This is a genomic window from Microbacterium sp. NPDC077644 (assembly GCF_040702785.1).
GTDB lineage: Bacteria > Actinomycetota > Actinomycetes > Actinomycetales > Microbacteriaceae > Microbacterium.
Genome location: NZ_JBFBME010000001.1, coordinates 1 through 54,973 on the forward strand (window position 1 = coordinate 1; position 54,973 = coordinate 54,973).

Here is a 54,973-nt window from a genome sequence, read left to right on the forward strand (position 1 = left end):
CTGGTAGACACCCCAGGTCGCCTCGACCTCGACGTGAGCGTCATCAACGAACAGCGCGCGTAGCCTGTCGCTCTGCTTGTCGGTGAGCAGGTCCGAGCCGGTGTGCAGCGTGCGCCGCGACTTGTAGAGCGGATCGTCCCTGAACCCACGGTGCCCGTGGATCGCGAGTTGGACCCGGCGCCGGCACCTGTCGAGGGCGTCACCGGCCAGGCGCACGACGTGGAAGGGATCCATCACCGTGACCGCGTCCGGGATCTCCTCCGCAGCGGCGGTCTTGAACCCGGTGAAGCCGTCCATCGGGACCACCTCGACCGCGTCACGGAAGGCGTCGTCGCGGTCGGCGAGCCAGGTCTTGAACGCCGCCTTCGACCGGCCCTCGACCATGTCCAGCAGCCTTGCTGGGCCGGCGCCATCGCGGACCGGGGTGAGGTCGATGATCACGGTGACGTACTTGTCGCCACGCCTGGTGTGGCGCCAGACGTGCTCATCGACGCCAATCACCTTCACGCCCTCGAACCGCGTGGGGTCGTTGATCAGCAGCCGCTTGCCTTCGGCCAGGACCGCGTTGTTGGCGGTGTCCCACGCGACCCCGAGTCCCTCGGCAACACGGGCGACGGTGAGGTGTGCGACCACGATCCCTTCCAGCGCCCACCGCAGCCCGGTGCGCGAGAGCTTCGCGCGTGGCTCCGCCGCGGCGCTGGTGTCTTGGCGCCACACGTGTCCGCAGTCTGCACAGCGGTAGCGGCGCACTACAACTTCCAGCACGGTCGGTCGCCAGCCCAGCGGCTCGTGGGCCAACCGCCGGATCACGGTGTCACGAGCAGCGCCTTCGCTGCCGCACCGTCGGCACCACTGATCTGGTTCCACCACGCGGCACGCGAGGACCGCACGATCCGGTTCAAGTCGTTGCCCGATCACGCTCAGACCGAGGCCGTCGAGTCGAGCGAAGGCGGTCAGGTCAGGGCGGCCGAAGCCGGCCGGCGGGGCAGCGTCGGTCACGTCGAGGTCTTTCGGACGGATGGCGTAGGAACCTCCATCGTCGGGAGACCTCGACGTCTATCTGCGGACCGACGCGCCCGGCCGACCTACACCCTCATCTGGGAAGAGCCGGATTACCGGGTCCTGAACCAGTGGCGCAATTACGCCAGCACCTCGGGTGTCGCCGTGAAGCTCGACCCCCACGCCGGGTTGATCCCGGCGGACCCGCCCATGATGGCAGGATTCATCTTTCTGCCTCAGTGGGTCACGGTCGCGTACCGGCCGGACGAGCAAGATGACAGAATTCAGAGGGTCCTCCAGAGCATCACTTCCGGACAGATTAAGCCGACGCTTGACTCCTCTGATGCCGCTGCCGCGAACAAGCTCATCCGGGGGCTCCTCGCTGCCCTCGCCGCGTCTATGAAGGACTTGGCGTACATGGAAGAGAAGGAAGTCCGACTGATCGCGTACCTCCCGGAAGAAGCCTCGCCGAGCCATCGGGGTTCTAGTAGAGGTGTCGTCCCGTACATGAAGATCAATCACTACCCGAATTTCGGTTGGGAACTCGCAGGTTTGAAGGGCCTCGCTGATCCCAAAGCCCTTCTCCCAATCGAAGAGGTTCGGGTTGGGCCGCCAGATGGCGAGAGCGAGCGGCAGCGGATCATCGGGGTCACATCGCTCCTCCGAGCAAACAGGTCAAACGCCCCGGTGAACGGGTCCACCATTAGATATCTCCCCGCGTAGAACCGCTGTGTCCAGGGGATCGGAGCTCCGGCCCCCGAGTAGTCAGCGCTGCAGTTTCCGACAGCTCTCGTGAGACGAATCGGCCCGGCGCGATTCTCGACTTCTGCTTGATTCCGCGGCTCGCCCGTCTCACGGACTGCCAACTCACGTGAGATCGGACAGATGTGCGATCTCACGAAAAGTGTCGGAGTCTCACGAAGGCTGTCGGAGTCTCATGGTGTGGCTGACATTGTGGATCGCGCTCGCTCTGCTCGCAGTTGGCGGCGGAACTATGCTCGTGGCGCGTCAGCGGAGGGCGACGGGGAGATGAACAGAGCGGATGCCGAGAGCATCACTCGGGTATCGTCCACCACTCCGCTCGAGAGCGTCTGGAACCGCATAAATGGGCCATGGATTGTGCTCCGGTACGTCGGAGGCGCTCAAGGCCACGTGCTCCGGGACCAAGTCAGGGCGTGCATGCTCGACGGGGTCCCGAACAACATCAGTGCGATCGTCCGAGGGCTGGTCTGCCCCCGACGGCTACGCTTCATCGGGATACCGGGTCGACCCTGTTCAGCAGGGTGAGCTCATCCAAACGGGGCGTACCCTCCCAGTCGCCCGGCAGCAAGCACGCGAAGGCGCCGACCCGGTTGGCGAGGTCCAATCGGTCGTCGACACGAGCGTCTCGCAGCGTCGCGGACAGATATCCGGCGACGAATGCGTCTCCGGCACCCACCGTGTCGACCGGACGAATGAGCTGGGCGTCTGCGCGGTATCGGGTCCCTTCGACGAGCGCGATGCATCCCTGGTCCCCTCGCTTGAGAATGACCTGACTCGGTCCGAGGTCGGCCAATCGAGTGAGAAGCACTTCAGGATCGTCTGCCGCCCCCACCACGATCGTCGCTTCTTCGTCACCGGCGAAGATGATGTCGGCTCTGGCGGCGATCCGACGGAACTCGGGGCCCGCCTCCTCGGATGACCACAGTGTCGATCGGTAGTTGACGTCGAACGATACCAAGACGCCGGCATCCTTCGCCCGGTCTATCGCGGCGTGCGTGGCTGCAGCCGCCGTCGGGGAGAGAGCGGGCGTGATTCCGGTGACATGCAGCAGGCGTGCCCCCACGATGAGCTCGGTCGGGAGGTCGGCCGGGACGAGTCGAGATCCGGCGCTGCCGGAACGGTAGTACCAGACCCGAACCGATTCCTGTGTACGCCGTTCCTTGAGCATCAGGCCGGTCGGGGCGTCGGGATCGCGGACGGCGACCACGTCGATGCCCTCCGCGCGAAGCTCTCTCACGACTCGGTCGCCCAAGCTGTCCGCGCCGACACGACCGACCCATGCGACGGAGATGTCGAGACGCCGCAGAGCCACGGCGACGTTGCTCTCCGCGCCTCCGATGCCCAGCGACATCCCGGTCACGTGCGCGAGAGATCCGGGCTGATCCGCACGCACGAGCGCCATCGTCTCGCCGAACGTCACGACATCGGGGGAGCTGCGCATCGCGTTCATGAGGCACGTCCTTCGATCGCCTCGGCGACGAGGCCGCTGATCCTGAGGGCTCGCTCGGTCAGGGCGGTGAGATCCCCACCATGAAACGCGTCCTGGAGCAGGGGACCACCGATGCTGACCGCGAGGGCACCCGCCTCGATCCATCGCACCGCGTCGTCGGCATCGAGACCGCCCGACGGAACGATCTCGATGTCGGGGAACGGTCCGCGCAGGTCGGACACGTACTTCGGTCCGACGACGGACGCCGGGAAGACTTTCACCGCGGTTGCTCCTGCTCGCCAGCCTGCGTGAAGTTCCGTGGGGGTGAGCCCGCCGGGAAGGACCGGCACCTGACGTGCCAGAGCGACGTCGATGACGCTCGGCTCGAACGTGGGCGTCACGAGGAAACGAGCGCCAATGTCGAGGGCTCGTCCAGCCTCTTCCGGTGTCGTCACCGTGCCCACGCCGATCTCGGCCTCACCGTCGAAGGCGCTCAGCAGCGCGGGGAGCTCCTCGAAGACACCGTCGGTGCTGAGCGTCAGCTCGATGACGCGCACCTCGCCGCAGAGGAGCGCCTCGACGACCGGAGCGTAATCGCGAGCGTGGCGCGCACGGAGTACCGCCACGACGGGCTGAGCGCGCAGCAGGGTGGACGCGGGGGTCCGCTCGATGTCGATCATCGCGCCATCCACCCTCCGTCGACGGGAAGGACGGTTCCGTGGATGTAGTCGGCGGCCGACGACGCCAGGAAGACGACAGCACCCGCGATGTCATCGCCGTGTCCCCACCGCCCTGCCGGGATGCGGCCGGAGATCTGCGCATTGCGCTGTGCGTCTGCGAGGAGTGCCGTGTTCATATCCGTGTCGATGTATCCGGGCGCGACGGCGTTCACGTTGACGCCGCGCGGCGCCCACTCGTTGCAGAGCGCCTTGGTGAGCTGCGCGACCGCTCCTTTCGATGCCGAGTAGGCCGCGACGCGGAAGCCACCCTGGAAGCTCAGCAACGAGGCGAGGTTCACGATCTTGCCGTGGCCGCGATCGAGCATCGGTCCGGCGAAGCCCTGGCAGAGCTGGAAGACGGCACGAAGGTTGACGTCGAGCACCGTGTCGAAGTCAACCAACGGGAACTCCGTGGCGTCGTGCCGGATCTGCATTCCAGCGTTGTTCACGAGGATGTCGACGTCCCGGCCGCCGAGAGTCTCGGAGATAGCAGTCGCGATCGATGCCTCATCGGCGAGATCGACCGGGACATGGTCGATCCGACGACCCATGGATGCCGCCTGCTGGAGAAGCTCGTCGGCGATTGGAGCGCGCTGCAGCGATACGACGTCGGCCGACGCGCGGAGCAGACCGGCGGCAATCGCCTGTCCGATGCCGCGCGACGCCCCGGTGACCACCGCTGTGCGGCCCGTGAGGGCGAAGGGACTGGTGGGTCCGTGTGTGCCGGTCATGCGCGCACGACCGCGTCGTCGATCCGGTCGGGAGAGACGAGAACCTTGAGCGCAGCCCCGGCCGCCATAGCCCGCTCGAAGGCGAACTCGATCTGCTCGAGCGGATACACCTCGACTGGTAGCCGGCCCAGACCGAGTGCATCGCCTTCGAGGAGCTCGACTGCGCGGTGCACATTGGCGCGCGTGTACACGCGCACACCGACCACGGTGATCTCGGCGAAAGTGAGCGCCTGGAGGTCGACCTCGACCGGGCGTTTGTACACGCCGACGAGCACGACCGTTCCGAGCACGCGCACCGTTTTTCCGAGCAGTGCTGCAACCGACGGGTGGGCCGCGGAATCGAACACGATGTCCGCCCCTTCACCGTCCGTCGCGGCACGTATCGCATCAACGGGGTCGATCCCGGCCGGGACCGTGTCGAAGCCCAGCGAGGCGGCGACCTCGCGCCGCTCGGCGCTGGGCTCCGCGATGAGGATCGAGGCCGCGCCCGCGTGACGAGCGACGAGAGCGGTGAGGATGCCGATGGGGCCGGCGCCAAAGACGAGCACGCGCTCACCGCCGGCGAGGCCGGACCGCTCGACCGCATGCACCGCCACGGCGAGCGGTTCCGCGAGCGCTGCCTCGACGGCAGGAACGTGTGCGGCGATCGGCACGAGCGAGGCGACCGGTAGCGAGACGAACTCGGCGAGCGAGCCCGATTGGTCGATGCCGAACAGGCCGAGGTTGCGGCAGACGTGCGTCGCACCCCGCCGGCAGGTGGCGCACTCGCCGCAGGTGATGAGTGGCTCCACGGTGACTCTCGTGCCGACGGGCGGTGCGCCGGGAGCTCCAGATTCCACCAGGCCCGTGATCTCGTGCCCCATGATGAGCGGAGGCAGGGCGCGGGGGTGTGCGCCGTGCATGATGGCGAAATCGGTGCCGCACAGACCGGTGTGCTCGACACGGATCAGGGCATGGCCCTCACCTGCTTCGGGAATGGGCACGGACCGCTGTTCTATCCGGTCAGGTGCGACCCAAACGGCAGCGCGCATCGTGTTCTCGGTCATGACAGGACCTCCGGGTTCAGGATGTCGCGGGGCGTGATGCCCTCGCAGACATCGATGACGTTCTCGACGGCCCGGCGCTTCAGTTCGCTCTCGGACTCCTCGCTGTACCAGGCGGCGTGCGGGGTGAGCGCGGCGCCGGGCAGATCGTAGAGCAGGCTCTCGGCGGGGAGGGGCTCCTCTTCGAAGACGTCGAGTCCGGCGCCCTTCAGCGCGCCGGACCGCAGGGCCTCGACGACGGCGGCGGTGTCGACGACGCCGCCGCGGCAGGTGTTCACCAGCATCGCACCGTGCTTCATCTGGCTGATCGCGACGGCGTCGATGAGATGACGGGTGGTGTCGTCGAACGGTACGTGCAGGGAGATGACGTCGGACTGCGACAGCAGTGTTTCGAAGTCGACGACGGTGATGCCGTCGGATGAGGCGATCGGGTCGTCGCGGCGGTCGCACCCGAGGACGGAGAAGCCGAGTGCTCGTGCCTTCCGCGCGGTGGCGAGTCCGATGCGCCCGAGGCCGACGACGCCGAACACCGTTTCCTTCGTGCGGTGCAGCGGCTTCGCGTGCGAGAGCGCGTACTCGCCGCCGCGCATGGCGCGATCGAACTGCACGATGCCGCGAACGAGCGTCAGGGCCAGCGCGATCGCGTGGTCGCTGACGTCTTCGGTGCCGTAGTCGGGGACGTTGCAGACGGCGATTCCGCGCGCAGTCGCCGCAGCGACATCGACGGTGTCGACGCCGACACCATAACGGCCGATGGCCCGCAGTCGGGGGAGGGCGGCGAGCACGCGGTCGGTGATCGGGGCGTACTGCACGACGATGGCGTCCGCGTCGCGGGCCGCCGCGATCACGTCGTCCTCCGTGCGGCACTGAGCGAGCTCGAGGGCGAGGCCTCGGGCGGCGGCCACGGCGAGCTCTTCGTCGATGGTGTCGTGGTCGCAATCGGTGATGACGAGGTTCATGTGGACAAACTAACGCAGATGTGCCAGATTAGGAAACCGGTTAACTGACACCGTCGTCCCAGGGAGTTGCGTCGCATGGCCACCATCGTCTCGGTCACCACCGATCACTATCTCGTCCCCCTTCCCGTGCGCCTCACCGACAGCACGCACGGGAACATGGACGACTTCGAGCTCATCACGGTGCGCATCACCGACGCCGACGGCGTTGAGGGGATGGGGTACACGTACACGGTGAACGCCGGCGGTGCCGCCGTCGCAGTCATGATCGACCGGTACCTCCGCGACGCACTCATCGGGCAGGATGCCGACCGCATCGAGGCTCTCTGGCAGCGTATGTGGTGGCACCTTCACTACGCCGGACGCGGCGGGCACCAGACCTCCGCGATCTCCGCGGTCGACATTGCACTGTGGGACCTGCTGGGTCGTCGCGCGCAGACGCCCCTCTGGAAGCTCTTCGGCGGGTTCGATCCCGTGGTTCCCGTCTACGCGGGAGGTATCGACCTGCTGTTCCCGATCGAGCAGCTGCTGGATCAGTCCGACCGCTTCCGCGCGCAGGGCTTCCGCGCAATCAAGATGAAGGTGGGGCGCGCCGACTGGAGGGAGGACGTTGCCCGGGTCGCCCGCATGCGCGACCACCTCGGCGACAGCTTCCCATTGATGGTCGACGCGAACATGAAGTGGAGCGCGGATCAGGCCATCAAGGTCGCGCGCGCGGTGCGCGAGTTCGATCTGGTCTGGATCGAGGAACCCACGATCCCCGACGACATCGCCGGGCACGCCCGCATCCTGCGGGACGGGGGAGTGCCGATCGCGACCGGGGAGAACCTTCACACGCTCGAGGAGTTCCACGCGATGATCTCCGCCGGAGCCGTGACTTTCCCCGAACCCGACGTCAGCAACTGCGGCGGTATGACGGTGTTCCGCAAGGTGGCCTCGCTAGCCCAGGCCCACAACCTCCCGATCACGAGTCACGGCGTGCACGACCTCACGGTGCACTGCCTCGCGGCTGCGCCGAACCGCACGTACATGGAATACCACGGTTTCGGTCTCGAACGGTACCTCGCCGAGCCATTAGCGATCAGTGACGGGGTCGCCATTGCCCCCGACCGTCCCGGCCACGGACTCGAGTTCGACTTTGAAGCCCTCGAGGCGCATCGCGCTTGACGTCTCAGTTCCCCCCCCCCCATAACAAAGGAGTTATCAGCATGATCACCCGAAAGATCCTCACCGGGGCTGCCGCTGCGGCCGTCCTCGCCCTGGCACTCACCGGCTGCACCGCCCCCCTGAACTCGTCGAGCGACAAGGGCGGAAAGGGCGAGGATGCCGGCCAAGTGGTTGCCACGGAGTCGTCCGAGACCTGCACAAACCCGTCGCCCACGGACACCCCGCTCTCCGAGATGAAGATCGGCTACTCGCAGTCCGAGAATGAGCAGAACCCGTTCCGTGCCGTCGAGACCGCTTCGGTCCGGGATGCTGTGGAGGCCTCGGGGGCCGAGTTCCTTTACACCAACGCCAACAGCGATCAGGCCAAACAGCTCAGCGATATCCAGTCGATGATCAATCAGGGCGTCGACGCGCTCATCGTCTCGCCGATCAGCAGCTCCGGTCTGCAGGCGGCGTTCGAGACCGCCAAGGATAAGGGGATCGCGATCTTGATCATCGACCGCGAGACCGCCGGCACCCCTTGCGAAGACACGATCAACTCGTTCATCGGCTCGGACTTCTACCAGCAGGGCCTGCGCGCCGGCGAGGCGATGGCCGAGGCGATGGGTGGCAAGGGCTCGATCGCCGAGATCCAGGGACCGTCCGGGACCGATGTGGCGAAGGCTCGATCCGAGGGCTTCGCTGAGGCGCTCAAGAAGTTCCCTGACATGAAGGTCGTCGCCAAGCAGCCGGGCAACTGGTCCACGAGCGAGGCGCAGGAGCTTCTGGGCCAGATGATGTCGGCCAATCCGGAGATCACCGGTGTATACACGCACAGCGACACGATGGCGCTCGGTGCGATCACCGCGCTGAACAACTTCGGCAAGAAGCCGGGCAAGGACGTCTTCATCACCTCGGTCGACGGGTCGGCCGACGCCGTGCGCTATGTTGCAACCGGTGAGATCTACGCCAGCGTCGAGACCAGCCCGCGGTTCGGTCCGGCCGCAGTCAGCTTGCTTGAGGACTGGTTCGCCGGGAAGCCCGTGGCCCAGCAGACGCTGCTTGAAGACAGGCTCTACACGGTCGAGAACGCGCAGGACGCGCTCGACTCCGGCGACGCGTATTGACATCCGAATCCCGTCGTCAACGAGGTGAAGAATATGACCGAAGTCGGCAGAGTGCCGGTACTGGAAGCGCGCAGCGTCCAGAAGTCCTTCAAGGGCGTCCATGCCCTGCAGGACGTCTCGCTCGCGCTCTACCCCGGTGAGATCCACGGCCTTAACGGAGAGAACGGTGCCGGCAAGTCCACCTTGATCAAGATCCTCACCGGCTTCTATCAGCCGGATGGCGGGGAACTGCTGCTGGAGGGTCGGGCGGTCTCCTTCGTGAGGCCGCTCGATTCCCAGCAGGCGGGGATCAGCACGGTCTATCAGGAGATCAACTTGATCCCAGACCGGACGGTTGCCGAAAATATCCTGCTCGGACGAGAACCGCGACGCTTCGGGCTGATCGACAAGCGGGCCGCCGCTCATCAGGTGCGCGGCATTCTGAGCCGCTACGGCCTCGATATCGACCCGCGGGCCAAGGTGCGAACGCTGGGTCTGGGGATGCAGCAGATGGTCGCGATCGTCCGCTCGGTCGCCTTCGAGGCGAAGGTGGTCATTCTCGACGAGCCGACTTCGGCGCTCAACGGCCAGGAGATCGAGACGCTGTTCGACGTCATGCGCCGGCTGCGGGAAGAGGGCGTGGCGCTGCTCTTCGTCAGTCACCGAATGTCGGAGCTCTATGCGTTGTGCGATCGCTTCACGGTGCTGCGCGACGGGAAGTTCATCACGGAGAATACCCCGGCAGACTTGCCGCGCAACGAGCTCGTGAAGGCGATGCTCGGCGGGATCGATCTGGAAGAGGGTGCACTCGACAAGGAAGAATCCGTCGCCAGGCTGCGGGGACTCGAAGCCGTCGAGAACGGCCTCGAGGTGAAGGATCTCACCTGGGGCACCCGCGTGCGAGATGTTTCCTTCCATGTGCGACGCGGTGAGATCGTCGGGCTGCTCGGCCTGCTCGGCTCGGGGCGTACCGAGATCTGCAAGGCGATCTTCGGCGCTGTGAAGCCGGATGCCGGCGAGGTCGTCGTCGGCGGCACGCCGCTCACGCGCCCGAATCCGTCCCGCGCCCTGCACGCGGGGGTGGCCTATCTCTCCGAGGATCGACGCACCGAGGGGATCTTCCCCGGTCTCAGCATCCGCGAGAACATGACGGCCGCCATCCTGAACCGCATCACGACGCTCGGCTTCATCCAGCGCAACGCGCAGGACCGGATCCTCGCCGAGTTCACCGCCGATCTTCGAGTCAAGGCGTCCAGTCCTGAACAGCCCATCAGCGAGCTCTCCGGCGGCAATCAGCAGAAGGTGCTGCTGGGTCGGTGGCTGTCGCTCGGACCGAAGGTCGTGCTCCTCGACGACCCCACTCGAGGCATCGACATCGGAGCGAAGGCCGAGGTCCATCGCGTGATCCGCGCGCTCGCAGAGAAGGGCATCGCCGTGGTCGTGACATCGAGCGAGACCGAAGAGCTGCTCGCGCTGTGCGATCGCCTGGTCGTCCTCAGCGAAGGTCGCGTCACGGGTGAGGTCCTGCCCCACGAGATCGACTACGACGACGTCATCGAGCTCCTCGCCGGTGAGGCAGCCGCGAACGCACAGACAGGAGATGCAGCATGACGTCCACCATAGGGTTCCGGCGTCCGACGACGTCCGAGAACCGCGCACCACGGCGGGGTGGCCTGGTGCAGGCCTCCGCCGTCTACATTGCGTTGATCGTGCTGTTCGCGTTCAACCTCATCTTCACCCGCGGATTCGCGACGGCGTTCACGTTCGAGAGCCTGTTGTTCTCCGCAGCTCCGATCATCCTCATCGCAGTGGGCCAGGCGCTCGTGATCGGCACCGGAGGGATCGATCTCTCGGTGGGCTCGGTGATGGCGTTCTCCTCTGCGGTGATCGCGCTCTATCTCGGCTACGGCGAGGGGGCGGCGATCGCGATCGCCATCGTCGCCGCAGCCCTGGTCGGGGCGTTCAACGGATCGCTTATCACCTTCGCCCGCATCAACCCGCTCATCACCGGATTGGGCCTGCTCGTCGCGATCCGCGGCCTCGCGCAGGCTGTGTCCGGCGGTCAGCGCAGCAGCATCCCCAGTGGTGGCCTGTTCGGGTACATCGGCAACGCCTCGGTGTTGGGCATCCCAGTGGTGGCGATCGTCGCCCTCGTCATCGCGGCGGTGATCGCGGTCATCGTGCGCCGGACCTCGTTCGGGCGTTACGCGCTCTTCGTGGGCTCGAATCGAGAGGCCGCGCACCTGGCCGGAGTGCCGCGCAACGCAACGCTGATGAGCGTCTACATCATCAGCGCCGCGCTGGCCGGCATCGCGGGGGTCATGGTCTCGGCCCGAATCGGCGCATCGGACCCGAACTTCATCGGGATGACGTTCGAGCTGACGGCGATCGCAGCCGTCGTGATCGGCGGCACTCCCCTCGCCGGCGGACGCATCTCGGTCATCGGCACGGTCACGGCGGCGATCTTCCTCCAGCTGATCGACACCACTTTCGTCATGCAGGGCATCGACGCGGCCTACTCGCAGATCCTCAAGGCCGTGCTCATCATCGTCGCGCTGTATCTGCAGCGCTCGCGGAAGGACGCATCATGACCGCCGTCTCGTCTACCGCGCTGCGTGCGCGGCGTGCCCGCAGTGCGCGCACCCTCGAAGCCGTGCAGTCGTACGGTGTGACAGGTGTGCTGCTGCTCATCGCGGTGGTCGCAGCGCTCGTGTTCCCGTCCTTCGGGGTGCCGGAGAATCTGCTGTCGATCACGACCGCCGCATGCTTCGTGGGCCTCATCACGATCGGCCAGGGCTTCGTGCTCATCTCCGGCGGCATCGACCTCTCGGTCGGGTCGATGGTCGGCCTCGGCAGCGTGCTGGCCGCCCTCGCCGCGCCGCACGGTCCGGTCGCAGCGCTGCTCGTGCCGCTGTCGGCCGGTGCACTCGTCGGGCTCGTGAACGGCCTGCTGATCGGCAAGGTGCGCCTCGCGGCGTTCATCGTGACGCTGTCGTCGATGCTCGCCGTCAACGGCATCGCCATCGTGCTCGCGCCGTCGACGATCCTGCTCGACTCGACGAGTGCCTTCGCGCGCATCGGCACCGGATCGTTCCTCGGCGTGAACAACCTGATCTGGATTCTGGTCTTCGCCTTCGCCATCGCCGGAATCGTGCTGAACCGGACGCCGTTCGGATCTCGGGTCTTCGCGCTCGGCGGGAACGAGGATGCTGCGCGCATGATGGGCATCAACGTCGGACGCGTGAAGATCAGCGTCTACGTGATCAGCGGGGCGCTCGCCGGGCTCGCCGGTGCGCTGCTCGCCGCGCGCCTGGCCTCGGGCAACGCCACCCTCGGCGCCGGGTACGAGCTCACCTCGATCGCGTCCGCCGTCATCGGCGGCATCCTGCTCACGGGCGGGGTGGGAACCATGTTCGGTGCGCTCTGCGGGGTGCTCCTGGTCGGCACGATCCAGAACATCATCAACCAGATCGGCACGCTGAACGCCCACTACCAGGGGCTGATGACCGGTCTCTTCCTGGTCGTCGCCGTGATCATCCAGGGGTTCCTCTCCAATCGAAGGGTACAGTCATGACATACATCGCAGCCGCTCCGGTGTTCCGGGGCGACGGAAGGATCGAGTTCCAGGAACGGCAGTACGCAGACCCCGCAGCCGGACAGCTGCTGCTCAGGGTCGGAGCCAACGCCATCTGCGGCACCGATCGCGCGCAGTACTTCGGCGGTTCGACGATCGTCCCGGGGCACGAGGCCGCAGGCACCGTGATCGCCGCGGGCTCGGCGACTGCGACTCCGGTGGGCACCCGCGGCGTCGTGTTCCTGATGGACTACTGCGCCGAGTGTCGCAGCTGCGTGGCCGGCGCGACGAACCAGTGCCTCGCGAAGCGCGCCGACATGGGGTTCACGCATGACGGGGGCTACGGGCCCTACGAGCTGGTGCACGAGTCGAACTTCTTCCCGATCCCGGATGACGTGAGCCTGACCGATGCGACCATGTTGCTCGACGTGATGGGCACGAGCGGGCACGCGCTGCGACGGGCGGAACTCGTGCGGCGCGACATCGAGTCGATTTACATTGCTGGGGCAGGTCCCATCGGCCTCGGCATCCTGGTCATGGCGAAGCTGCGGTACGGCCGCGACTTCCCCGTGCACATCAGCGATGTGTCGCCGTGGCGGCGCGAGTACGCGGAGTCCTTCGGCGGCATCCCGCTCGATGCGACCGATGACAGCGCCCTTCGCAGCATCCGCCCCGATGTCGCGTTCGACTCCTCCGGCAAAGAGGTGGCGCGGCGCGCAGCGCTCGACATCATCGGCCAGCGCGGCGCCCTGGTGTGCGTCGGTCACGGCGAGGGGCTCACGATCGACGTGACGAACGACCTCCTCACCCCTGAGGGAGCAGTGCTCGGCAGCGAGTACTTCGCCTTCGACGAGTTCGACGACAACCTGCGCCTGCTGCGCGAGAACCGCGAGTACGTCACCCGCGTGATCTCGCATCGGCTGCCGGTGGAACAGCTGGGCGTGGCGTTCGAGCTGTTCCTGGAGGGTAAGACGGGCAAGGTCGTGATCACGCAGGAGGATCCGCTGTGACCCGGCCGCTGAAGGTGGCCGTTATCGGCGCAGGCAGGTGGGGTGAGCAGCACGCGCGCATCTTCTCGAGCCGGTCCGACACCGAGCTGTGTGCCATCGTCGGACGCACTGCGGCGAAGGTCGATGAGCGCGCGGCGAGCTACGCGACGACCGGTTATACGAGCATCGCCGAGATGGTTGCCGCGGCAGAGCCCGATCTCGTGACCGTGTGCCTCCCGAACGAGCAACATTTCGAGGCCACGCTCGAGGTGCTGCGTCTCGGATTGCCGGTGCTGGCCGAGAAGCCGCTCGTCTTCGACCTCGGCGAAGCCGACATCCTGCTCGCGGAAGCCGCGCGGCAGGACACCTTCTTCGCGATCAACTTCAACCACCGATTCGCCGAGCCGGTGCAGCGCGCCAGGCGCGAGCTGCGCAGCGGCAGCCTCGGCGACATCGTCTTCGCGACGTGGCGCTTCGGCGGAGAGGTCATTCCCGGCGGCGGCGTCCTGCCCCCAGGAGGCTCTCCGCACGCCAACCTCATTGAGACGCAGTGTCACGGCTTCGACATGCTCGAGCACCTGTGCGGCCCGATCAGCTCGGTGATGGCGCAGATGGCGAAGACCACTCATGACGCATACACCACGCTGGCCGTGGCCCTCGAGTTCGCGGGGGGAGGCGTCGGCACCATGCTCGGCACCTACGACTCCTCGTACGACTACTCCGATTCCCAGCTCATCGAGATCAACGGGACGCTCGGTCGTGCCGTCATCCACGACACCGTGCGATCGCTCACCATCTCGAAGGCCGGCGACGAGGAGGAGCGGCAGTGGCGCGCCGGGTACTTCAACGATGAGGCCAGGAACTTCCACGGCACCTTCGACCGCCATGTCGACGCGGTGATCGACGCGCTCCGCTCAGGGGCGGAGCCACCCGTGCATGCACGGGCAGGCCGCCGCGCGCTCGAGCTCGCTCAGGCGTCGATCCGATCGTTCACCGAAGGCGTCCGTGTGGAGGTGCCGCCGCCGACGCCCTGATTCCATCCACCCGCACCGACCGACACGAACAACCCGCACGTCGCACCGACGACACGAACAAGGAGAACATCAGTGACAACGCTGAAGAACAAAGTCGCCCTCATCACCGGAGCTGCGTCCGGCATGGGCAAAGCCATGGCCCACGGCTATGCGAAGGAGGGCGCACACGTCGTGATCGCCGACCTCAACATCGACGGCGCGAACGCGGTCGCCGAAGAGATCCGCGACGCGGGCGGATCGGCTTCTGCCGTCGCCTTCAACGTCACCGACACGGCCTCGTCGAAGACGTTGGTCGAAGGAATCGTCGCTGAGCACGGCAGCCTCGACATCCTCGTCAACAACGCGGGTATCGGCCTCATCAAGACCGTCTGGGAGACAACGCCGGAGGAGTGGGACCGCATCTTCGCCGTGAATGTGAAGGGGCTCTTCTTCCTCAGCCAGGCAGCGTGCGAACCGATGCGCGCCCAGGGTAGTGGCAAGATCATCAACCTCGCCTCCGTCGCAGGGCGACGCGGCGAAGCGCTCGTCACGGCGTACTGCGCGTCGAAGGCAACCGTCATCTCCATCACGCAGTCGGTCGCGCTCGCAATGGCACCGTACGGCGTGCAGGTCAATGCGATGGCCCCCGGTGTGGTCGACACCCCGTACTGGAAGCAGGTCGACAAGGAGTTCGGGGCGATCACCGGCAAGGCCGAGGGTGAGACGTTCAAGAGCGTCGCCGACAGCATCCCGCTCGGTCGCACCTCGGTGCCCGCCGATGTCGTGCCGCTTGCGATATTCCTCGCGGGCCGCGGCTCGGATTACATCACCGGACAGACGTACAACGTCGAGGGCGGCACGTACTTCAACTGAGTCGAACGCACCGGCGCACGAACCGAACGAGAACGAGTAGAGGACACGAATCAATGACGATCACCGAAACGATCCTGGGGTCGGATTCACTCCTGGGAGCAGAGCCCCGGATGCTGGTGGGCGGCGAATGGGTGGCCACCGACGCCACACGACCTGTCGACAACCCGGCCACCGGCGAAGTGTTCACGGCGGTGCCGCACGCCACCCCCGAGCACGTCGATCAGGCCATGCGACGCGCACAGCAGGCGCAGCGCACCTGGGCGCGACGCACACTCGCTGAACGAGCCGCGGTGCTACAGGCCGTGGTGGCCGAAGTCGATGCGCATGCCGAGGAGCTCGCGCAGCTCGTGGTCGCCGAGCAGGGCAAGACGATCACCGAGGCGCGTGGCGAAATAGGCGGGGTGAAGGCGTTCTTCGAGTTCGCGATCAGCCAGAAGTACCGCAACGTGGGAGAGGTGGTGGCCCCGTCCGCGAGCGGTCGCCAGCTGATCGTCCGTGAAGAGCCGGTCGGCGTGGTCGTGGCGATCATCCCGTGGAACTTCCCCGCGGCAATCTTCGCCCGCAAGGTCGCGCCGGCGCTCATGGCCGGCAACGCCATCATCCTGAAGCCGAGTGAGACGACGCCCCTGTCGGCGTTGGCGCTCGCGAAGGTGTGCCAACTCGCCGGGGTTCCGGACGGCCTGCTCAGCGTGATCACCGGTCCCGGCAGCAGCATCGGCAAGGTGCTCACCGAGCACCCGGCGACGAACATGGTCACCGTGACCGGGTCGACGCTCGCCGGGCGTCAGATTCTCGCGCAGGCCGCCGAGAAGATCATCCCGGTGTCGCTCGAGCTCGGCGGCAAGGCACCGTTCATCGTGTTCGACGACGCCGATCTCGACCTCGCGGTGCAGCATGCCTTCGAGGCGCGCTTCTGGAACTGCGGCCAGGTCTGCACCTGCAACGAGCGCACCTATGTCCAGCGCGGGGTTTACGACGAGTTCGTGCGCCGTTTCGTCGAGAAGGTGCGGGGTCTCAGGGTCGGAGACCCCACCGATGAGGCATCGCAGATGGGACCGAAGGTCTCGAGGGCCGAGTGGGACAAGGTCAAGGAGATGCTCGATCGGGCCGTCGAGGGCGGTGCCAAGGTCGAGGTCGGCGGAGGCGCTCCTGAGGGGCTGGAGGATGCCCCGGGGTACTGGTTCGCGCCCACGGTGCTCACCGGTGTGACGAACGACGATGAGATCGTGCAGCAGGAGGTTTTCGGTCCGGTGCTGCCCATCGTGCCGTTCGACAGCTACGACGAGGTGATCGGATGGGCGAACTCCACGGTCTACGGCCTCACCTCCTACGTCTATACGGAGAACATCCGTACCGCCATGCAGGCGACCGATGATCTGGAATTCGGCGAGGTCTACGTGAACCGCGTCGGGCCGGAAGAAGTGGCCGGGTTCCACACCGGGTGGAAGCTGTCAGGACTCGGTGGCGACGACGGTCAGCATGGGTTCGAACGGTACATCCACCGCAAGACCGTGTACGTCGACTACGGCGCACGCTGACCATCGTCGAGCGCAGTGGGCGTGGACCCGGGGTTGGCTGTTCCCGGGCCCACGCCCTCGGAGAGCCCCTCGTAAGTCACGTCGCAGTTCGCGAGAGTTCCGTGCGGAGGTCCAGAGATTCCCTGGTAGGTGCGACGGCGGAGGAGGCGCGCAGCACGAGCCGCGGTGCTGTGGTCAGCAGGACGTCTGCCGGTTCTTGTTGCGCGAGTTGGCTTACGAGTGCATCCACGGCGGCCGCGCCGAGTTCGGTGAGAGGCATCGCGACAGAGGTCAGAGGCGGCGTCAGGAAGTCCGCCTGGGGTGCGTCGTCGAATGACACCACCGACACATCTTCCGGCACGCGGAGCCCGAAGTCGCTCAGGGCCTTGAGTGCGCCGACCGCCTGCACATACGTACTCACATAGATCGCCGTCACCCCGGGGTCTTCGGCCACCATGGCCAGTGCCGCACGGTACCCGCCTTCGGCACTAAACGCCCCACGATGAACATGTGGGTCATCGACGCCGAGCGCGGCCATGGACTGCAGGAACGCCCGCTCGCGCTCGAGCGAGGGCAGAATCTCCCCGGGGCCGGCAATATGCGCGATCCTGCGATGACCGAGCCCGGTCAGGTAGCGGATCACGAGATCTCCCGCAGCGGCGACGTCCATGGTCACGTTGCGATTCGAGTCCGGGATTGCCCGGTTGACGAACACGTGCGGTATCCGCTGCTCCTCGAGAATCCGCACCATCGAGTCGCCTGGTTGTGCCGACGCGACGATGAGACCGTCGACCCGTCGAGAACTCACCAGATCGGCGAACGCCGTATCGGCCGCGGTGCCGGGCACTTCCTCCGCCAGGCCATCGACGGCCACTCCCGGAGCGGTCACATCCTCGGCGATGAGGAGCACGAAGCCCTTCTCGATGGCTCGCCGGAACGCGCCGCGTACGATCCGGCTGTATGTCAGGTTAGTCAGATCAGGGATAATCAGCGCCAGCGCCCTGGTCTCGTTTCGGGCAAGGGCTCTGGCTCCTGCGTGCGGCTGATACCCGAGGGCAGCGACGGCATCGAGGACTCGCCGACGGGTTTCCGGCCGGATCGACAGCGTCTTATCCTGATTCAGGAGCCTCGACACCGTCGCCTTCGTCACCCCTGCGCGCTCTGCGACGTCGGCGAGCCGCACTCGTCTCGATGTCGGATCCATACTGTCTGCTCCACCCGCTCGCCTATACGGTCTACTCCCGAAGGAATCTCCCAGACCATACTAGGGAAGCATCTAGAAAATCGGTTTCCCAATCGCGGCGCGACGGTCATGAGGGGCGACGCTACCGCGGGGTCATGACCTCCGCCCATGACTCCTTCCTCGATGCCCGCGTTTTCGTCGTCGTCGACTACGGTCACCGCCAGACCCGGCTGGTAGTCAGGACGCTTGTTACCCAGGGGTGTGTGGTGGTCAACCACGACGGTTATGGCGATTACCGACAGGCTTCGTGAGACACCCGGGAATTTGGCAGCGCGCCATTAACCCGTCTTTCCGGGGATACTCCTTCCCGGCAACCGACAAATCTCGTGAGATCGGACAAGAGCCGCCCGAGCGCCTCGAGCTGCGCGCGCCAGTCCAGGGGGACTCGGCCGCGCGGCCCGGGGGAAGGCTGATCGGCGGGGCGGCTCTGGGGCGGTGCGAGCTCGGTCCCGTCGACGCCGGACTCGGACTCGAAGCTCCAGAACCAGTCCTCGCCGGGTTCGAAGCTGCGGATGACCGGGTGGCCCGTCTCGCGGAAATGCGCCGTCGCGTGCTGGCCGGGCGAGGAATCGCAGCATCCGATATGGCCGCACTGCGCGCAGCGTCGAAGATGCACCCACCATCCCTCGACGGCGTCGCAGTCGACGCATCCTGTCCCGGACGGCGAGACGGTCGGATCGATCCCGATTTCTCTCATGGTCGTGCCTCCTGCGCGGTACTCTACGGGTGGATCCCGGCGGTGGACATAGCGGAGGCGCGATGAATGAGCCGGACAAGCACGTGACCGACCCCGAGCTCGCGCCGCGCCTCACGGACGAGCAGTGGGACAGACTCTGCGTTCGCGGGACGATTCGTGATGTCGACGACGGCGAGATCCTCTTCGCCACCGGGCAGCGTGACTACCCGATGATCCTCGTCGAGGACGGCGAGATCGAGATCGTCCGGGACTCCCTCGCCTGGCTCGACGAAGAGGTGATCGCCTTCATGGGCCCGCGATCCTTCGCCGGCGAGCTCGGGCTTCTCAACGGCCAGCGCGCGTTCCTCACCGCCCGCGCGATCGGCCCCGGTCGGGTGCGGGAGGTCTCGCGCAGCGACCTGCGGCGACTCCTCGCCGAGGACGACGAGCTCGGCGACGTCATCCTGCACGCACTGTGGGCGCGCAGGGAGTCGCTGCGTCGCGGCTCGGCCGCCATGACCCTCAAGATCGTCGGCGCTGCGGGCTCGCCGGGGTTCCTCTCGCTGCGCCGCTTCGCGAATCGTCTCGACCTCGTGCACATGGCCGTCGAGATCGACCTGGATGCTCCGGCGCATCCGCTGCACGCACGCTATGCGCCGAGCGACCGCCGATCGTCTTCCTCGAGGGTCAGCCCCTCGTGCGCGCCACACCGGGCATGCTCGCCGAGCAGCTCGGGCTGAGCTACGAACCGGGCGATGAGGACGTCGTCGACCTCGTCGTCATCGGCGGCGGCCCCGCCGGCCTCGCGTCGGCGATCTACGCGGCATCCGAGGGGCTGAGCACCGTGCTCGTCGACGCCGTCGCCCCCGGCGGGCAGGCCGCGTCGACCTCGCGGATCGAGAACTACCTCGGATTCCCGTTCGGGGTCAGCGGCGGCAGCCTCACCGGACAGGCGACCCTGCAGGCCATCAAGTTCGGCGTCCGGGTGTGCGCGCCGTGCGAGGCGGTCAGCCTGCGCAGTCTCGGCGACGAGCTGACCGTTCTGCTGTCGGACGGTCGAGGCATCCGTGCGCGCTCCGCCATGGTCGCCTCCGGCGCGACCTACCGCAGCCTGAACCTCGACCGCTGGAACGACTTCGAAGGCGACATCCACTACGCGGCGACGGCCCTCGAGCTCAAGCGCGTCGCCGATGCGCCCGTCGTCGTGATCGGCGGAGCGAACTCCGCAGGGCAGGCGGCCCTGTACCTCGCCGCGAGCGGATGCCCCGTGCATCTGGTCGTGCGCGGCGACGACCTCGGCGCGCGGATGTCGTCCTACCTCGTGCGGCGCATCCTCGAGGAGTCGCGCATCCGGGTGCATCTCGGCGCGAACGTCACCGGTCTCGACGGCGATGCCGGACTGTCGACGGTCGTCATCGACACCGCGGGGCCCGTGGAGGCCCGCGGCCTGTTCTGCTTCATCGGCGCCGAGCCCGCCACGGACTGGCTCGCCGAGCTCGATCGCGACGACGCCGGATTCATCCGCACCGGAACCGACGTCACCCGGCAGTCGCTCGACCGCTGGCAGACGATGGGGCGCGAGCCGCTGCCGTTCGAGACCTCGGTCCCGCGGGTCTTCGCCGCCGGCGACGTGCGCCGTGGATCCATGAAGCGGGTCGCCGCCGCCGTGGGCGAGGGATCGAGCGCGGTCGCATCCGTGCACCGTGCGCTCGCAGCGCAGCCGGTTGCCTGAGGTGCGAGCGGCACGACGAAGGGGCCGCGGCTGCGCCGCGACCCCTCCTGCCCAGATCTGATTCAGCTGAACTGGTTCATCGTGTTGTCCTTGCCGCCGGCCTTGAGCGCGGCATCCCCGGCGAAGTACTCCTTGTGGTTGTCGCCGATGTCCGAGCCCGCCATGTTCTGGTGCTTGACCGTCGCGATCCCCTCGCGGATCTCGCGGCGCTGCACGCCGCGGACGTAGGCGAGCATGCCCTCGTCGCCGAAGTAGCCCTTGGCCAGGTCATCGGTCGAGAGAGCCGCCGTGTGGTACGTCGGCAGCGTGATGAGGTGGTGGAAGATGCCCGCGCGAGCCGAGCCATCCTTCTGGAAGGAGCGGATCTTCTCGTCGGCCAGACGCCCCAGCTCCGTGTCGTCGTAGGAGGCGTTCATCAGGTCGCTGCGGTCGTATGCCGAGACGTCCGCGCCGTCCTTCTCGAGCTGGTCGAACGCCTGCTGGCGGAAGTTGAGCGTCCAGTTGAACGACGGGCTGTTGTTGTAGACGAGCTTGGCGTCCGGGATCTCCTCGCGGATCGCGTCGACCATGCCGGCGATCTGCTCGACGTGCGGCTTCTCGGTCTCGATCCAGAGCAGGTCGGCACCGTTGCGCAGCGACGTGATGCAGTCGAGCACGCAGCGCTCCTCGCCCGTGCCGGCGCGGAACTGGTACAGGTTGCTCGCGAGGCGCTTCGGGCGCAGCAGCTTGCCGTCGCGCTTGATGATGACGTCGCCGTTGCCGAGCTCGGCCTCCGAGATCTCCTCGACGTCCAGGAATGCGTTGTACTGGTCGCCCAGGTCGCCGGGCTCCGTCGAGACCGCGAGCTTCTGGGTGAGGCCGGCGCCGAGCGAGTCGGTGCGGGCGACGATCACGCCGTTGTCGATCCCCAGCTCGAGGAACGCGTAGCGCACCGCGTTGAGCTTCGCGATGAAGTCCTCGTGCGGAACCGTGACCTTGCCGTCCTGGTGGCCGCACTGCTTTTCGTCGGAGACCTGGTTCTCGATCTGGATCGCGCAGGCGCCCGCCTCGATCATCTTCTTCGCGAGCAGGTACGTGGCCTCGGGGTTTCCGAACCCGGCGTCGATGTCGGCGATGATCGGCACGACATGGGTCTCGTGGTTGTCGATCTGCGACTGGATGAACTCCACCGCGGTCTCGTCGCCGGCGACGCGTGCCTCGTCGAGCTTCGTGAACAGCAGGTCGAGCTCGCGGGCGTCGGCCTGGCGGAGGAACGTGTAGAGCTCCTCGATCAGGGCGGGCACCGAGGTCTTCTCGTGCATCGACTGATCGGGGAGCGGGCCGAACTCCGAGCGGAGAGCGGCGACCATCCAGCCGGACAGGTACAGGTAGCGCTTGTTCGTGGACTTCAGGTGCTTCTTGATCGAGATCAGCTTCTGCTGGCCGATGAACCCGTGCCAGACGCCGAGCGACTGGGTGTACAGCGACGAGTCGCCGTCGTATTCGGTCATGTCGCGGCGCATGATGTCGGCCGTGTACTGGGCGATCTCGAGACCGGTCCGGAACCGGTTCTGCGCCCGCATGCGGGCGACGTACTCGGGATTGATCGCGTCCCAGCTCGAGCCGTTCTGCTCCTTGAGAGCCTGGATCTTCTCGATGTCGTCGGTGTACGCAGTCATTTCGACTCCTTCGTGGATGCTGACGTTGGCTGAGGTCGTTGCATCCACTCTGTGCCAAGAAAACTACGTCTTCATGCCATCCGGCATGTGAAGAAAAGCAATCCTTCTGCGTTCTGGAAGAAGAATCGGCTCAGGCCAGGGTTCCGACCGGCTGCAGCCGATCGCGCGCGTCCTTCCACGGCTTCACCCAGGTCATCTCCTCCGGTACGAGCACCGCGCCGCACGAGCTGCACACGCCGCCCTGTTCGGTCTCGCCGCCGCAGCCCTCGTGGATCATCGCCATGGGCGCACCGCCGGCCGGGTCTCGCGCACCGAGGACCCTGCGCCCGAGCCGGTGCCCGTGGTCGACCGACGCCGCCATCCCGGTTACCGTGGTGAGCGGAGGCACCATCATGGGCAAAGTCGCCTGGGGATTCACCTGTTCGATCGACGGATTCATCGCCGGACCGGGCCACGACATGAGCTGGTTGTCGGCGTCGGAGCCGAACCCCGACGGTCTCACGCAGCAGCTGGCGGATGCGGTCGGCGTGATCATCTCCGGCCGGCGCGGCTACGACGCGGCGCTGGCGCAGCGCGGCGAACGCGATGAGATGACCGCCGAAGCGTACGGCGGCGCGTGGACCGGCACCGAGTTCATCCTCACGCATCGGCCCGAAGAACTCGTCGGCGACCCCGCCGTCACCGCGCTCGACTGCGACATCGTCGAGCCGGTGCGGCGGGCGCGCGAACTCGCCGGCGACAAGGACGTTCAGATCATCAGCGCCGACATCGCCCGCCAGGCGCTCGAGCACGACCTCATCGACGAGATGCAGGTCTTCGTCGCACCGGTGTTCCTCGGCGACGGCATCCGCATCTTCGACGGCCCCGGCGGACGCCGGCACGACTGGGAGCTCGTCGAGATGTATGAGGGCGCCGAGCGGAGCTTCGGCCGGACCTACCGGCCGAAGCGCTCCGGGCTCAGTACCAGTTGACGGCCTGCGAGTGGCCCCACGCGGCGCAGGGGCTGCCGTAGGTCGCTGCGATGTAGCCCAGGCCCCAGCGGATCTGCGTGGTGGCATTCGTCTGCCAATCGGATCCGGCGCTGGCCATCTTGCTGCCGGGCAGAGCCTGGGGGATGCCGGTCGCTCCGCCGTTCGGGTTGTAGGCCTGGTAGTTCCAGCCCGACTCCTTCATCCACAGGGAGTTCAGGCACGAGAACTGGTCGGCGCCCCAGCCGTACTCGTCGGCGGCGATGAGGGCAGCGGCATCGCGTGCGCCCTCGGGGGTGTTCGCGGCGGCGATCGCCGCGGCCTCGGCGGCGGCGGCCTCCTCGGCCTTCTTCTTCGCGACGGCGTCGTCCAGGCGCTTCTGCAGCGTCGTGGTCTGCGCGGTGACCATCTCGGTCTGCGCGACGGCGGTGTCGGTGAGCATCGAGCGGACGAAGCCGATCGCGTCGTCGTCGGACAGGGCAGTCACGGCGTTCTCGAGGCCCGCGGTGTCGATCGAAGCGTCGATGTCGAAGCCGGACTTCTTCACGCCTGCGGCCGTGTCCGACGCCTTCTTCAGGGCCTTCTGGGCGGACTCGAGCGCAGTGTCCGTCTCGATCAACTGTGCACGCAACTCGCCGCGATCGCTGACCGCGGCGCGGCCGGTGACGTCCGCGGCGGCGGGGGCCGCGGCGGCGAGACCGGCGGTCGCGGCGAGGCCGAGAGCGGCGCCGGCGACCAGGGTCATCGCGACGATGCGCCGGTGGGCGCGGGCGGTGCGGCGGTGGGCACGGGTGACGATTCGAGTTTCAGGCATGACGAACGTAACGATCCTTTGACATGGGGGAGCCGCTTCGGGGCGGCTGGTACGCCCTCGGGTCGAGCGCACAAGGTAACGATTCTGTATCACGGACCCTGAGTGAGTCCTCCGCGAGGCCTGAAAGCGCGGTGTGAGCGGCGTTTCGACGAATATGAGTACTCGGTATTGCCAAGTACTGGTACTCAGTGTTACCGTCTACTGGTACTCAACAACACTGAGTAGCAAGAAATGTCGGAAGCAAAGGAGGAACGATGGCCAGTCAGATGACGGAGATGCTCAAGGGCACACTCGAGGGCATCGTGCTCGCGATCCTCGCCGATCGCCCGGCCTACGGGTACGAGATCACCGCGCGACTGCGCGACGAAGGGTTCACCGATCTCGTCGAGGGCACGGTGTACGCGCTGCTCGTACGTATCGAGCAGCGGGGCTTCGTCGATGTCAAGAAGGTCCCCTCCGAGAAGGGGCCGCCCCGCAAGGTGTATTCGCTGAACAAGCAGGGCCGCACACAGCTCGGCGAGTTCTGGAAGACGTGGAGCTTCCTCGCCGAGCGCATCGAACACCTCCACGGCAGCGCACCACAACGCACACAAGGAGAATGACCATGGCAGCCAAGTGGATCGAAGCGATCACCGGATCGCTCGAGCAGAAGAAGCAGTACAAGCAGAGCATGGGGCGCATCGACGCCCTCCCCGCGCCCTATCGCGCCACCGCGAAGGCGCTGCACCACTACATCCTGACCTCGGGCGGGATCGTCGACGGCGAGACCATGATCCGCATGTTCGACGACTTCGCCGACCTGTGGGAGCAGGCCGCCGCTGATCGCACGCCCGTGCGCGAGATCGTGGGGGAGAACCCCTCCGAGTTCGCCGACACGTTCGTGCAGGCCTATGCCGGCAAGCACTGGGTCGACAAGGAGCGGGCGCGCCTCGCCGCCGCGATCGACGCCGCCGTGTCCGAACAGCCTCCTGAGGAGGAGCGATGATCCGCGTCGCAGGCGTCACCAAGTCGTTCAAAGACCTGCAGGTGCTCAGGGGCGTCGACTTCGAGGTCGAGGCGGGCACGATCTTCGCCCTGCTCGGTTCGAACGGCGCGGGCAAGACGACGCTCATCCGCATCCTCTCGACGCTGCTCGCAGCGGATGCCGGCACGGCCGTCATCGACGACCACGACGTTGCGGCATCCCCGAGCGCCGTCCGCGAATCGATCAGTCTCACCGGGCAGTTCGCCGCGGTCGACGAGGTCCTCACCGGGCGCGAGAACCTCGTGCTCGTCGCTCGGCTGCGTCACCTGCCGGACCCGGCCGCGATCGCCGACGGCCTGCTCGCGCGCTTCTCGCTGACGGACGCGGGTGGCCGCCGTGCCGGCACCTACTCCGGCGGCATGCGCCGCCGGCTCGACATCGCGATGAGCCTGGTCGGAGGCCCACCAGTCGTCTTCCTGGATGAGCCGACCACGGGCCTGGACCCGCAGTCGCGCATCGAGGTCTGGCAGACGGTCAGGCAGTTGGCGGATGCCGGCACCACCGTGCTGCTGACCACGCAGTACCTCGACGAGGCCGAGCAGCTCGCGGATCGGATCGCGATCCTCCACGAGGGCACGATCATCCAGAACGGCACGCTGGCGGAGCTCAAGAACCTGCTGCCCGCCGCCGAAGTCGAGTACGTCGAGAAGCAGCCGAGCCTGGAGGACGTCTTCCTCGCCCTCGTGGGGCCGGCATCGGAATCAGGGAGCGCAGCAGCATGACCAGTCACGTCCTCAGCGACACGCGCGTCCTCACCGGGCGATCGCTGCGCCACATCCTGCGCAGCCCCGACACGATCATCACCACCGCGATCACGCCGATCGCTCTGCTCATGCTGTTCGTGTGGGTGTTCGGCGGCGCGATCGACACCGGGGGCGCGGGGTCGTACATCGAATACATGCTCCCCGGCATCCTGCTCATCACGATCGCCTCCGGCATCTCGTACACCGCCTACCGGCTGTTCCTCGACATGCAGGGCGGGATCTTCGAGCGGTTCCAGTCCATGCCGATCGCGCGCTCCAGCGTGCTGTGGGCTCACGTGCTCACCTCGGCGGTGGCGAACATCCTGTCCGTCGCGATCGTCATCGGCGTCGCATTCGCCATGGGTTTCCGCACCGGGGCATCGTTCGGCGCGTGGCTCGGCGTCGTGGGCATCCTGCTGCTGTTCACCCTGGCGCTCACCTGGCTGGCCGTGATCGCGGGCCTGTCGGCGAAGACCGTCGATGGTGCGAGCGCGTTCAGCTACCCGTTGATCTTCCTGCCGTTCATCAGCTCGGCCTTCGTGCCGACGGCATCCATGCCGGGTCCGGTCGCGTGGTTCGCCGAGCACCAGCCGGTCACCTCGATCGTCAACACGATCCGTGCGCTGTTCGCCGGTGAGCCGGTGGGCGGCGACATCTGGGTCGCGATGGCGTGGCTCGTCGGCATCCTGATCGTCGCCTACGGCTTCGCCGTGGCGGTGTACAGCAAGAAGCTGCGCTGACGGTTCGCGCCCCAGCGGCGCGCCGAAAGAAGGATTTCCGGGCTTCGGACGCGTCTGAAGCCCGGAAATCCTTCTTTCGAACCCGAGGGCGCGCGCGGGGGCGCCGGGTCAGGCGAACGAGTCCTCGATCGCGACCATCCACGAGATGCCGAAGCGGTCGACGAGCATCCCGAACTCACCGCCCCATGGGGCCTCACCGAGAGGCATGATGGCGGTCCCGCCGTCGACGAGCCCGTCCCAGGCGCGGTGCAGGTAGTCGGTGTCGACGGATCCGCCGCTGAGCGACACCGAGATCCCGGCCGGCTCGCGGTACTCCATGCCGGTGGGGGTGTCGGATGCCATGAGCACGAGCCCGCCCGGCGCGTTCAGCTGCGCGTGCATGATGAGGTTCTCCTCGCCCTCGGCAGTGCCGCTGTCGGGCATGTCGCCGAAGGTGCTGACCTCGAGATCGCCGCCGAGGACGCCCTGGTAGAACCCCATCGCCTCGCGGGCGTTGTCCTTGAACGAGAGGTAGGGGTTGAGGTTGGTCACGGCTGCTCCTTCGTCGGGGTGCGGATGCCACCAGTGTGCGCTCCGTGTGCCGTGACCTCAACCCCTTTCAGGCGCTGTTCACTCGACGAGCTTGCCCTCGCTCGAGACGTCGCGGATGAGCGCGGCGATCTCGTCAGGCACCGGCGGGATCTCCTCCCGGGTCACGCCCGTCGTGGGGGACCACACGAGGTTCACCTGCAGGGCGGGATCGGTGTCGGGGAAGTCGCTGCGGTTGTGGCATCCGCGGGTCTCGCGCCTCTCGAGAGCGGCCTCGAGGGTGGCGCGCGCCGCCAGCGCAGATGCCTTCAGATCGAATGCGTGCGCGAGGTCCTGGAAGCCGGCGATGTCGGGGTGGATGCCGATGTCATGCATCCGCGCCTCGATCGCCTCGAGCTCGGCGAGACCGGCGAGCAGCCCGGCCTCCGAGCGGACGACGCCGGCGTGCTCGGTCATGGTGTTGCGGATCGCACGCTGCAGGGCACGCACGTTCTCCCGGCCGTCGGCGGCGAGCAGGTCGTCGATCTCGGCGCGAGCCGCGGCCACGGCATCCGCTGATCGGTTCTGCGCCGCAAGACCGGCGGCGTGCGCCATCGCGGCCTGCCCGACGATCCGGCCGTACACGAGCAGCTCGATCAGTGAGTTGCCGCCCAGTCGGTTCGCGCCGTGCAGGCCGCTGGACGCCTCGCCGATCGCGTAGAGGCCGTCGACGTCGGTGCTGTGGTCGTCCGGCCTGACCCACACGCCGCCCATCGAGTAGTGCGCGGTCGGGGCGATCTCGATCGGGTCGGTGGTGATGTCGAGCATCTGCAGCTCCATCATGGTCTGGTAGACCCGCGGCAGACGGGTCATGATCGTCTCGCGCGGCAGGTGCGACACATCGAGCCAGACGCCGCCGTTCTCGGTGCCGCGGCCCTCGGCGATCTCGGTGTAGGCGGCGAGGGCCACGCGGTCGCGGGTCGACAGCTCCATGCGCTCCGGGTCGTACGCCGCCATGAAGCGCTCGCCGAGGGCGTTGCGCAGGATGCCGCCCTCGCCGCGCGCCGCCTCCGAGATGAGCGTGCCCGCCGCGTTCTCGGGCTCGATGATCCCGGACGGATGGAACTGCACGAGCTCGGGGTCGCGCAGCCGCGCCCCCGCCTCGACGGCGAGGCGGAACGAGTCGCCGGTGTTCTCGTCGCGGCGCGACGACGTGCGGCGCCAGATGCGGTTGTGCCCGCCGGCGGCGAGGATCACGGCATCCGCATGGATGAGGTAGCGCGTGCCGTCGGCCTGGTCGAAGCCGTAGGCGCCGAAGACTGTGCCGTCGCGCACGAGCAGGCGGGTGATGTAGACGCCGTCGAGGATCGGCACATCGAGCTCTTCGGCGCGGCGCACGAGGGTGCGCTGGATCTCGAGGCCGGTGTAGTCGCCGGCGAACGCCGTGCGGCGGAAGGTGTGCGCGCCGAAGAAGCGCTGCGAGATGCGGCCGTCGTCCTCGCGGGCGAAATCCATGCCCCAGCGTTCGAGATCGCGGATGCCGCGCTCCGCGCCCTGCGTGACGACCTCGACCGTGTGCGGGTTCGCGAGGAAGTAGCTCTCCTTGATGGTGTCGGCGGCGTGCTGCTGCCAGGTGTCGTCTTGATCCATCGTGCCGAGCGCGGCGTTGATGCCGCCGGCCGCGAGAGCGGTGTGCGCGTCGTTCCGGGGACGCTTGCCGACGGCGAGGACGTCGACGCCGTGCTCGGCGACCTCGATCGCGGCGCGGAGGCCAGAGCCGCCGGTGCCGATGACGAGGACGGTGGTGGAGATCTGGCGTTCGCGAGTGGGCATGCATTCCACGCTAGGAACGCGAGCTCCATAACTCCAATGCATAATGCGCCTGATCACGATAGACTGAAGGCATGAATTTGGAGCAGTTGCGGGGATTCGTCGCTGTCGCGGAACTCGGGCACTTCACCCGCGCATCCGAGAAGCTGCATCTGGCGCAGCCGTCGCTCAGCCGCCAGATCTCGACGCTCGAGCAGGAGCTCGGCGCCGAGCTTTTCCACCGGGCGCGCGGCAACATCTCGCTCACAGCCGCCGGCGAGACCCTCCTGCCCCGCGCTCGACGCATGCTCACCGACGCCGACACGATCCGCGACGAGATGGCGGAGCTCGCGGGTCTCCAGCGCGGACGGGTGCGCCTGGGGGCGACCCCGACCCTGTGCATCAGCCTGGTGGCCGAGGTGCTGCGAGCTTTCCACGACGCGCATCCCGGTGTCGAGCTGCAGCTCGTCGAGGGCGGGTCGAACATGCTCGTCGACCAGCTGGCCGCCGGCGCGGTCGACATGGCGCTCGTCACGATCTCGGAGGGGCGTCCGGTCGCCGGCACCGCTCTCGTGCGCACGCCGCTGCTGACCGAAGAGCTCGTCGTCGTCTCGTCGGCCGACCAGCCGCCGATCGCGGACTCGGCGATCGATCTCGCGCACCTCGCCGAGCTGCCGCTGGTCGCGCTCGCCGAGAGCTACGACCTGCGCGATGCGACGGATGCCGCGTTCCGCACAGCAGGCCTCACGCCGTCCCTCGTGGTCGAGGGCGCCGAGATGGATGCGGTCCTGCGGTTCGTCGAGCGCGGCATCGGCGTCGCCGTGGTCCCGGCCACCGTTCCGGTCGACCGGCCGACGCTGCGGTCGGTGCGGCTGACCGACCCGCAGCTCGAGCGGACGATCGTGCTCGCGCATCGCAACGACGTGAATCCCACTCGCGCGGCCGCGGCGATGCGCGACGTCATCACGCACACCGCCGACTACCTCGCCGCGCGCTCTCCCGAGACCCTGCACGCGGTCTGACGGACCCGTTCGGGTCGCACTTCCTGTCGTTCCGAGCGCGTCAGGTCGCCCGGCGTCAGGTGGCCCGGCGCGTCAGGAGGTCCTGCGCGGATGCAGGAGGCCGGATGCCGCGCCGAGAGCCGAGCCGACGATCGTGTCGATCACGCGCTCGAGGGCGACGTCCATCGCGCCGATCTGACCGGTCGCGGCTCCCGTGAGCAGCAGCACGAGCGGGGTGATGAGCATGAGCGCGAGTGCGTAGTGCCGTACGACGACGAGCTCGACGCTGAACTGCAGGATGCCCAGCAGCAGGGCGATCCACAGCCCCTGGGGGTGCAGCAGCGCGATCAGGGCGTAGACGCCGACACCGAGCACGGTGCCCAGCATCCGGTGCAGGCCGCGCTGGAAGGCGGCCCGGCGCTCCGCGGCGAGGCCGATCACGGCGACGCCGGCCCCCACGATCCAGTGGCTGCGGGTGGGGTCCACGAACGCGCCGATCAGCACACCGAGCACCGCCACGATCGACACGCGCAGCACGAGCATGCGCGACGCGTCGTCGAACGACGGCCCCGGCATGAGCTGCGACAGCGGCCGCGGCTCGTGCGAGCGCACGCGGGGGATGAGCAACGGCGTGATCGCGACGAGATACGAGAACGCGCAGCCGCCCGCGAAGGCGGCGACATAGGCGAGCGGCGAGATCGCACCGGTGCTGGTGATCTGCGCCGAGAGACCGAACACGAGGACGAAGAAGATCGGGCCCGGCGGGCCGAGCCGGAACCCGAAGCACAGCCCCGCCGTGACGACCGCGATGACGATGGTGCCGATGCCTGACAGCCAGTGGTCGCTGCCGGCGATCGTCCCCAGGGCGGCGCAGGCGACGAGGGCCGCGGCGATCAGGGGCAGCGCTCTCGCGCGGTCGACGACGGGGGAGGCGCCGAAGAAGAGCACCGTGAATGCGCCGGCGCCGGCGATGAATCCGAGCGTGGGCAGCCCGACGAGCGTCATGACCGCGACCGGTATCGAGATGCCCAGGGCCGCCTGCAGGCCGAGCTGCCAGCGCGGACCTCTGGACGGGGCGAAGGCGAACAGGCTCACTGAACCATTCTGCCGTGCCGGTCGGCTGCCCCCGGGTGTCCAGGTCGCAGAAGACGTCGCTCTGGCGCCGGGATGACAGCAGTTTCTGCGACCTGGACGTCAGGGATGCTGCTGCGCGACCCACTCCGCGAACGTCTGCGTGCCGAGGTCGGCGTCGGGGCCCGGCAGGGCGAGCCCCTCGCGCATACCCTTCATCTGCTTGGTCGGGATGCTGATCGAGGGCACCCAGCGGCGGTGTCCGACCGCCTTGGCGTAGGCCTTGACCATGGCATCCATCGCCTCCTCGCGGGGGCCGGCGAAGTCGCGGGCCCTGCCCTGCGGCGCACCCGCCGCGAGGGTCGCGAGCCGCTCACCGACCTCGGCTGCGGCGACCGGCTGCGTCCGTGCCCGCGGCGCGAGGTGCAGGGGCCCGGCCTTGGCACCTGCGAACATCTGCGCCGCGAACTCGTGGAACTGCGTGGCGCGCTGGATGGTCCACGGCACGGGCGACGCCTCGACGACCTTCTCCTGCGCGATCTTGCCCGCGTAGTAGTCGTACGGCATCCGATCGATGCCCACGATCGACAACAGGACGACGTGCCCGACGCCGGCACGGCCGGCGGCGGCGACGAGGTTCCCCGTCGCCGCCGTGAAGAACGAGCGTGCGGCATCCGCGTTCAGCGTCGAGATGTTCGCGGTGTCGATGACCGCGTCGACGCCGTCGAGTGCGGCATCCAATCCCTTTCCGGTGACCAGGTCCACGCCCTGCGACCGGGTGAGGATCACCGCCTCGTGCCCGGCATCGCGCACGGCCTGCACGGTCGGGCGGCCGACGACCCCTGTTCCTCCTGCGATGGCGATCTTCATCCGATGCTCTCCTTCTCGTCGATTCTCGTCTCTGCGCACCTCTCAATGCGAGGCCCTGGCAGCATGAGCACGATCCCCAGCAGCAGGCTGCCGCCGAGGCCGATGATGTTCCCGATCACGTCGATCACGGGCATCCCGCCGAACTGGGCGGCGTGATAGATCAGGTGCGGGATCCCGAACACCGTCCACGCGACGCCGACGACGCGTCCGGGCTCGGGCCCGCGGGTGAACGCGGCCGCGATGCTCGCCGCGGCCAGCGCGAGGTACAGCGCGCCGACGTCGCGGATGAGGTGCTCGTTGAACGGACCGTCCACAGCGATCCACACGCGGCCGAGGCCGGGGAACGAATCGTAGAAGGACTCCGGCCATGCCGCGGCCCACAGGCCGACGAACGCGCCGACCAGGGCGGTCGCTCCCAACAGGATGCGTCTCAGTGTCATGCTCACACCTCTTCGACGACGCAGCTTGCAGGAATGTGAGCCGAGACCTCACATTCGCTCTGTCCGCATCGTCGACACTGCGGGAGGATGTGACGCGATGGATGAGATCGACGCGCTCGAGGCGGAGCGGCGGAACCTGCTCGCGCTGGCGTATCGGATGCTGGGCACGGTCGCCGACGCCGAGGACGCCGTGCAGGAGACCTACCTGCGCTGGTACCGGCTGACGGGCGCCGAACGGGAGCAGATCGCCAACCCGGCCGCCTGGCTCACCCGGGTCGCCGGGCGCGTGTGCCTGGATCATCTCGGCTCCGCGCGAGCGCGGCGCGAGCGATACGTCGGGGAATGGCTGCCGGAACCGGTGCCGGGGGAGTCGGCGATCGCGGCATCCGTTCCGGTGGATCCGCTCGACCGGGTCAGCCTCGACGAGTCCGTCAGCGTCGCGCTGATGGTCGTGCTCGAATCGCTGACGCCTGCGGAGCGGGTCGCGTTCGTGCTGCACGACATCTTCGCCGTGCCGTTCGCCGAGATCGCCGAGACCGTCGGGCGCACACCCGATGCCACCAGGCAGCTCGCCTCCCAGGCGCGCCGGCGCATCCGCGAACGCCGTGCCGGCGCCGCCTCCCGAGAGGCGCATGATGCCGTGGCGCGGGCATTCGCCGAGGCGACGGCGACGGGCGACCTCGCCGCGCTCATCGGCGTCCTCGACCCCGATGTCGTGCTGCGCGCCGACGGCGGCGGCAAGATCTCGGCGGCGCGTCGTCCCGTGTTCGGCGCCGATCGTGTCGCGCGGTTCCTGCTCGGGCTCCCGCACCTCGAACCCGCGGCGACGATCGAGCCCACTCGCACGCCCGAGGGGCTCGCGTTCCTCGTCCGCCTGCACGGCCGGGCGGACTCGGTGATCTCGGTGGACGTCGCGGGGGATCGGATCGTCGCGGTCTACATGGTTCGAAACCCCGACAAGCTCACGCTCTGGCGGTGAGGTCGCGCTGGATACGATGACGAGGTGAGCACACCGTCCGTGCGCCCCGGCATCGCCGAGCGTCTGTCCCGCATGATCCAGTTGCCGACCGTCTCGGCAGAGTTCGACGAGCGCGGCATGGGGCCGTTCGAGGAATTCGTGGCGCTGATCGCCGAACTGTATCCGCTCGTCCATGGGCGGCTGACGCGGGAGCGCGTCACCGACCTCGGTCTGCTGTTCCATTGGAAGGGCCGATCGGATGCCGCGCCGATCGTGCTCATGGCTCACTACGACGTCGTCCCGGTCGACGAGTCCGATGCATGGACGCATCCGCCGTTCTCCGGAACGATCGCGGACGGCCGTGTGCACGGCAGGGGCGCCCTCGACGACAAGGGCCCGCTGATCGTCATCCTCGAGGCCGTCGAGAACCTGCTCGCCGACGGCTTCACCCCGGAGCGCGACGTGTACCTCTCGTTCGGCGGCAACGAGGAGACCTTCGGCGCCGCGGCGGTCGAGATCGCCCGGCTCTTCCGGGATCGGGGCATCACCCCCTGGCTCGTCGTCGACGAGGGCGGCGCCGTCGTCGACGCGCCGCTGTCGTTCGTGCAGGGCCGGGCCGCCATGATCGGCGTGGGGGAGAAGGGCGTGCTGACGGTGCGCCTGACCGCGCGCGGCGACGGCGGCCACGCCTCTGCGCCGCCGACCCTCACTGCCGTGCGGCGCATCGCCAGGGCGCTCAGCCGCCTGGCCCCCGGGACGTTCCGGCCGCGCACGCCGCAGGCCATCTCGCGGATGCTGGCGCAGTTCTCCGAGCAGGCGAGCGGGCCGTCGCGGCTGCTGCTGAAGGTGCTCGCGGCCGCTCCGCCCGTGACCGCTCGGGTGTTCGCCGCTCTCGGAGGAGAACCGGCAGCCATGGTGCGCACGACGGTCGCGGCGACCATGCAGTCAGGGGGAACGGCGGCGAACGTCATCCCCTCGCAGGCCTCCGCCACAGTCAATCTGCGCATCGCGCTCGGCGAGACCGTCATCGGATCCGTCACGCGCCTGCGCCGACGCATCCGCGACCCGCTCGTCGAGGTCGAGGTCCTCGAGGGCAGCGAACCGTCGCCGGAGTCCCCGACGGACAACGAGCAGTTCGCCCTCCTCGGCGCGGCCCTCGAGCGAGCGTTCCCCGGTGTGCGGCCCGTGCCGTACGTGATGATGGCGGCGACGGACTCGCGACACTTCCACCGGTTCGCGCCGGCCGTGTACCGCTTCGCTCCGCTGGAGATGTCGAACGCGCAACGCGCGGCGATCCATGGCGTCGATGAGAACGTCGAGATCGCTACGCTCGAGCGAGGCGAGCAGTTCCACCGCGCGCTGCTCCAACTCCTGAACTGAGGACGAAGATGTCTCACAAGGTCACCCTCGGCGCGCTCGCCGCCGTGGTCGGATTCCTCGCGTTCGTCGAGTTCACCAGCGGCGTGCTGCAGGGGTACTACACCCCGATGCTCTCCGACATCGCCAGGCACCTGCAGATCCACGATGCCGACGTGAACTGGTTCGAGGGCACCCAGCTCATGCTGTCGGCCCTGGTCGTCCCGGCGTTCGCGAAGCTCGGCGACATGGTCGGGCACAAGCGGATGCTGCTGATCTCGACCGCCCTGACCGCGGCGGCTGCGCTGGCGCTGCCGTTCACCGACTCGTTCTGGGTGTTCCTCGTCGCGTGGACGCTGATGGGCTTCTACGTCGTCTGGCTGCCGCTGGAGATCGCTCTGATCTGGTCGCGGTCGCGCCGCATGGAGGGGCGCTCGTTCATCACGGCGCGGGCTGCAGGCCTTCTCGTGGCGGCGCTCGAGGCCGGGGCAATCATCGGCGCGCTGGTCGGCGGGGCCCTCGTCGACGTGCTGCCGCTGACGGTCGTGCTGCTGATCCCCGCCGTGCTCGTCGTCATCTGCTTCTTCGTGATCCTGTTCGGGGTGAAGGAATCACCGGATCAGACCGGCGGCGTGCTCGACACCACAGGGCTCGTGCTCATCTCGATCGCACTGATCTGCTTCACCGGCGGGCTCAGCCTGCTCCGGCTCGAGGGTGGACTGGTGAACCCGTGGTCGTGGGCGGTCGTGGCCCTCGGGCTGCTGCTGATCGTGCCGTTCGTGCTGTGGGAGCTGCGGCACGACGATCCGCTCATCGACGTGCGGATGTTCCGCTCCCCGGCGCTCGGGCCGGTGTTCCTCACCGCGGGACTCTTCGGCGTCAGCGTGCTCGGCGCGCAGGCGCCGTTGTCGACGTTCGCGCGCACGGATCCCGCGGTCTACGGCTACGGCCTGGGCACGACCGGGTTCGCGACCTCGCTCATCATCGGCATCTACCTCATCGGCATGATCGCGGGTGCTCTGCTGTTCCCCGTGATCGCCCGGCTCGCGACGCCGCGCCTCACCCTCATCGGCGCGTCGAGCCTCGTCGCGATCGGGTTCCTGCTGTTCCTGCCGTTCCACGATGCATACGCGCAGGCGATCACGAACATGGTGATCATCGGGCTCGGCTCGGGCGCGCTCGTCGCGGCGCTGCCGGCGGCCGCGGCATCCGCGGCTCCCGAGACGCAGACCGGAGTCGCCACCGGGCTCACGAACTCCGTGAAGACGGTGGGCGGGGCGATCGCCTCGTGCGTCTTCGGCATCGCGCTGCTGCACGGTGCGGCGTCGACGGCCGGCGGTGCGGAGGGCACGGCCGGTTCCCTCGCGGGATACATGACCGTCTGGATCGTGTGCGGCGTCACGGCGCTGGCCGCGGCCGTGCTGCTGCTGTTCGTGCCGAAGCAGGCGTTCACGGATCGCGTGTCAGAGGTGGATGCCGCACTGAGGTGATCGACGGGCCGCGTGGGCCTCCACTCTCGCGTATGCCGCCGACATCGCACCAGGCGCGATTTCAGGTTCCTCGCAGGTTCGCGCTAGCCTGATCTCGGTTCGCACAGGTAAGCCTTACCTAATTCGGAATCACCTCACCGCAGAACAGGAGTCCCTCCATGTCCATGCCCAGAACTCTCGCGGCAGCAGCCTTCGGCGCCGTTTCCCTCCTCGCGCTCGCCGGATGCAGCAGTGCGCCGGCCGACGCTGAAGCGCCCGAGACCGCAGCCGAGGACTACTACCCGATCACGGTGACGGACATGGCGGGCAACGAGGTGACGATCGAGAGCGCGGAGAGCGTCGCGATCACCGACAACCGCTTCTTCCAGCTGGCCGCCGACTGGGACCTGCCGATCTCGGTCGCCCCGCGCGACCTCATGAGCCCCGAGAACCCGCTCGCCGACGACGAGGAGATCCTCAACATCGGCACGCACAGCGAGCCGGACTTCGAGCAGATCGTCGCAGCCGACCCCGACCTCGTCATCAACGGCTACCGGTTCAGCGGCGAGGAGAACGCACAGGGCGTGCAGGACGCCGCCCCCGACGCCGCCTTCGTCGAGATGACCGGCCCTGAGGATCAGTCGGTCGACGAGTACGTCGTGGAGAGCCTCACTCTCATGGGCGAGGTCTTCGACCGGAAGGACGAGGCAGCCGCGCTCATCGAGGAGTTCCACGCCGCCGTCGACGGCGCGAAGGCGGCCTACGACACCGACAGCACCGTCATGGGCCTGATCACCTCGGGCGGCGAGATCAACTACGCGAACCCCATCGACGGTCGCGGATCGAGCATCTTCTTCGATCTGCTCGACCTCACCCCGGCGCTGGATGCCGAAGGCTCCGAGAACCACACCGGTGACAGCGTCTCGCTCGAAGCGCTCGCCGGCGCGAACGCCGACCACCTCATCGTCCTCGACCGCGACGCCGCGGTCGGCGAGGGCGAGGTCACGCCCGCGCTCGACCTCATCAACAGCTCGGCCGCGCTCGAGAACGTCCCGGCCGTGACGAACGAGAGCATCTACGTCTTCCCCGCGGACTACTACCTCACCGAGGACGTGTTCGCCTACACCACGGTGCTGAACGGCCTGGCAGACCTCTTCGCCCAGAAGTGACCTGCTGAGACTCGACGGACGGGCCGCCTCCTCTACCGCGCAGCGGCGCGGAGGCGACCCGTCATCGGAACGGTGAACATGGCCTCCTCGGCATCCCCTTCGCGCCGCGTCACCGCGGTCGACGTGCTCGCGCCTGCCCGCGCCCGTGCGAGAGCGCGCACGCGCGCGCTGCCCCTCGTCGTCGCGATCGTCCTGACGATCGGGCTCATCGTGCTGTCCCTGTTCGTCGGGGTCGCCGACATCACCGCAGGCCAGGGAGGCGGCACGGAGTTCCTGTGGATCACGCGCGTGCCGCGCACGGCATCCCTCGTCCTCGCCGGGGCGAGTATGCCGATGGCGGGCCTCGTCATGCAGCTGATGACCCAGAACCGGTTCGTCGAGCCGACCACGGTGGGCACCACCGAATGGGCCGGGCTCGGTCTGCTCGCGACCTACATCGTGCTGCCGGCATCCGGCGTCTTCGTGAAGATGGTCGTCGCGATCGGATTCGCCTTCGTCGGCACCCTGATCTTCTTCGCATTCCTGAGGCGCGTGACGCTGAAGTCGTCGCTCATCGTGCCGATCGTCGGCATCATGTTCGGCGCCGTCGTCAGCGCGATCACGACCTTCCTCGCGTTGCGATTCGATCTGCTGCAGGTGCTCGGCGGGTGGTTCATGGGGCGCTTCACCGGCGTCGAGGTCGGACGCTACGAGCTGCTCTGGATCGTCCTGGCCGTGGCGATCGCCGTGATGGTCCTCGCCGACCGCTTCACGGTCGCGGGCCTCGGCAAGGACGTCGCGACGAACGTCGGCATGAACTACGAGCGCGTCGTGCTGCTCGGCGTCGGGCTCATCTCGCTCACCACCGGTGTCGTGACCGTCGTGATCGGGATGCTGCCCTTCCTCGGACTCATCGTGCCCAACCTCGTCTCGATGGTGCGCGGCGACGACCTGCGCTCCAACCTGCCGTGGGTTCTGCTGACCGGCATCTGGATCGTGACGGTCTGCGACATCATCGGTCGCGTCGTCATCATGCCGTTCGAGATCCCGGTGTCGCTGGTGCTGGGCGTCGTCGGGTCCGCCGTGTTCATCCTCCTGCTCCTGCGCACGAGGAGGACCAGTGCTCGCTGACTCTCAGCTCTCCGCGCCTGCCGGCGCGGGCATCAGCCGCCGGGGGTCCGGGCCCTACGCGAGCCCGCGGCACCGCATCCGGTACCTCGTCATCCTCGTCGCGCTGATCGTCGCCGCGGTCACGATCACGGCTCTGCTGCTCACGTGGGGCAACCAGTTCGAGCCGTTCAGCGAGAAGTGGTGGCGGATCTCGCGCATGCGCGTCACGACGCTCGTCGTCATCGCCGTCGTCACCTTCTGCCAGGCGATGGCGACCGTGACGTTCCAGACCGTGACGAACAACCGCATCATCACGCCGTCGATCATGGGGTTCGAGTCGCTGTACGTGCTCATCCAGACGGCGATCGTGTTCTTCTTCGGCACGGCGGGCATCGCCGAGATCAGCACGCTCGCCCGGTTCCTGCTGCAGAGCGCGATGATGGTGCTGTTCGCCGTGCTGCTGTACTCCTGGCTGTTGTCGGGGAGGTTCGGCAACCTGCACGTGATGCTGCTGATCGGCATCGTCATCGGCGCCGGCATGGGGGCGCTGTCGACGTTCATGCAGCAGATGCTGGACCCGAACGAGTTCGACGTGCTCGCCGCGCGGCTGTTCGGCAGCGTCGGGCACGCGAGCACGGACTTCCTCTGGATCGTGATCCCCGTGGCAGCGGTGGCGGGCGGTGCGATCTGGTTCCTCGCCAGGCGTCTGGACGTGCTCTCCCTCGGGGGCGAGATCAGCGCCAACCTCGGACTTCACCACCGGCGTCAGACCATGCTGATGCTGACCCTGGTCTCGGTGCTCATGGCGATGACGACATCGCTCGTCGGGCCGATGACCTTCCTCGGCTTCCTCATGGCCACGCTCGCGTACTCGATCACGAGCACGTACGACCATCGCCGCATCCTGCCGGTGGCGTGGCTGCTCGGCTACGTCATCCTCACCCTCGCTTACTTCCTGCTGCGGCACGTGTTCCCGATCGTCGACGCCGTGACGATCGTCGTCGAGCTGATCGGCGGGCTGCTGTTCCTCATCGTCGTCTTCCGGAAGGGACGCCTGTGATCCGTCTCACCCATGTCACCAAGCGCTACAGCAGCGATGTCGAGATCGGGCCCGTCTCGATCGACATCCCCGCCGGCGGCATCATCGCCCTCGTCGGGCCGAACGGCGCGGGCAAGTCCACCGTGCTCACGATGATCGGGCGGCTGCTCGCCCCCGACGAGGGGACGATCGAGGTCGCGGGACTCGACGTGCACCGCACGCCGTCGAAGACCGTCGCGAAGACGGTGTCGATCCTGCGCCAGGAGAACCACTTCGTCACCCGGCTCACGGTGCGTCAGCTCGTCTCGTTCGGACGATACCCGTACAGCGGCGGGCGGCTCACGCAGGCCGACGAGGACAAGATCTCCGAGGCGATCGACTTCCTCGATCTCACCGACCTCGAGCAGCGCTTCCTCGATCAGCTCTCGGGCGGACAGCGGCAGCGCGCGTACGTCGCGATGGTGCTCGCACAGGACACCGATTACCTGCTCCTGGACGAACCGCTGAACAACCTCGACGCGCAGCACTCCGTGCAGATGATGGGGCAGCTGCGCCGGGCCGCCGACGAGCTCGGGCGCACGATCGTCATCGTGCTGCACGACATCAACTTCGCGGCCGCCTACAGCGACTACATCATCGCCATGGAGAACGGACGCATCGCCGAGCACGGGACGCCGGACGAGATCATCCGCGACGACGTGCTGACCCGTGTGTTCCGCACGCCGGTGACGGTGATCGACGGGCCGAACGGACGGCTCGCCGTGTACTACTGACGCCGTCTACAGCTCGATGCCGTGCGATTCGTCGTTGGCACCGGCGTTGCCGCCGCGGCGCGACTCCGCGGCGATCAGCCACACCACCGAGACGATCAGTGCGAGCAGGAGGCCGAGCCACACGTTCTGCAGGATCAGTCCGATCACGATGCCGAGGACGAACAGCGCGACGGTCCCGCCGAGCCATGTCCAACGCTGTTTCTTCGTCGCCGCCATGGGCCCAGCCTAGGGGCGTCCCGTCACCGGTCGCGCGGCGGATTGTGCATGAACTCGATGCGGATGCCGCTGCTGTCTTCGACGAAGGATGCGTAGTAGCGGTCGGTGAAGCGCGGGTACTCCTTGGGATCGCGGACCGCAGACCATCCTGCCTGCATGGCGATGTCGTGCAGACGGTCGACCTCCGCGCGCGACGTCATCGCGAAGGCGAGATGCTGCCATCCGACTCGCCCATGCAGGTGCGGACCGGTGCCCTCCTCGCGAGCCGGGAACAGGATGAGCTCGGGTTCATCGTCACGCTGCCAGGAGACGGAGGCCTCAGCGTCGACCCGAGTGAAGCCGAGGGCGGTCATGACCGGGTCGAACTGCCCGATCGCATGGGGAAGGTCATCGACGGTGATGCCGAGGTGATCGAAGACGAGCATCGTCACAGTCTCGCAGGCCTCGTCACCGGCGGCGGTGATCCTCCGGGGCGAGGCGCGGGCCGCGGCGCGGTTCGATGAGACCGCTCGCGAGGATGAGGCGGATGACGCGCTGACGGTGCCCCGCCCAGGGAGCGAGGAGCTCCAGCATCCCCGCGTCGTCGGTGCGGGATCCGGTCAGCGCATAGCCGACCTGATGGGCGAGGTGATAGTCCCCGACGCTCACGGCGTCGGGGTCGCCGAGCGCACGGATGCGGGTCTCGGCCGAGGTCCACGCACCGATGCCGGGGAGGCTCGTGAGGATGCGGTCGCGCTCGCCGGGGGTGGATGCGGCGAGCACGGCATCCGCGATGCGCCGACCGCGCTCGGCGGCGCGCACGATCGCGCGCGACTGCGGAGGCTCGACTCCGGCGGTGTGCCAGGCCCAAGAGGGGATGCCGCGCCAGCCGCCGATCGTCGGCGGGGCGAATATCGGCCGCGGGGTCGGCCCGGGGGCGCGTTCGCCGAATCGCGTGATGAGCGCCCGCCAGGCGCCGAACGCCTGGAACGAGGTGACCTTCTGCTCGATCACGGCGCTCGCGAGCGCGTCGAAGACGAGGTCGGTGCGGGTCAGGCGGGTGGATGCCGTGCGGCGGGCGACCTCGGCGAGGTGCGGATGCCCGGCTGCCGTGAGGGATGCCGGGTCGAAGCCCGCGTCGTCGTCGGTGGCGCCGCAGAGGCGCGGGAGCTGTTCGATGGCCCAGTCGGAGCCCGGGCCCCAGGCGGTGGCGTGGATACCCTCGGTGCTCTGGCGCAGGGCCAGCGTCGCGACGCCCTCCGGAGTACGGGCGGCGCGCCACAGGGTGGAGCCGGCGACCATCATCGTCGGGTCCTTCGGCCCGCGCATGAGCACGCCGACCGTGCGGAACAGGTTCACGGGGTGCTGCGGGCGGTAGACCGTGCGCAGCGGCGGCGCGGCGTCGACCGGGTCGGTCGCGGCATCCGCTGTCATCGTCATGCGAACACCCTACGTCGCGGCGCTGACAACGACTGGCGCCGCGTCAGACTCAGAAGCGGTCGGGCGAGGGGGTGCCGTGACCGTAGCGGATCACGACGTCGGCGTGGCGGTCGAACCGGTAGCCGACGCCGCGGACGGTGCGCACGATGTCCTCGTAGCGGCCGAGCTTCGCGCGCAGCCGGCGCACGTGGACGTCGATCGTACGCTCGCCGGGGGTCTCGTCTTCCGGAGCCTGCCACAGGGCGCCCACGAGCTCGGAGCGCTCGATCGTACGGCCTTCGCGGAGCACGAGGTACTGCAGCAGCTCGAACTCCTTGTACGTGAACGCGGCGGACTCGCCGTCGATCAGCACGCGCTTGCGTGAGATGTCGACGGTGACGCCGTAGTCCTCGTTCTTCTCCTCGGTCTCGGTGGCGGCCTTCGCGCGGGCGATCGCGCCGGGCTCGTGCAGGGCGAGGCGAACGACGTCGAGATCGCGTCCTCCCGAGCCGTGCGGTGCGAGAGCGACGGTGGCGTGCGTCTCCGCCTCGGGGGCGAGCTCGGCGAGCGTGCGGCGCAGCGCGTCGACGAGCAGAGGCAGGCTCACTCCGGCGCCGGCGGCCTTGATCTCATCCAGACCGACGTACAGGGCGAAGCCACGGGGCGAGCGCGTGGCGGGCAGATCTGCGGGTGTGGCCGGTGCGGCCGGCGCATCCTGTTCGACGAAACGCGGGACGGGACGCAGGTGCGGGGCGCGGGTGGGGGCGGGACGCTCGAGGAGGGCGATGTTCGACATGATGATGAAGTCCTTGGGAGGGTGAGCCGACGCGGCTCGGATGTGTTGCGAGAGTGACCCTGAAGGCCGAGAAACAAGCACACGGGTAGGTGCTCGGGGCTCACGCTTAGCAGATGGCGAAGAGCGGAGCCGGACAGGTCAGCTGAGTGATCAGCGACACATTCGGCAACACATGCCAACGCAGCCGGGCATCATCATCCCGGCAGTCCCGTTCGCCTCCTGGGCGGACAAGGGGAGCGCGTTGGTGGTCATGGGGGGATTATGTCTGAGGATGACGCCCCGTGTCAAAACGAGTCCCGGTGTGACCGCGTGGCCTAGCGTGGATGCCATGACGGATTCGACGATGATCGACGGCTTTCTCGTCACGGATGAGAAGGATGCATCGCGCTACACGCTCACGCGTGACGGAGCGCTGGTGAGCGTCCTCGACTATCGCGACGACGGCACGACGATCGCGCTGACACGGGCTTTCACGATCCCGACATTCCGCGGGCACGGCTACGCGGCGTGCGTCGTGAAGGGTGCCGTCGCCGACATCGAGAGCCGCGGCGACCGGAAGGTCGACCCGGTCTGCTGGTACGTCGCCGAGTGGTTCGCGCAGAACCCCGATCATCAGGGCCTGCTGCGCCGGCGGTGACACGGTCGGCGCGGCCTGAGAGGATGAGGCCATGAAGATCGCCGAGGCTCTGACCGCGCGGGCCGATCTGCAGCGCCGCATCGAGCAGCTGCGCGCCCGCATCACCGCGAACGCCCGATATCAGGAGGGCGAGGAACCGGCCGAGGATGCCGCTGCGCTCCTCGGCGAGGCCGAGAAGGACCTCGTGGGGCTCCGCGAGCTGATCCGTCGGATCAACGCGACCAACGCGCGACTCGATCTCGGAGCCGACGGCACCATGACCGACGCGCTCGCCGCCCGCGACGTTCTGCGTCTGCAGCACTCCCTGCTCGCGGATGCCGCGGCCGCGGCATCCGGATCCGACAGCGGCATGCGGCAGATGCGCTCCGAGCTGCGACAGATCGCAGCGCTGCCCGTGGCGCAGCTGCGGGAGGCCGCGGACCGCGTGGCACAGGAGCTGCGTGAACTGGACAATCGTATCCAGGAGGCGAACTGGACGCACGACCTGGAGGAGTAGAGCGGAAGTCGGTAGCCACGACGAGGCGGACACACGCCCAGCCGGAGGGTCAAGTCCGGCACTGCAGGGCGGAGGGCAGCCCACGATCTCGCATCGCGCAGCCCCGCACCCCGCACATGTGAAAGCGCATCGCGCATTCCGCATCACCACGTGTCGATCGTCGAGGTGAGGGTCGGGTCAGGGGCCTTCCGCTCCTCGCGGCACGCCTCGGAGGGAATGTCCGAGGCCGTCCGTACCGTGTGAGTATGCGAATCCTGCACACCTCCGACTGGCACATCGGTCGCACCTTCCATGGCAACTCGACCATGGATGCGCTGGCCGAGGTGCTCGCAGCGCTGGTGCAGCAGGTGCGCGAGCAGGCGGTGGATGTCGTGATCGTCGCCGGCGACGTGTTCGACTCGGCGACGCCGGCCGGGCCCGCGTACACGCTGCTCGGCGACACGCTCGTAGCGCTCCACGACACCGGTGCCCGTGTGATCGTCACGAGCGGCAACCACGATTCGGCCGCGCGGCTCGGGTTCCAGGCCCGACTGCTTCGCGACGGCATCCATGTGATCACCGACCCCCTTCAGATCGGCACTCCCGTGACGATCGACGACGCCGACGGTCCGGTGCACTTCTACGGCGTTCCGTACCTCGAACCGGCGATCGTCCGTCAACACTGGGACGGCGTCGCGCTCAAGACGCAGGCGCAGACCATGGCGCACGCGATGAACCTCGTGCGCACCGGCATGGCCGCGCACACTGGCCGCTCGGTCGCGATCGCGCACTGCTTCGCCGCGGGGGTGGATGCCACGGCCGGGCTCGAGCGCGAGGTGCGCCAGGGCGGGCTCGACGTCGTTCCGCTCGAGGTCTTCGACGGCCCCGACTACGTCGCCCTCGGGCACATCCACGGGCGTCAGAAGCTCAGCGACAGGGTTCGCTACGCCGGCGCTCCGCTGCACTACAGCTTCGGTGAGCAGCACAAGCAGCGCGGATCCTGGCTCATCGACCTCGACGCGTCGGGGCTGGCGTCCGCCGAGTGGCTCGAACTGCCCGTCCCGCGCCGCCTGGTGACGCTCACCGGCACCCTCGACGAGATCCTCTCCGCCGAGAACGTTGCGGCGCACGCCGACGACTGGGTGTGCGCGGTCTACACCGATGCGCTGCCGCAGTCCGAGCCGATGCGCCGCCTCAAGGAGCGCTTCCCGCACTGCGCCATGGTGCAGCACGCGCCGGCAGGCGCCGGCGACCAGGCCGAGCACTCGTATGCCGCGCGGCTGAAGACGGCTGTGACCGACACCGAGCGCATCGAGGCCTTCCTCGTGCACGTGCGCGCGGGGCAGGGGCCGACGGAGCGCGAGAGTGAACTCATCCGCGAGGTGCTCGATGAGCGCGTCATCGCGGAGGCTCTCGTCTAGTGCGCCTCCACCGTCTCGAGATCGAGGGTTTCGGGCCCTTCCTCTCCCGACAGATCGTCGACTTCGACGCGTTCGCCGACGACGGCATCTTCCTCATCGCCGGGCGCACCGGCGCGGGCAAGTCGAGCATCCTGGATGCCGTCTGCTTCGCCCTCTACGGATCCGTTCCGCGCTACGAGGGCGGCGACAAGCGCCTGCGCAGCGACCACTGCGAACCCGACGATCCCAGTGAGGTCGTCGTCGAGTTCAGCACCGGAGCCGGGCGGTACCGGGTGACGCGATCGCCCGAGTACCTGCGCCCGGCCAAGCGGGGCGGCGGGCTCACGAAGCAGAACTCCGCCGTGCAGCTGGATGCCTTCATCGACGGGGGCTGGGTCGCTCTCGCCGCGAAGGAGAAGCGCGTCGCCGATGAGCTGGACGGGATCGTCCAGCTCAGCCGGGAGCAGTTCCTGCAGGTGATCCTGCTGGCGCAGAACCGGTTCGCCCGGTTCCTGCTCGCCGACAGCAAGGAGCGGCAGGCGCTGCTGCGGCGCCTCTTCGGCACCGAGCGCTTCGAAGACGTGCAGGCACGGTTCGACGAGCGTCGACGGGCATCCGAGAACGCGCTCGCCGGGGCCGCCGCGCGGGTGGACACCCGGATCGACGAGGCCGAGCGCGTCGTCACGGACGGCGAGCTGTGGGGCGATGCAGGAACCGCTCCAGAGCCGTCGTCGACGGCGGCGCGGATCGGGGCGCTGCGGGCGGCACTCGGCCGCGCCGAGTATCGGGTCGAGCGCCGGGCCGCGGAGCGCGATGACGCCGAGAGGGCGCTTCAGACGGCGGATGCCGCGCTGACAGCCGTTCGCGAGGATCGCACGGCCCAGCAGGAGCGCGATCGTGCGCGAGCGGCCCTCGCGCAACTCGAGGCCGAGCAGCCCGAGATCGACGAGGCCCGCCGCACGCTGGAGCGCGCGCGGGCGGCCGAGGCGCTGAGGGCGACGATCGCAGCGGCGAGCCGGGCGGAGTCCGCGCGCGATGCCGCCGTGGTCGCGGAGAGCGCGGCGCGCGCTGCGTGGGACGCGACGGGAGCCGAACTCGACGAGGTCTCGGCGGAGACGCTCGAGGCCTGGGCGGCCGAGCGCACGCGCGAGAGCGGAGCCTGGGCACGGGCGGCCGAACTCGAAGACGGCAAAACGGCACTGCGTTCCGAGATCGAGAGCGCCGAGGTCGTCGTCGAAGCGGCGACGGCGCGCGTGGCTGCGGGCGACGAGCAGCGCACGGCGCTCCCTGCGCGGTTGGCCGATCTCACCGCGCAGCGCGACCGGGTCAGGCGCAGCGCCGACCGCACCGAGGATCTCGCCCGAGCGCTGGCATCCGCCGGAGCGCGACGAGATGCCGCCGTCGAGGCTGCCCGGATCACCGGTGAGCTCGAGTCGGCCGATCGACAACTGGCCGAGGCGAGCACCGTCCTCGCCGAGGCCCAGACCGCGCTCGCCCAGCTGCGCCGCAGACGCCTGGACGGCTTCGCCGGCGAGCTGGCGACCGCGCTCGTCGCCGGAGAGCCCTGCTCGGTGTGCGGATCGACCGAGCACCCTGCGCCCGCCGTGCACACCGACCCGGTATCGGCCGAGGACGTCGAGCGCGCGGAGCGCGAGCGGGATGCCGCGCAGACGGCCGAGCGCGCGGCCCAGACGCGCAGCGCCGAGCTGACCTCGAGGCTCTCCGCGGCGCTGGCGATCGCCGACGGGCTCGGCGTCGATGCCGCGGAGTCCGAGACGGCCGCGGCCGGGGATGCCCACGCTGCAGCTGTCGCGGCGGGAGCCGAGGTCGTGGCGCTGGACGAGCAGATCGCGCAGGCGACAGCCGCGACCGCGATCCTCGCCCAGGAGCGCGAGGATGCGGCGGCGGCTCTGGCCGCTGCCCGTGAGGCGCTGGCGCTGCTCGCGCAGCGCGAGCACGAGGCGGCGACGCAGATCGCCGATGCACGCGGCGCATTCGAGACGGTGGCAGAGCGCATCGCGCACGTCGGCGGGCAGGCGTCGACCGCACGCACTCTGGCGTCGGCGCTGAGCGAACGCGCCCGGATCGAGCAGGAGTTCGCCGAGGCGAAGAGCGAGCAGGATGCCGCCCTCACCGCCTCCGATTTCGATGATGCGACCGCGGCGCGAACGGCGATGCGCTCCGCGGCCGATCAGGAGATTCTGGACGCGCGCATCCAGGCGCACCGCGTGCAGCGCGAGAAGGAGCGGTCACTGCTGCTGCCGCTCGAGATGCGCACGCTGCCGGAGGACCCGATCGACCTCGCGCCCGCTGAACAGGCTGCCGCCGATGCGCGTTCTGCGTGGAAGACGGCGACGGATGCCGCCGGCCGCGTCGAGGCGATGACCGATCAGCTGCGGAGACTCATCGACTCCGCAGCATCCGAGCACGCTCGCAGCGCCGAGCAGCAGGCCGATCACGAGGTGCTCCGCGGGGTCGCCGACACCGTCGCCGGGCGCGCGGGCAACACGCACAAGATGAGCCTCGAGACGTTCGTGCTCGCAGCGGAGCTCGAAGAGATCGTGGATGCCGCGAACCGTCGGCTGTCCGACATGTCGACCGGCCGGTATCAGCTGCAGCACTCCGACGCGCTCGCGTCGCGCGGGGCGGCATCGGGCCTCGGCATCGTCGTGTTCGACGCGTTCACCGGGCAGACGCGTCCCGCGCAGTCGCTCTCGGGCGGAGAGACGTTCCTCAGCTCACTCGCCCTCGCACTCGGGCTCGCCGAGGTCGTCACGGCGCGGGCCGGTGGAATCCAGCTCGACACCCTGTTCATCGACGAGGGATTCGGATCGCTCGACGCCGATACGCTCGAGGTCGCGATGCGAACTCTCGACGAGCTGCGCTCAGGTGGTCGCACGGTCGGCGTGATCAGTCACGTCGAGTCGATGCAGGAGCAGATCCCCGCACAGGTCGTCGTCGAGCAGACCCCAGCGGGGCCGAGTCGCATCCGCTGAGCCGGTTTCGACTCCTCGCCGGCGCTCGACCGCCCTGGCGCTCAGGCGTTCGCCGGGCTCCAGGCCGACACGGCGTCCAGGCTCCGAACCTCATCGGACGACAGTTCCAGCCGCGTGCTCGCCAGCAGATCCGCGACCTGCTCGACCCGCGACGCGCTCGCGATCGGAGCCGCGACGGTCGGCTGCGCACGCAGCCAGGCGAGCGCCACCGAGGCGATCGACGCGCCGTGCCTGCCCGCGATCTCCTCGAGCTCATCGATGATCTTCAGCCCGTGCTCGGTCGCGTACTTGGCTGCGCCGCCGGCACGGGGCGATGAACCCGCCGCATCCGTCGACCGGTACTTTCCGGTGAGGAATCCGCTCGCCAGCGCGTAGTACGGCACGAGGCTCATGTCGAAGTCCTCGGCGACGGGGATGATGCTCTCCTCGACGTCATTGCGGTGCACGAGGTTGTAGTGCGGCTGTACCGCGACCGGCAGGGGGATCCCGGCATCCTGCGAGATGGAGACCCATTCGTGGATGCGCTCGGCGGAGTAGTTCGAGACCGCGATGTTGCGCACGAGACCGGCCGAGACGAGCTCGCCGAACGCCGTGACGGTGTCCTCGAGCGGGGTGGAGGCGTCGTCGAAGTGCGCGTAGTACAGGTCGATGGCGTCGACGCCGAGGCGCTTCAGCGATGCCTCGGCGGCAGCCCGCACATTCGCCGCCGACAGGCCGGGGAACCCAGGGTGCGTGCTGACCTTCGTGGCGATGGTCAGGCCGCTCGGCCTGCGCGCTGCGAGCCATTCGCCGATGATCGTCTCGCTCTCGCCGCCGTGATTGCCGGGCACCCAGTGGCTGTAGCCGTCGGCGGTGTCGATGAAGTCGCCCCCGCCCGCCGTGAACGCGTCGAGGATCGCGAACGACGTGTCGCGATCGGCGGTCCACCCGAACACGTTCCCGCCGAGGGCGAGGGGGAGGACATCGAGGTCGCTGCGGCCGAGCTGGGTCATGATTCTCGCTTTCATCGGGAGGACGGTCCTCTGGTCACAAGCGGGGCGCCTGCGACGGTATTCCCGCCGCGTCATACCCGCGTAACGCATGCAGGACGATACTGGAGGCATGACGCTTCAGCAGGAGATCGCCCAGACCCTCGGGGTGAAGCCCGAGATCGACCCGGCCGCCGAGGTCGAACGCCGCGTGACGTTCCTCGTCGACTATCTCGACAAGACCGGAGCGAGAGGGTTCGTGCTCGGGATCTCGGGCGGCCAGGACTCCACGCTCGCCGGACGCCTCGCGCAGCTCGCCGTCGAGCGGGTCCGCGACGGCGGCGGCACTGCCGACTTCATCGCGGTCCGCCTGCCGTACAAGGTGCAGCACGACGCGGATGACGCCGCTGCCGCCCTCGAGTTCATCGCCGCGGATCGGGTCGTCGAGGTGAACATCCAGAACGGCGTCGACGGTGTCGAGACCGACATCGAGCATGCCGCCGGCGCGACGATCTCGGACTTCAACCGCGGCAACATCAAGGCCCGCATCCGCATGGTCACCCAGTACGCGCTCGCGGGGCACGACGCGCACCTCGTCATCGGCACCGATCACGCTGCCGAGGCCGTGACCGGCTTCTACACGAAGTTCGGCGACGGCGCGGCCGACATCCTCCCGCTGTCGGGGCTGAACAAGCGCCAGGGCAAGCAGCTGCTGCAGACGCTCGATGCGCCGGAGCGGCTGTGGAAGAAGGTTCCGACAGCCGACCTTCTCGACGACCAGCCCGGTCGCGCCGACGAGGACGAGCTCGGCCTCACGTACGAGCAGATCGACGATTATCTCGAGGGGCGCCCGGTGGATGCCGAGGCTGCCGCCCGCATCGAGCAGAAGTACCGCGCCACGGAGCACAAGCGCCACCTGCCGGTCACGCCGGCCGACGACTGGTGGCGCTGAGCGTCGGGGGTGTCTGAGCCCCCGGCTACGCTCGAAGCATGCGGATCGACACCCAGGCGCAGCGCGTCATCTGGAGCGCGAGCGACCTGAAGGCCGCCGCCGAATGCGAGTTCGCATGGGCACGCGCGATCGATGCCAAGCTCGGCCGCGTTCCCGCTGTCGAGGAGCCCGAGGATGCCACGCTGAAGCGGGCGGCGAAGCTCGGCGACGCGCACGAGGTGAAGGTCCTCGAGGCGTACCGCGAGTCGCTCGGAGTGGATGCCGTTCATGAGGTCGCGCGGGTCAACTCCGCAGAGCCCGACGCCCTGGCCGCTGTCGTCGCCGAGACGCGCGAGGCGCTGCGGTCGGATGCGAGGCTGCTCTTCCAGGCGGCGTTCGCGACCGACGAGTTCGTCGGATTCGCCGACTTCCTTCTGCGCGACGACGAGGGCCGGTGGCGGGTGCAGGACTCCAAGCTCGCACGGACGGCACGGGTCACCGCGCTCATGCAGCTGGCGGCATACGTCGACCAGCTCGATGGTCTCGGCATCCCGCGGTCCGACCAGGTCGATCTCATCCTCGGCGACGGAACGGTCAGCACGCACGACGTCGACGACCTCCTGCCGCTCTTCCACGTGCGCCGATCGCGTCTGCGAACGCTGATCGCCGATCGCGATGTGGCAGCAGGCGCCGCGGGCGCCCCGCTCGCTTGGGGCGATGAGCGCGGCGACATCGGTGTGGTCGCGTGCGGCCGATGTGAGACGTGCACGCAGCAGGTGGATGCCGCGCGCGACCTCCTCATGGTCGCGCGGATGCGACCGGTGCAGCGCACGCGCCTGCGCGACGCCGGCATCGAGACGATCGACCAGCTCGCCGCGGCGACCGAAGCTCCCGCCGGAATGAACATCGACACCTTCGAGTCGCTCCGCTCGCAGGCCCGGCTGCAACTGCGCGCCGAGGCCGACGACGCGCCCTCCTACGACGTCTATCACCCCGCGGCGATCCATACGCTGCCCCGCCCGAGTCGCGGCGACATCTTCTTCGACTTCGAGGGCGACCCGCTCTACACCGAGCCCGCCGCCGACGGCCATGCGCAGTGGGGCATCGACTACCTCTTCGGCTGGGTCGACAACGACGACCAGTACACGCCGCTGTGGGCGCACACCTTCGCCGACGAGAAGGCAGCACTCGAGCAGTTCCTCGACTTCGTGAACGCGCGCAGGTCCGCGCATCCCGACATGCACATCTACCACTACGCGCCGTACGAGACCTCGCACCTGAGCGCGATGGCCGCGCGGCACGGCGTCCGCGAGGGCGAGGTCGACAAGCTCCTGCGCGAGGGCGTCTTCGTCGACCTGTACCCGCTCGTGCTGCGCACCGTGCGGGTCGGCTCGCGGTCGTACTCGATCAAGAAGCTCGAGCCGCTCTACATGGGCGAAGACGTGCGCACCAGCGATGTGCAGAAAGGCGACGACTCGATCGTGCGGTACGTCGCAGCGCGCCAGCTCGCCGCCGCCGGCGAGACCGCCGATGCCGACGCCGTGCTCGCGGATCTCGCCGACTACAACCGCTACGACTGCGTCTCCACGCGCCGCCTGCGCAACTGGCTGATCGAGATCGCACGCGACAAGGGCGTGAACCCTGCGCCGCCCGATGTCGCCGACGAGGTCGTCTACGAGCCGTCGCCGCGGTCAGTCGCGCTGCTGGCCGACGCCGCAGAAGACGTCGAGCGCGGGGGAGACGGCGAAGCCCACCGCGTGGCTGCGGCGGCGATCGACTACTACCCGCGCGAGTCGGCGATCTTCTGGCGGGCGCACTTCCAGCGGCTGCGCGAACCGGTGTCGATGTGGGATCAGACCCGCGACGTCGTCCGCGTGGACGCCGCGGCCTCGGCGGTGCGCCGCGACTGGAGCGTCGAAGAAGGCCGGCGCGTCATGTCGCGCGAGATCGAGATCCGCGGCGAGGTGTCACCGGGGACGACGCTCGGCGAGGGCGGCGAGCCATTCGCGCTGTACCCGTTCCCCGCACCCTTCGTGGTCGATGCGCCGTCGCGAGCCGTCCACGTGCCGCATATCGTGCGCATCACCGAGGTCACAGACGACGGCTACATCGTCACCGAGAACGCGGTGGACGGTCAGACCTGGGACGAGCTGCCCCTCGCGCTCACTCCGGCGGCGCCTCCCCGGGTCGTCTCCCTGCAGGGCGCGATCGACGAGTGGGCGGATGCCGTGCACCAGGCGGCGCCCGCGTTCCCGGGGGACGCGGCGACCGACATCCTGCGCCGCGTTCCGCCGCGCACCGTGTCGGGCGCAGGGCTCCCGGAGCGCGGAGGCGACGTGATCGATGCGATCGTCCGCGCCGTCCGAGATCTCGATCGCAGCTACGTCGCCGTGCAGGGACCGCCCGGCACCGGCAAGACCTACACCGGCTCGCACGTCATCGCCCGCCTCGTGAACGAGTACGGGTTCCGCGTCGGTGTCGTCGCGCAGTCGCACGCGATCATCGAAACGCTGCTCGAGCGTGTCGTCGCCGCCGGCGTGCCGGCGGGTCAGGTCGCGAAGAGCCCGAAGGAGAAAGGGAGCGATCCTGCGTACACGCCGATCCCCAAGACGGGCATGGCGGCGTTCCTCGCCGAGCGCGAGGGGCAGGGCGTCGTGGTCGGCGGCACCGCGTGGGACTTCAGCAACACGACCCGGGTCGAGCGCGGAGGCCTCGATCTCATCGTCATCGACGAAGCCGGTCAGTTCTCGCTCGCCTCGACCATCGCGGTCGCGGCCGGGGCGAAACGGCTGCTCCTGCTCGGCGACCCGCAGCAGCTGCCGCAGGTGAGCCAGGGCGCGCACCCCGAGCCGGTCGACACCTCGGCGCTCGGCTGGGTCATGGACGGCGACTCCGTCGTCCGGCCCGAGTACGGCTACTTCCTCGACCACAGCTGGCGGATGCATCCCGCCGTCGCCGAGCCGGTGTCACGACTCTCGTACGCGGGGCAGCTGGAGTCGGCGTCCGGCACCGAGCTGCGGGAGATCGACGGCATCCGTGCAGGGCTCCATCTCGCGCCGCTCCGTCACCGCGGGAACGCGACCCAGTCGCCGGAAGAGGCGGACGAGGTCGTCCGGATCGTCCGCGACCTGATCCGGCGCGCGTTCTCCGAGCCCGACGCCGGAACCAGGCCACTGACGGAGGAGGACATCATCGTCGTCGCGCCCTATAACGCGCAGAAGCAGCTCGTCCACGACGCCCTGACCGCCGCCGGATTCGGCGACGTGCCCGTCGGGACGGTCGACAACTTCCAGGGCAAGGAGGCTGTCGTCTCGATCACGACGCTCGCGGCATCCAGCGGTCGCGATGCGCCGCGCGGGCCGGAGTTCCTGCTGCTGCAGAACCGGCTCAACGTCGCCATCTCGCGCGCGCAGGTCGCGGCGTTCCTCATCTACTCGCCCGCGCTGCTCGACGACCTCCCGCGGACTCCGGAGGGCGTGACCAGGCTCAGCGCGTTCGCGCGTCTCGTCGGCGCGGATCGAGGCTGAACCGCCGTTCCCGGATCAGGACGAGTGATCGAGGTCAGGAAGATCTGTCCGAATAGTCCTGCTCTCGGGCACTGTTCCTGACTTCGGCGCAGCCGAGCGGGAGGTGTCAGACGGTGCCGTACAGACGGTCGCCGGCGTCGCCGAGGCCGGGGACGATGTAGCGGTGCTCGTTCAGCCCCTCGTCCAGCGCGCCGAGCACGATCGTGACGTCGCGGTCGCCGACGAGCTTCTCGATCGCCTCGAGGCCCTCCGGCGTGCCGAGCAGGCAGATCGCGGTGACGTCCTTCGCACCGCGGTCGAAGAAGAACTGGATCGCCGCGGCGAGCGAGCCGCCGGTGGCGAGCATCGGGTCGATGGCGAAGCACTGGCGGTCGCTGAGGTCATCCGGCAGCCGCTCGGCGTACGTGGTCGGCTCGAACGTGGTCTCATCGCGAACCATGCCGAGGAAGCCGACTTCGGCGGTCGGGAGCAGCTTGACCATGCCCTCGAGCATGCCGAGGCCCGCACGCAGGATCGGCACGACGATCGGACGGGGCTCGGAGATCTTCACACCCGTCGTCTTGGTGACCGGAGTCTGGATCTCGATCGGCGTGACCTTGACGTTGCGCGTCGCCTCGTACGCGAGCAGCGTGACGAGTTCCTCGGTCAGCTGCCGGAAGACCGGAGACGGCGTGCGCTCGTCGCGCAGCACGGTCAGCTTGTGGGTGATGAGCGGATGGTCGGCGACGTGAACACGCATAGACATAGGGTAATGCGCGCGGGGTCCGGATACGCTCGGAACATGCGCCAGGCAGACACCGACGGGATGCTGCTCGCGCTCGCGCTCGCCGAGGAAGCGGCGGCGGCCGGAGAGGTACCGGTCGGGGCCGTGCTGCTCGACGCTTCGGGTGCGATCATCGGCGAGGGGCGGAACACCCGCGAGCAGACGCACGACCCGACCGGCCACGCCGAAGTCGTGGCGATGCGGCAGGCCGCGGCATCGATCTCGTCCTGGAACCTCGAGGGCTGCACGCTCGTCGTCACCCTCGAACCGTGCGTGATGTGCGCGGGGGCGATCCTGCAGGCGCGCGTGGGACGCGTCGTCTTCGGTGCGTGGGACGAGAAGGCCGGGGCGGCGGGGTCGATGTACGACGTGCTGCGCGACCGCCGTCTGCCGTACCGCGCGGAGGTCGTCGGCGGGGTCTCGGAAGACGCGTCGACCGCCCTGCTGCGCGACTTCTTCGAGCAGCGCCGCTGAGGCAGGAGCGCGTCCGGGACGTGCCAGCTCCCGCGCGAGGGGTCGCAGATGGCGACTACTGGTCGGCTTTGGCAGCCACATGCGACCCCTCGCGAAGACGGCTCCCCGAGAGGGGTCGCGAATGGCGGTCTAGGACCCCGTATGGCGGCGATTTGCGCCCCCTGGCGAGCGCGCAGCGGCCGGTCAGTCCTCGGACTTCAGTACGAAGACATCCGTCGACGGTTCGGGGTCGAGCGACGGACGGTAGATGTCCGGCTGGATGTACAGCGAGCCCACGGCAGGCACCGTCGTGCGGATCTGCTGCTCGATCTCGCCGATCACGTCCGCGACGTCGCGGACGGTCTTCTCGGCGGGCAGGGCGATCTTGACCGCGACGAGGAGCTTGT

55 protein-coding genes and 1 pseudogene (1 of these 56 cut by a window edge) are annotated in these 54,973 nt (G+C 68.4%); 33 read left to right on the forward strand and 23 right to left on the reverse strand.

The window, feature by feature from the left end; translation table 11 throughout:
• A partial coding sequence (locus tag AB0269_RS00005) for an ISL3-like element ISPfr2 family transposase (RefSeq protein WP_366209161.1) occupies positions 1–999 on the reverse strand: 999 nt, incomplete at its 3' end.
• Positions 1,000–1,164: 165 nt separating this feature from the next.
• Between AB0269_RS00005 and AB0269_RS00010 the strand changes: the two genes are divergently transcribed.
• Complete coding sequence (locus tag AB0269_RS00010; RefSeq protein ID WP_366209163.1) at positions 1,165–1,722, forward strand: hypothetical protein; 558 nt, start codon at positions 1,165–1,167, stop codon at positions 1,720–1,722.
• A gap of 526 nt (positions 1,723–2,248) precedes the next feature.
• Here AB0269_RS00010 and AB0269_RS00015 read toward each other — a convergent pair.
• The 5 genes from AB0269_RS00015 to AB0269_RS00035 are packed head-to-tail and all read right to left on the reverse strand — an operon-like array spanning position 2,249 to position 6,642.
• Positions 2,249–3,211: a sugar kinase gene (locus AB0269_RS00015; RefSeq protein WP_363566789.1), complete on the reverse strand. Its 963-nt coding sequence runs from the start codon at positions 3,209–3,211 to the stop codon at positions 2,249–2,251.
• Positions 3,208–3,870 carry a bifunctional 4-hydroxy-2-oxoglutarate aldolase/2-dehydro-3-deoxy-phosphogluconate aldolase gene (locus tag AB0269_RS00020; protein WP_363566787.1) on the reverse strand — a complete coding sequence of 221 codons (663 nt, stop codon included), beginning with the start codon at positions 3,868–3,870 and terminating at the stop codon, positions 3,208–3,210. Before AB0269_RS00020 ends, AB0269_RS00015 begins: the two co-directional genes overlap by 4 nt.
• A complete protein-coding gene (locus AB0269_RS00025) occupies positions 3,867–4,640 on the reverse strand; it encodes an SDR family oxidoreductase (RefSeq protein ID WP_363566785.1) in 774 nt (257 codons plus the stop codon). The genes AB0269_RS00020 and AB0269_RS00025 overlap by 4 nt, the downstream gene beginning before the upstream one ends.
• Positions 4,637–5,623, reverse strand: a complete 987-nt coding sequence (locus tag AB0269_RS00030; RefSeq protein WP_363566783.1) for an alcohol dehydrogenase catalytic domain-containing protein — start codon at positions 5,621–5,623, stop codon at positions 4,637–4,639. The genes AB0269_RS00025 and AB0269_RS00030 overlap by 4 nt, the downstream gene beginning before the upstream one ends.
• Before the next feature lie 59 nt (positions 5,624–5,682).
• Positions 5,683–6,642, reverse strand: coding sequence for a C-terminal binding protein (locus AB0269_RS00035; protein WP_363566781.1), 960 nt, complete (start codon positions 6,640–6,642; stop codon positions 5,683–5,685).
• 75 nt (positions 6,643–6,717) lie between these two features.
• Here AB0269_RS00035 and AB0269_RS00040 point away from each other — a divergent pair, with 75 nt between their 5' ends.
• The 9 genes from AB0269_RS00040 to AB0269_RS00080 all read left to right on the forward strand — a co-directional run bounded on the left by AB0269_RS00040 (position 6,718) and on the right by AB0269_RS00080 (position 16,878).
• Entirely contained in the window at positions 6,718–7,806 is a 1,089-nt protein-coding gene (locus AB0269_RS00040; RefSeq protein WP_363566779.1) for a mandelate racemase/muconate lactonizing enzyme family protein, read from the forward strand.
• 41 nt (positions 7,807–7,847) lie between these two features.
• Entirely contained in the window at positions 7,848–8,912 is a 1,065-nt protein-coding gene (locus AB0269_RS00045; RefSeq protein WP_363566777.1) for an ABC transporter substrate-binding protein, read from the forward strand.
• A gap of 33 nt (positions 8,913–8,945) precedes the next feature.
• Positions 8,946–10,502 carry a sugar ABC transporter ATP-binding protein gene (locus AB0269_RS00050; protein ID WP_363566776.1) on the forward strand — a complete coding sequence of 519 codons (1,557 nt, stop codon included), beginning with the start codon at positions 8,946–8,948 and terminating at the stop codon, positions 10,500–10,502.
• Positions 10,499–11,482, forward strand: a complete 984-nt coding sequence (locus AB0269_RS00055; RefSeq protein ID WP_363566775.1) for an ABC transporter permease — start codon at positions 10,499–10,501, stop codon at positions 11,480–11,482. Before AB0269_RS00050 ends, AB0269_RS00055 begins: the two co-directional genes overlap by 4 nt.
• A complete protein-coding gene (locus AB0269_RS00060) occupies positions 11,479–12,465 on the forward strand; it encodes an ABC transporter permease (RefSeq protein WP_363566774.1) in 987 nt (328 codons plus the stop codon). The genes AB0269_RS00055 and AB0269_RS00060 overlap by 4 nt, the downstream gene beginning before the upstream one ends.
• Complete coding sequence (locus tag AB0269_RS00065) at positions 12,462–13,475, forward strand: alcohol dehydrogenase catalytic domain-containing protein (RefSeq protein ID WP_363566773.1); 1,014 nt, start codon at positions 12,462–12,464, stop codon at positions 13,473–13,475. Before AB0269_RS00060 ends, AB0269_RS00065 begins: the two co-directional genes overlap by 4 nt.
• Positions 13,472–14,488, forward strand: a complete 1,017-nt coding sequence (locus AB0269_RS00070; protein WP_363566772.1) for a Gfo/Idh/MocA family oxidoreductase — start codon at positions 13,472–13,474, stop codon at positions 14,486–14,488. Before AB0269_RS00065 ends, AB0269_RS00070 begins: the two co-directional genes overlap by 4 nt.
• A 72-nt stretch (positions 14,489–14,560) precedes the next feature.
• Positions 14,561–15,340: a glucose 1-dehydrogenase gene (locus AB0269_RS00075; protein WP_363566771.1), complete on the forward strand. Its 780-nt coding sequence runs from the start codon at positions 14,561–14,563 to the stop codon at positions 15,338–15,340.
• Positions 15,341–15,393: 53 nt separating this feature from the next.
• Positions 15,394–16,878: an aldehyde dehydrogenase family protein gene (locus tag AB0269_RS00080; protein WP_363566770.1), complete on the forward strand. Its 1,485-nt coding sequence runs from the start codon at positions 15,394–15,396 to the stop codon at positions 16,876–16,878.
• A 76-nt stretch (positions 16,879–16,954) separates the two neighbouring features.
• Here the strand turns inward: AB0269_RS00080 and AB0269_RS00085 are convergent, their stop codons facing one another.
• Positions 16,955–18,061, reverse strand: coding sequence for a LacI family DNA-binding transcriptional regulator (locus AB0269_RS00085; protein WP_366209166.1), 1,107 nt, complete (start codon positions 18,059–18,061; stop codon positions 16,955–16,957).
• Between the two features lie 134 nt (positions 18,062–18,195).
• On the opposite strand from AB0269_RS00085, the gene AB0269_RS00090 reads away from it, so the two are divergent.
• Positions 18,196–18,351 carry a hypothetical protein gene (locus tag AB0269_RS00090; protein WP_363566768.1) on the forward strand — a complete coding sequence of 52 codons (156 nt, stop codon included), beginning with the start codon at positions 18,196–18,198 and terminating at the stop codon, positions 18,349–18,351.
• 116 nt (positions 18,352–18,467) lie between these two features.
• Here the strand turns inward: AB0269_RS00090 and AB0269_RS00095 are convergent.
• Positions 18,468–18,797 (reverse strand): annotated as a pseudogene (locus AB0269_RS00095) (UBP-type zinc finger domain-containing protein); the annotation flags it as partial.
• A 62-nt stretch (positions 18,798–18,859) separates the two neighbouring features.
• Between AB0269_RS00095 and AB0269_RS00100 the strand changes: the two are divergent.
• Entirely contained in the window at positions 18,860–19,516 is a 657-nt protein-coding gene (locus tag AB0269_RS00100; protein ID WP_366209167.1) for a cyclic nucleotide-binding domain-containing protein, read from the forward strand.
• Positions 19,474–20,508 (forward strand): FAD-dependent oxidoreductase, encoded by a 1,035-nt coding sequence (locus AB0269_RS00105; RefSeq protein ID WP_366209168.1) that lies wholly within the window; start codon positions 19,474–19,476, stop codon positions 20,506–20,508. The genes AB0269_RS00100 and AB0269_RS00105 overlap by 43 nt, the downstream gene beginning before the upstream one ends.
• A 62-nt stretch (positions 20,509–20,570) precedes the next feature.
• Here AB0269_RS00105 and AB0269_RS00110 read toward each other — a convergent pair whose 3' ends face one another.
• Together AB0269_RS00110 and AB0269_RS00115 are read right to left on the reverse strand one after the other, a co-directional pair.
• Entirely contained in the window at positions 20,571–22,166 is a 1,596-nt protein-coding gene (locus AB0269_RS00110) for an isocitrate lyase (RefSeq protein WP_366209169.1), read from the reverse strand.
• Positions 22,167–22,296: 130 nt separating this feature from the next.
• On the reverse strand, positions 22,297–22,560 hold the full coding sequence (locus AB0269_RS00115) for a hypothetical protein (protein WP_366209170.1): 264 nt from the start codon (positions 22,558–22,560) through the stop codon (positions 22,297–22,299).
• On the opposite strand from AB0269_RS00115, the gene AB0269_RS00120 reads away from it, so the two are divergent.
• Positions 22,559–23,137 carry a dihydrofolate reductase family protein gene (locus tag AB0269_RS00120; RefSeq protein WP_366209171.1) on the forward strand — a complete coding sequence of 193 codons (579 nt, stop codon included), beginning with the start codon at positions 22,559–22,561 and terminating at the stop codon, positions 23,135–23,137. The genes AB0269_RS00115 and AB0269_RS00120 overlap by 2 nt on opposite strands.
• Here the strand turns inward: AB0269_RS00120 and AB0269_RS00125 are convergent.
• Positions 23,124–23,948: a phospholipase gene (locus AB0269_RS00125; protein WP_366209172.1), complete on the reverse strand. Its 825-nt coding sequence runs from the start codon at positions 23,946–23,948 to the stop codon at positions 23,124–23,126. The two genes, AB0269_RS00120 and AB0269_RS00125, sit on opposite strands and share 14 nt — an antisense overlap.
• A 254-nt stretch (positions 23,949–24,202) precedes the next feature.
• Between AB0269_RS00125 and AB0269_RS00130 the strand changes: the two genes are divergently transcribed.
• Genes AB0269_RS00130 through AB0269_RS00145 form a run of 4 tightly spaced genes read left to right on the forward strand, consistent with a single transcriptional unit; the run spans position 24,203 to position 26,455 of the window.
• Entirely contained in the window at positions 24,203–24,550 is a 348-nt protein-coding gene (locus tag AB0269_RS00130; RefSeq protein WP_366209173.1) for a PadR family transcriptional regulator, read from the forward strand.
• A 2-nt stretch (positions 24,551–24,552) separates the two neighbouring features.
• Entirely contained in the window at positions 24,553–24,933 is a 381-nt protein-coding gene (locus tag AB0269_RS00135) for a DUF1048 domain-containing protein (RefSeq protein ID WP_366209174.1), read from the forward strand.
• Positions 24,930–25,694: an ABC transporter ATP-binding protein gene (locus AB0269_RS00140; protein ID WP_366209175.1), complete on the forward strand. Its 765-nt coding sequence runs from the start codon at positions 24,930–24,932 to the stop codon at positions 25,692–25,694. The genes AB0269_RS00135 and AB0269_RS00140 overlap by 4 nt, the downstream gene beginning before the upstream one ends.
• Entirely contained in the window at positions 25,691–26,455 is a 765-nt protein-coding gene (locus tag AB0269_RS00145) for an ABC transporter permease (RefSeq protein ID WP_366209176.1), read from the forward strand. Before AB0269_RS00140 ends, AB0269_RS00145 begins: the two co-directional genes overlap by 4 nt.
• A 108-nt stretch (positions 26,456–26,563) precedes the next feature.
• Here AB0269_RS00145 and AB0269_RS00150 read toward each other — a convergent pair whose 3' ends face one another.
• Together AB0269_RS00150 and AB0269_RS00155 are read right to left on the reverse strand one after the other, a co-directional pair.
• Complete coding sequence (locus AB0269_RS00150; protein WP_366209177.1) at positions 26,564–26,986, reverse strand: VOC family protein; 423 nt, start codon at positions 26,984–26,986, stop codon at positions 26,564–26,566.
• Between the two features lie 78 nt (positions 26,987–27,064).
• Entirely contained in the window at positions 27,065–28,795 is a 1,731-nt protein-coding gene (locus AB0269_RS00155) for an FAD-binding protein (protein WP_366209178.1), read from the reverse strand.
• 71 nt (positions 28,796–28,866) lie between these two features.
• On the opposite strand from AB0269_RS00155, the gene AB0269_RS00160 reads away from it, so the two are divergent.
• Complete coding sequence (locus AB0269_RS00160) at positions 28,867–29,793, forward strand: LysR family transcriptional regulator (RefSeq protein ID WP_366209179.1); 927 nt, start codon at positions 28,867–28,869, stop codon at positions 29,791–29,793.
• A 72-nt stretch (positions 29,794–29,865) separates the two neighbouring features.
• On the opposite strand, the gene AB0269_RS00165 is transcribed toward AB0269_RS00160, so the two are convergent.
• The 3 genes from AB0269_RS00165 to AB0269_RS00175 all read right to left on the reverse strand — a co-directional run bounded on the left by AB0269_RS00165 (position 29,866) and on the right by AB0269_RS00175 (position 32,153).
• The gene (locus AB0269_RS00165; protein ID WP_366209180.1) at positions 29,866–30,867 is read right to left on the reverse strand and encodes an FUSC family protein; all 1,002 of its coding nucleotides are present in this window, start codon (positions 30,865–30,867) and stop codon (positions 29,866–29,868) included.
• 99 nt (positions 30,868–30,966) lie between these two features.
• Entirely contained in the window at positions 30,967–31,713 is a 747-nt protein-coding gene (locus AB0269_RS00170; protein ID WP_366209181.1) for an NAD(P)H-binding protein, read from the reverse strand.
• A complete protein-coding gene (locus AB0269_RS00175) occupies positions 31,710–32,153 on the reverse strand; it encodes a hypothetical protein (RefSeq protein ID WP_366209182.1) in 444 nt (147 codons plus the stop codon). Before AB0269_RS00175 ends, AB0269_RS00170 begins: the two co-directional genes overlap by 4 nt.
• Before the next feature lie 97 nt (positions 32,154–32,250).
• Here AB0269_RS00175 and sigJ point away from each other — a divergent pair, with 97 nt between their 5' ends.
• The 7 genes from sigJ (at position 32,251) to AB0269_RS00210 (ending at position 40,006) form a co-directional block, all read left to right on the forward strand.
• A complete protein-coding gene (sigJ, locus tag AB0269_RS00180) occupies positions 32,251–33,132 on the forward strand; it encodes an RNA polymerase sigma factor SigJ (protein WP_366209183.1) in 882 nt (293 codons plus the stop codon).
• A 24-nt stretch (positions 33,133–33,156) separates the two neighbouring features.
• The gene (locus tag AB0269_RS00185; protein WP_366209184.1) at positions 33,157–34,491 is read left to right on the forward strand and encodes a M20/M25/M40 family metallo-hydrolase; all 1,335 of its coding nucleotides are present in this window, start codon (positions 33,157–33,159) and stop codon (positions 34,489–34,491) included.
• Between the two features lie 8 nt (positions 34,492–34,499).
• Positions 34,500–35,957 (forward strand): MFS transporter, encoded by a 1,458-nt coding sequence (locus AB0269_RS00190; protein WP_366209185.1) that lies wholly within the window; start codon positions 34,500–34,502, stop codon positions 35,955–35,957.
• A 158-nt stretch (positions 35,958–36,115) separates the two neighbouring features.
• Positions 36,116–37,105: an ABC transporter substrate-binding protein gene (locus tag AB0269_RS00195; protein ID WP_366209186.1), complete on the forward strand. Its 990-nt coding sequence runs from the start codon at positions 36,116–36,118 to the stop codon at positions 37,103–37,105.
• A 78-nt stretch (positions 37,106–37,183) separates the two neighbouring features.
• Complete coding sequence (locus AB0269_RS00200) at positions 37,184–38,215, forward strand: iron chelate uptake ABC transporter family permease subunit (protein WP_366210465.1); 1,032 nt, start codon at positions 37,184–37,186, stop codon at positions 38,213–38,215.
• Positions 38,205–39,254, forward strand: a complete 1,050-nt coding sequence (locus AB0269_RS00205; protein WP_366209187.1) for an iron chelate uptake ABC transporter family permease subunit — start codon at positions 38,205–38,207, stop codon at positions 39,252–39,254. Before AB0269_RS00200 ends, AB0269_RS00205 begins: the two co-directional genes overlap by 11 nt.
• The gene (locus AB0269_RS00210; RefSeq protein WP_366209188.1) at positions 39,251–40,006 is read left to right on the forward strand and encodes an ATP-binding cassette domain-containing protein; all 756 of its coding nucleotides are present in this window, start codon (positions 39,251–39,253) and stop codon (positions 40,004–40,006) included. Before AB0269_RS00205 ends, AB0269_RS00210 begins: the two co-directional genes overlap by 4 nt.
• 6 nt (positions 40,007–40,012) lie before the next feature.
• On the opposite strand, the gene AB0269_RS00215 is transcribed toward AB0269_RS00210, so the two are convergent.
• Genes AB0269_RS00215 through AB0269_RS00230 form a run of 4 tightly spaced genes read right to left on the reverse strand, consistent with a single transcriptional unit; the run spans position 40,013 to position 42,416 of the window.
• On the reverse strand, positions 40,013–40,222 hold the full coding sequence (locus AB0269_RS00215; protein ID WP_366209189.1) for a hypothetical protein: 210 nt from the start codon (positions 40,220–40,222) through the stop codon (positions 40,013–40,015).
• A gap of 23 nt (positions 40,223–40,245) precedes the next feature.
• Positions 40,246–40,647: a VOC family protein gene (locus AB0269_RS00220; RefSeq protein WP_366209190.1), complete on the reverse strand. Its 402-nt coding sequence runs from the start codon at positions 40,645–40,647 to the stop codon at positions 40,246–40,248.
• A gap of 22 nt (positions 40,648–40,669) precedes the next feature.
• Entirely contained in the window at positions 40,670–41,641 is a 972-nt protein-coding gene (locus AB0269_RS00225; RefSeq protein ID WP_366209191.1) for a DNA-3-methyladenine glycosylase 2 family protein, read from the reverse strand.
• Positions 41,642–41,690: 49 nt separating this feature from the next.
• Positions 41,691–42,416 carry a winged helix-turn-helix domain-containing protein gene (locus AB0269_RS00230; protein ID WP_366209192.1) on the reverse strand — a complete coding sequence of 242 codons (726 nt, stop codon included), beginning with the start codon at positions 42,414–42,416 and terminating at the stop codon, positions 41,691–41,693.
• A 328-nt stretch (positions 42,417–42,744) separates the two neighbouring features.
• Here AB0269_RS00230 and AB0269_RS00235 point away from each other — a divergent pair, with 328 nt between their 5' ends.
• From AB0269_RS00235 to AB0269_RS00250, 4 genes are all read left to right on the forward strand, one after another.
• The gene (locus tag AB0269_RS00235; RefSeq protein ID WP_366209193.1) at positions 42,745–43,053 is read left to right on the forward strand and encodes a GNAT family N-acetyltransferase; all 309 of its coding nucleotides are present in this window, start codon (positions 42,745–42,747) and stop codon (positions 43,051–43,053) included.
• Positions 43,054–43,084: 31 nt separating this feature from the next.
• Positions 43,085–43,549 (forward strand): DIP1984 family protein, encoded by a 465-nt coding sequence (locus tag AB0269_RS00240; protein ID WP_366209194.1) that lies wholly within the window; start codon positions 43,085–43,087, stop codon positions 43,547–43,549.
• A gap of 245 nt (positions 43,550–43,794) precedes the next feature.
• Complete coding sequence (locus AB0269_RS00245) at positions 43,795–44,949, forward strand: exonuclease SbcCD subunit D (RefSeq protein ID WP_366209195.1); 1,155 nt, start codon at positions 43,795–43,797, stop codon at positions 44,947–44,949.
• The gene (locus AB0269_RS00250; protein WP_366209196.1) at positions 44,949–47,924 is read left to right on the forward strand and encodes an SMC family ATPase; all 2,976 of its coding nucleotides are present in this window, start codon (positions 44,949–44,951) and stop codon (positions 47,922–47,924) included. The genes AB0269_RS00245 and AB0269_RS00250 overlap by 1 nt, the downstream gene beginning before the upstream one ends.
• Before the next feature lie 41 nt (positions 47,925–47,965).
• On the opposite strand, the gene AB0269_RS00255 is transcribed toward AB0269_RS00250, so the two are convergent.
• Positions 47,966–48,916, reverse strand: coding sequence for an aldo/keto reductase (locus AB0269_RS00255; RefSeq protein WP_366209197.1), 951 nt, complete (start codon positions 48,914–48,916; stop codon positions 47,966–47,968).
• A gap of 109 nt (positions 48,917–49,025) precedes the next feature.
• Here AB0269_RS00255 and nadE point away from each other — a divergent pair, with 109 nt between their 5' ends.
• The gene (nadE, locus tag AB0269_RS00260) at positions 49,026–49,844 is read left to right on the forward strand and encodes an ammonia-dependent NAD(+) synthetase (protein ID WP_366209198.1); all 819 of its coding nucleotides are present in this window, start codon (positions 49,026–49,028) and stop codon (positions 49,842–49,844) included.
• A 38-nt stretch (positions 49,845–49,882) separates the two neighbouring features.
• Positions 49,883–53,350 carry a TM0106 family RecB-like putative nuclease gene (locus AB0269_RS00265; protein ID WP_366209199.1) on the forward strand — a complete coding sequence of 1,156 codons (3,468 nt, stop codon included), beginning with the start codon at positions 49,883–49,885 and terminating at the stop codon, positions 53,348–53,350.
• A gap of 106 nt (positions 53,351–53,456) precedes the next feature.
• On the opposite strand, the gene upp is transcribed toward AB0269_RS00265, so the two are convergent.
• Entirely contained in the window at positions 53,457–54,089 is a 633-nt protein-coding gene (gene upp, locus AB0269_RS00270) for a uracil phosphoribosyltransferase (protein WP_227531150.1), read from the reverse strand.
• Between the two features lie 66 nt (positions 54,090–54,155).
• Here upp and tadA point away from each other — a divergent pair, with 66 nt between their 5' ends.
• Positions 54,156–54,587, forward strand: coding sequence for a tRNA adenosine(34) deaminase TadA (tadA, locus tag AB0269_RS00275; RefSeq protein WP_366210466.1), 432 nt, complete (start codon positions 54,156–54,158; stop codon positions 54,585–54,587).
• Between the two features lie 183 nt (positions 54,588–54,770).
• On the opposite strand, the gene AB0269_RS00280 is transcribed toward tadA, so the two are convergent.
• A protein-coding gene (locus AB0269_RS00280) for a cation transporter dimerization domain-containing protein (RefSeq protein ID WP_227531149.1) crosses the window boundary here: on the reverse strand, positions 54,771–54,973 show its 3' portion. 109 nt of this gene lie beyond the right edge of the window; only the last 203 of its 312 coding nucleotides appear in the window; the start codon falls outside the window, past its right edge; its stop codon occupies positions 54,771–54,773.

What these genes read in the sequence shown, in the direction of transcription:
- AB0269_RS00050 (WP_363566776.1), top strand. Translation starts at nt 8,946, where the DNA reads ATGACCGAAGTCGGCAGAGTGCCGGTACTGGAAGCGCGCAGCGTCCAG.
- AB0269_RS00190 (WP_366209185.1), top strand. Translation starts at nt 34,500, where the DNA reads ATGTCTCACAAGGTCACCCTCGGCGCGCTCGCCGCCGTGGTCGGATTC.
- AB0269_RS00265 (WP_366209199.1), top strand. Translation starts at nt 49,883, where the DNA reads ATGCGGATCGACACCCAGGCGCAGCGCGTCATCTGGAGCGCGAGCGAC.
- AB0269_RS00130 (WP_366209173.1), top strand. Translation starts at nt 24,203, where the DNA reads ATGGCCAGTCAGATGACGGAGATGCTCAAGGGCACACTCGAGGGCATC.
- AB0269_RS00090 (WP_363566768.1), top strand. Translation starts at nt 18,196, where the DNA reads ATGACCTCCGCCCATGACTCCTTCCTCGATGCCCGCGTTTTCGTCGTC.
- AB0269_RS00225 (WP_366209191.1), bottom strand. Translation starts at nt 41,641, where the DNA reads ATGACGATGACAGCGGATGCCGCGACCGACCCGGTCGACGCCGCGCCG.
- AB0269_RS00125 (WP_366209172.1), bottom strand. Translation starts at nt 23,948, where the DNA reads ATGCCTGAAACTCGAATCGTCACCCGTGCCCACCGCCGCACCGCCCGC.
- AB0269_RS00155 (WP_366209178.1), bottom strand. Translation starts at nt 28,795, where the DNA reads ATGCCCACTCGCGAACGCCAGATCTCCACCACCGTCCTCGTCATCGGC.
- AB0269_RS00135 (WP_366209174.1), top strand. Translation starts at nt 24,553, where the DNA reads ATGGCAGCCAAGTGGATCGAAGCGATCACCGGATCGCTCGAGCAGAAG.
- AB0269_RS00055 (WP_363566775.1), top strand. Translation starts at nt 10,499, where the DNA reads ATGACGTCCACCATAGGGTTCCGGCGTCCGACGACGTCCGAGAACCGC.
- AB0269_RS00065 (WP_363566773.1), top strand. Translation starts at nt 12,462, where the DNA reads ATGACATACATCGCAGCCGCTCCGGTGTTCCGGGGCGACGGAAGGATC.
- AB0269_RS00175 (WP_366209182.1), bottom strand. Translation starts at nt 32,153, where the DNA reads ATGACACTGAGACGCATCCTGTTGGGAGCGACCGCCCTGGTCGGCGCG.
- AB0269_RS00085 (WP_366209166.1), bottom strand. Translation starts at nt 18,061, where the DNA reads ATGGATCCGACATCGAGACGAGTGCGGCTCGCCGACGTCGCAGAGCGC.
- AB0269_RS00160 (WP_366209179.1), top strand. Translation starts at nt 28,867, where the DNA reads ATGAATTTGGAGCAGTTGCGGGGATTCGTCGCTGTCGCGGAACTCGGG.
- AB0269_RS00080 (WP_363566770.1), top strand. Translation starts at nt 15,394, where the DNA reads ATGACGATCACCGAAACGATCCTGGGGTCGGATTCACTCCTGGGAGCA.
- AB0269_RS00015 (WP_363566789.1), bottom strand. Translation starts at nt 3,211, where the DNA reads ATGAACGCGATGCGCAGCTCCCCCGATGTCGTGACGTTCGGCGAGACG.
- AB0269_RS00035 (WP_363566781.1), bottom strand. Translation starts at nt 6,642, where the DNA reads ATGAACCTCGTCATCACCGATTGCGACCACGACACCATCGACGAAGAG.
- AB0269_RS00115 (WP_366209170.1), bottom strand. Translation starts at nt 22,560, where the DNA reads ATGATGGTGCCTCCGCTCACCACGGTAACCGGGATGGCGGCGTCGGTC.
- AB0269_RS00110 (WP_366209169.1), bottom strand. Translation starts at nt 22,166, where the DNA reads ATGACTGCGTACACCGACGACATCGAGAAGATCCAGGCTCTCAAGGAG.
- AB0269_RS00140 (WP_366209175.1), top strand. Translation starts at nt 24,930, where the DNA reads ATGATCCGCGTCGCAGGCGTCACCAAGTCGTTCAAAGACCTGCAGGTG.
- nadE (WP_366209198.1), top strand. Translation starts at nt 49,026, where the DNA reads ATGACGCTTCAGCAGGAGATCGCCCAGACCCTCGGGGTGAAGCCCGAG.
- AB0269_RS00200 (WP_366210465.1), top strand. Translation starts at nt 37,184, where the DNA reads ATGGCCTCCTCGGCATCCCCTTCGCGCCGCGTCACCGCGGTCGACGTG.
- AB0269_RS00170 (WP_366209181.1), bottom strand. Translation starts at nt 31,713, where the DNA reads ATGAAGATCGCCATCGCAGGAGGAACAGGGGTCGTCGGCCGCCCGACC.
- AB0269_RS00240 (WP_366209194.1), top strand. Translation starts at nt 43,085, where the DNA reads ATGAAGATCGCCGAGGCTCTGACCGCGCGGGCCGATCTGCAGCGCCGC.
- AB0269_RS00215 (WP_366209189.1), bottom strand. Translation starts at nt 40,222, where the DNA reads ATGGCGGCGACGAAGAAACAGCGTTGGACATGGCTCGGCGGGACCGTC.
- AB0269_RS00195 (WP_366209186.1), top strand. Translation starts at nt 36,116, where the DNA reads ATGTCCATGCCCAGAACTCTCGCGGCAGCAGCCTTCGGCGCCGTTTCC.
- AB0269_RS00045 (WP_363566777.1), top strand. Translation starts at nt 7,848, where the DNA reads ATGATCACCCGAAAGATCCTCACCGGGGCTGCCGCTGCGGCCGTCCTC.
- AB0269_RS00025 (WP_363566785.1), bottom strand. Translation starts at nt 4,640, where the DNA reads ATGACCGGCACACACGGACCCACCAGTCCCTTCGCCCTCACGGGCCGC.
- upp (WP_227531150.1), bottom strand. Translation starts at nt 54,089, where the DNA reads ATGCGTGTTCACGTCGCCGACCATCCGCTCATCACCCACAAGCTGACC.
- AB0269_RS00120 (WP_366209171.1), top strand. Translation starts at nt 22,559, where the DNA reads ATGGGCAAAGTCGCCTGGGGATTCACCTGTTCGATCGACGGATTCATC.
- sigJ (WP_366209183.1), top strand. Translation starts at nt 32,251, where the DNA reads ATGGATGAGATCGACGCGCTCGAGGCGGAGCGGCGGAACCTGCTCGCG.
- AB0269_RS00245 (WP_366209195.1), top strand. Translation starts at nt 43,795, where the DNA reads ATGCGAATCCTGCACACCTCCGACTGGCACATCGGTCGCACCTTCCAT.
- AB0269_RS00060 (WP_363566774.1), top strand. Translation starts at nt 11,479, where the DNA reads ATGACCGCCGTCTCGTCTACCGCGCTGCGTGCGCGGCGTGCCCGCAGT.
- AB0269_RS00100 (WP_366209167.1), top strand. Translation starts at nt 18,860, where the DNA reads ATGAATGAGCCGGACAAGCACGTGACCGACCCCGAGCTCGCGCCGCGC.
- AB0269_RS00220 (WP_366209190.1), bottom strand. Translation starts at nt 40,647, where the DNA reads ATGCTCGTCTTCGATCACCTCGGCATCACCGTCGATGACCTTCCCCAT.
- AB0269_RS00230 (WP_366209192.1), bottom strand. Translation starts at nt 42,416, where the DNA reads ATGTCGAACATCGCCCTCCTCGAGCGTCCCGCCCCCACCCGCGCCCCG.
- AB0269_RS00145 (WP_366209176.1), top strand. Translation starts at nt 25,691, where the DNA reads ATGACCAGTCACGTCCTCAGCGACACGCGCGTCCTCACCGGGCGATCG.
- AB0269_RS00040 (WP_363566779.1), top strand. Translation starts at nt 6,718, where the DNA reads ATGGCCACCATCGTCTCGGTCACCACCGATCACTATCTCGTCCCCCTT.
- AB0269_RS00255 (WP_366209197.1), bottom strand. Translation starts at nt 48,916, where the DNA reads ATGACCCAGCTCGGCCGCAGCGACCTCGATGTCCTCCCCCTCGCCCTC.
- AB0269_RS00235 (WP_366209193.1), top strand. Translation starts at nt 42,745, where the DNA reads ATGACGGATTCGACGATGATCGACGGCTTTCTCGTCACGGATGAGAAG.
- tadA (WP_366210466.1), top strand. Translation starts at nt 54,156, where the DNA reads ATGCTGCTCGCGCTCGCGCTCGCCGAGGAAGCGGCGGCGGCCGGAGAG.
- AB0269_RS00020 (WP_363566787.1), bottom strand. Translation starts at nt 3,870, where the DNA reads ATGATCGACATCGAGCGGACCCCCGCGTCCACCCTGCTGCGCGCTCAG.